This is a genomic window from Lysobacter luteus, assembly GCF_907164845.1.
In the GTDB taxonomy this organism is placed as follows: Bacteria; Pseudomonadota; Gammaproteobacteria; order Xanthomonadales; family Xanthomonadaceae; genus Novilysobacter; species Novilysobacter luteus.
This window is the reverse complement of sequence record NZ_OU015430.1, coordinates 2139786-2195814: the sequence shown is the minus strand read 5'-3', so window position 1 is coordinate 2195814 and position 56029 is coordinate 2139786. Positions and strand designations below refer to the sequence as shown.

Genomic DNA, 56029 nt, shown 5'->3' with positions numbered 1-56029 from the left:
GACGAGGAGTCGGGCCAGACCATCATCGCCGGCATGGGCGAGCTGCACCTGGACATCATCGTTGACCGCATGAAGCGCGAGTTCAACGTCGAGGCCAACGTCGGCAAGCCGCAGGTGGCCTACCGCGAGACCATCCGCAAGCAGGTCAAGGTCGAAGGCAAGTTCGTCCGCCAGTCGGGCGGCAAGGGCCAGTTCGGCCACGTGTGGATCGAAATGATCCCGCAGGAGCCGGGCGCGGGCTACGAGTTCGAGAACGCGATCGTCGGTGGTGTCGTGCCGAAGGAATACATCCCGGCCGTCGACAAGGGTATCCAGGAAGCCGTGGCCAACGGCGTGCTCGCCGGTTACCCGGTTGTCGACGTCAAGATCCGCCTCGTCGATGGTTCGTACCACGAGGTCGACTCGTCCGAAATGGCGTTCAAGATCGCCGGCTCCATGGCGTTCAAGGAAGGCTTCAACAAGGCCAACCCGTGCCTGCTCGAGCCGATGATGAAGGTCGAGATCGTCACCCCCGAGGATTACCTCGGCGACGTGATGGGCGACGTGAGCCGTCGCCGCGGCATCCTGCAGGGCCAAGACGACAGCCCGTCGGGCAAGATCATCAACGCGATGATCCCGCTGGGCGAGATGTTCGGCTACGCGACCACGCTGCGCTCGATGTCGCAGGGCCGCGCGACCTACTCGATGGAGTTCGACCACTACGCCGAGGCGCCGACCAACATCGCCGAAGCAGTGGTCAAAAAGAACTGATGTACGGATCCGGCGCCGGGTGGCGCCGGTTCTTCCCCCGACAAGATCAACACATAGTTCAGAGGTAAGCAGTCATGGCGAAGGGTAAGTTCGAGCGCACCAAGCCGCACGTCAACGTCGGCACGATCGGTCACGTCGACCACGGCAAGACCACGCTGACCGCAGCGCTGACCAAGATCGGCGCGGAGCGTTTCGGTGGTGAGTTCCACGCCTACGACGCGATCGACAAGGCGCCTGAGGAAAAGGCCCGTGGTATCACGATCTCGACCTCGCACGTGGAATACGAAAGCCCGACGCGCCACTACGCGCACGTTGACTGCCCGGGCCACGCCGACTACGTGAAGAACATGATCACCGGTGCGGCGCAGATGGACGGCGCGATCCTGGTGTGCTCGGCCGCGGACGGCCCGATGCCGCAGACGCGCGAGCACATCCTGCTGGCCCGCCAGGTGGGCGTGCCGTACATCGTGGTGTTCCTGAACAAGGCCGACATGGTGGACGACGCCGAGCTGCTGGAGCTCGTCGAGATGGAAGTGCGCGAGCTGCTGAGCAAGTACGACTTCCCGGGCGACGATACCCCGATCATCCACGGTTCGGCGCTGAAGGCGCTGGAAGGTGACCAGTCGGAGATCGGCGTGCCGGCGATCATCAAGCTGGTGGAGGCGCTGGACAGCTGGATCCCGGAGCCCGAGCGCGACGTGGACAAGGCGTTCCTGATGCCGGTCGAGGACGTGTTCTCGATCTCCGGTCGCGGCACCGTGGTGACCGGCCGCATCGAGCGCGGCGTGATCAAGGTGGGCGAGGAAATCGAGATCGTCGGCATCCGTCCGACCGTCAAGACGACCGTCACCGGCGTCGAGATGTTCCGCAAGCTGCTGGACCAGGGCCAGGCGGGCGACAACGCGGGCCTGCTGCTGCGCGGCACCAAGCGTGACGACGTGGAGCGCGGCCAGGTGCTGTGCAAGCCGGGTTCGATCAAGCCGCACACCGACTTCGAAGGCGAGGTGTACGTGCTGTCGAAGGACGAGGGTGGCCGTCACACGCCGTTCTTCAAGGGCTACCGTCCGCAGTTCTACTTCCGCACCACCGACATCACCGGTGCGGTGGAGCTGCCGGAAGGCGTGGAGATGGTGATGCCGGGCGACAACGTGAAGATGGTCGTCTCGCTGATCAACCCGATCGCCATGGACGAAGGCCTGCGCTTCGCGATCCGCGAAGGCGGCCGTACCGTCGGCGCCGGCGTGGTCTCCAAGATCATCAAGTAATGCCGATCCGGGCCACCGCCCGGGTTGAATGCTCCATCCGCCGCCAGGTTCGCCTGGCGGCGGTCGTTTCCAGGCAGGTGCTTGCACTGTGTTCTGGAAACCCGTTAGAATGCGCGACCACCGTGGGCCTCATGAACATGCAGGCCCGCGAACCAGCGAAATGAGGGGCAGGAAGCACCTCGTCTTCGCCAGACAGGGATATGTCGCATGGTGCTGCCTGGCCCGGTTTCCGGCCAATGGCGGCTTCATGCGTTCTTAGATTCCGTCTGGGCGGGCCGGGAAACCGGCCTGCCTTGATTTTTGAAGGACGCCGGCGCGGTCTGGCCGGAATGCATTCCACCGGGGTTCGGCGCAACCAGTCGTCGGCCCGTCGCTCTTTTAACCAAGGAACACCGTCATGGCGGACCAGAAGATCCGGATTCGGCTGAAGGCGTACGATCATCGTCTGATCGACCGCTCGGCCAGCGAGATCGTCGAAACGGCCAAGCGGACCGGCGCGCAAGTGCGTGGCCCGATCCCGCTGCCGACCAAGATCGAGCGCTACACCATTCTCACCTCGCCGCACGTCGACAAGGACGCGCGCGACCAGTACGAGACCCGCACGCACAAGCGCGTGCTCGACATCGTCGACCCCAACGACAAGACCGTGGACGCGCTCATGAAGCTCGAGCTCGCGGCAGGCGTCGACGTCCAGATCAAGCTGACCTGAGGCCAACCACATGACTGCGAAGAAATATTCGCTGGGCATCGTCGGTCGCAAGGCCGGCATGAGCCGGTTCTTCACCGAAGACGGCAAGTCCGTCCCGGTGACGCTGATCGAGGCGACCCCGAACCGCATCACCCAGATCAAGACCACCGACACCGACGGCTACAGCGCGGTGCAGGTGACCGTCGGCGTCAAGCGTGCCGCGCTGGTCAACAAGCCCGAGGCGGGCCACCTGGCCAAGGCCAAGGTCGACGCCGGCCGTGGCCTGTGGGAGTTCCGCGTGGCCGACGACAAGATCGGCGACTTCGAGGTCGGCGGCGAGATCCGCGCCGACATCTTCGAGGCCGGCCAGGTCGTTGACGTCCAGGGCGTGACCAAGGGCAAGGGCTTCCAGGGCACGATCAAGCGCTGGAACTTCCGCATGGGCGACGCCACCCACGGTAACTCGCTGTCGCATCGTTCCCCGGGTTCGATCGGCCAGCGCCAGACCCCCGGTCGCGTGTTCCCGGGCAAGAAGATGTCCGGCCACATGGGCTCGGTCCAGCAGAGCACCCAGGGCCTGCAGGTGGTGAAGGTCGACGCAGAGCGCGGTCTGATCGCCATCCGCGGCGCAGTGCCGGGCGCGCCGGGCGGTGACGTGATCGTCCGCCCGTCGAGCAAGGGAGTATGACGATGGAACTTGCCATCAATAACAGCAGCAAGACCGTGTCGGTGTCCGACGAGATCTTCGGCCGCGAGTTCAGCGAGGACCTGGTCCACCAGGTCGTGGTCGCTTACCGCAATGCCGGCCGTGCCGGCACCAAGGCGCAGAAGACCCGCTCGGAAGTCGCCGGCACCACGAAGAAGTCGAAGAAGCAGAAGGGTGGCGGTGCACGTCACGGCGCCCTGACCGCTCCGATCTTCGTCGGTGGTGGCGTGACCTTCGCGGCCAAGCCGCGCAGCTTCGCGCAGAAGGTCAACCGCAAGATGTACCGCGCCGCGATGGCCGCGATCCTGTCCGAGCTCAACCGCCAGGGCCGCATCATGGTCGTGGAGTCGCTGGACATCGAGTCGCCGAAGACCAAGGGCATGATCTCCATGCTCAAGGACCTTGGTGCGGGTCGCCGTCCGCTGCTGGTCACCGAGGATGCCACCGAGAACCTGTACCTCTCGGCGCGCAACCTGCCGTATGTCGAAGTCCGCGACGTGCAGGGCCTGGATCCGGTCGCGCTGGTTGGCGCCGACTCGGTCGTGGTCACCGCCGATGCGGTCAAGAAGATCGAGGAGTGGCTGGCATGAACGACGCCAAGCTCTACAACGTGATCCGTGCGCCGCGTGTGTCCGAAAAGACCGCGCGCCTGCAGGAAGTTTCCAACCAATACGTCTTCGAAGTGGCGACGACTGCTACCAAGGCCGACATCAAGGTCGCCGTGGAGAAGCTGTTCGACGTCAAGGTCGAGGCAGTCAACGTGGTCAACGTGAAGGGCAAGTCCAAGGCCTTCAAGTTCCGCATGGGCCGCCGCGCCGACTGGCGCAAGGCGTACGTGAAGCTGGCTGAAGGCCAGTCGATCGACGTGATGGCCAAGGCCTGAGGACTAGACCCATGGCATTGATGACTTTCAAACCCACCTCGCCCGGCCGCCGTTCCGCGGTCCGCGTGGTGACCCCGGGCCTGCACAAGGGCGCCCCGCACGCTCCGCTCCTCGAGAAGAAGAGCAAGACCGGCGGTCGCAACCACCATGGCCGGATCACCACCCGCCACATCGGTGGTGGCCACAAGCAGCACTACCGCATCATCGATTTCAAGCGCAACAAGGAAGGCATCCCGGCGCGCGTGGAGCGGATCGAATACGATCCCAACCGCACTGCCCACATCGCCCTGCTGTGCTACGTCGATGGCGAGCGTCGTTACATCATCGCGCCCAAGGGCCTGAAGGATGGCGACCAGGTGATTGCCGGCCGTGACGCCCCGATCCGCGTGGGCAACACCCTGCCGCTGAGCAACATCCCGGTTGGTTCGACCGTCCACTGCATCGAGATGAAGCCCGGCAAGGGCGCCCAGCTGGCGCGTGCCGCCGGCGCCGGCGTGCAGTTGGTCGCTCGCGAGCAGGGCTACGCCACGCTGCGCCTCCGCTCCGGCGAGATGCGCAAGGTGCCGGTCGAGTGCCGCGCCACCATCGGTGAAGTCGGCAACGTCGAGCACAACCTCGAGAAGCTCGGCAAGGCCGGTGCCAAGCGCTGGCGTGGTGTCCGCCCGACCGTCCGCGGCGCGGCGATGAACCCCGTCGACCACCCGCACGGTGGTGGTGAGGCCAAGGCCGGCCAGGGCAACCCGCATCCGGTCACCCCGTGGGGCGTTCCGACCAAGGGTTACAAGACCCGCAAGAACAAGCGCACCCAGCAGTTCATCGTGCGCGATCGTAGGAGCTAATCGGCCATGGCACGTTCACTCAAGAAGGGCCCGTTCGTCGACCACCATCTCATCAAGAAGGTGGAGGCTGCGGCCAACAACAAGAAGCCGATCAAGACCTGGTCGCGTCGCTCGATGGTTCTGCCGGAGATGGTGGGTTTCACCATCGCCGTGCACAACGGTCGCAACCACATCCCCGTGCTGGTCAACGAGAACATGGTTGGCCACAAGCTCGGCGAGTTCGCCCTGACCCGTACGTTCAAGGGTCACGTGGCCGACAAGAAGAGCCGCTAAGGAGATGACCATGGAAGCGAAAGCAATCCTGCGCACCGCGCGCATCTCGCCGCAGAAGGCCCGCCTGGTCGCTGACCAGGTCCGTGGCCTGAGCGCCGAGCGTGCCGTCAACCTGCTCAAGTTCTCGGACAAGAAAGCCGCCGCGATGATCCGCAAGGTCGTCGAGTCGGCCATCGCCAACGCCGAGAACAACCAGGGTGCCGACATCGACGAGCTCAAGGTCAAGACCATCATGGTCGACGAAGGTCCGACGCTGAAGCGTTTCATGGCCCGTGCGAAGGGACGCGGTACCCGCATCCTCAAGCGCACCAGCCATATCACCGTCGTCGTCGGCGAGGGGAAGTAACTCATGGGTCATAAAGTTCATCCGATCGGCATCCGCCTTGGCATTTCCAAGGACTGGAACTCGAAGTGGTTCGCCGGCAAGAAGCAGTACGCCGAGTACCTCGCGGCCGACCTGAAGGTCCGCGAGATGCTGCGCAAGAAGCTTGCCCAGGCAGGCATCTCCAAGATCTTCATCGAGCGTCCGGCCAACAACGCCCGCGTGACGATCCACACCGCCCGTCCGGGCGTGGTGATCGGCAAGCGTGGCGAGGACATCGACAAGCTGCGCAAGGAAGTCAGCGACATGATGGGCGTCCCGGCGCACATCAACGTGACCGAGGTCCGCAAGCCCGAGCTCGACGCGCAGCTGGTCGCCGAGTCGATCGCGCAGCAGCTTGAGCGCCGCATCATGTTCCGCCGCGCAATGAAGCGCGCAGTGGGCAATGCGATGCGCCTGGGCGCGCTGGGCATCAAGGTCAACGTCGCCGGCCGCCTCAACGGCGCCGAGATCGCGCGTTCGGAGTGGTACCGCGAAGGCCGCGTGCCGCTGCATACCCTCCGCGCCGATATCGACTACGGCTTTGCCGAAGCCAAGACGACCTACGGGATCATCGGCATCAAGGTCTGGGTCTACAAGGGCGAGATCTTCGATTTCTCCCAGGTCGGCCAGGAAAAGCAGGACGACAGCCCGCGTGGCGACCGCGGTGACCGCGGCGACCGTCGCGACCGTGGCCCGCGTCCGCCGCGTGAATCGAGGTAACCGACCATGTTGCAACCCAAGCGAACCAAATACCGCAAGATGCACAAGGGCCGCAACGACGGCCTGGCATGGAGCGGCAACGCCGTCAGCTTCGGCGAGTACGGCCTGAAGGCGACCGCCCACGGCCAGATCACCGCGCGCCAGATCGAGGCCGCGCGCCGGTCCATCAGCCGCTACGTCAAGCGTGGCGGCAAGATGTGGATCCGCGTGTTCCCCGACAAGCCGATCACCAAGAAGCCGATCGAAGTCCGAATGGGCTCCGGCAAGGGCAACGTCGAGTACTGGGTCGCGCAGATCCAGCCCGGCCGGATGATCTATGAGATTGAGGGCGTGGGTGAGGACGTGGCGCGCGAGGCGTTCCGCCTTGCCGCGGCCAAGCTCTCGGTGACCACCACTTTCGTTACCCGGACGGTGCGCTGATGGAACTCAAGCAACTGCGTGAAAAGTCGGCTGACGAGCTCCAGGCCCACCTGACCGAGCTGCACAAGGAGAGCTTCGCCCTCCGCATGCAGAAGGCCACCGGCCAGCTCGCCAAGACCCACGAGGCCCGCCGGGTGCGCCGCGAGATCGCTCGCGTCAACACCCTGCTGGGTCAGAAGAAGTAAGGACCCGCCATGACCGACAACAATACAGAGAAGGCGCTGCGCACGGTCGAAGGACGCGTGGTCAGCAACAAGATGGACAAGACCGTCACCGTGCTCGTCGAGCGTCAGGTCAAGCACGCGCTGTACGGCAAGTACATCCGCCGCTCGTCCAAGCTCCACGCGCACGATGCAGACAATGCCTGCAACGAAGGCGACGTCGTCCGGGTGCGTGAAGTCGCCCCGATGTCCAAGACCAAGAACTGGAGCGTGGTTGAGATCGTCAGCCGCGCGGCCGAATAACGAGGAGGCTGAACCATGATCCAGATGCAAAGCTACCTCGGCGTGGCCGACAACTCCGGTGCGAAGGAAGTGATGTGCATCAAGGTGCTCGGCGGCTCCAAGCGCCGTTACGCGCACATTGGCGACATCATCAAGGTCACCGTCAAGGATGCGATCCCGCGGGGCAAGGTGAAGAAGGGCGACGTCTATGACGCCGTCGTGGTCCGCACCCGCAAGGGCGTCCGTCGCCCGGACGGCTCGCTGATCCGCTTCGATGGCAACGCCGCGGTGTTGCTCAACAACAAGCATGAGCCGATCGGCACCCGCATCTTCGGGCCCGTGACCCGTGAGCTGCGTTCCGAGAAGTTCATGAAGATCGTCTCGCTCGCACCTGAAGTGCTCTGAGCGGAGGAACCGACATGAACCGTATCAAGAAAGGCGACCAGGTCGTCGTGACCGCCGGCAAGGACAAGGGCAAGAAGGGTGATGTGGTGCGCGTGGCCGGCGACAAGGTCGTCGTGTCCAACGTCAACATCATCAAGCGCCACACCAAGCCCAACCCGCAGCTGGGCCAGCCCGGCGGCGTGATCGAGCGTGAGGCGCCGATCCATATCTCCAACGTGATGCTCTTCAACCCGGCCACCGGCAAGGGCGAGCGCGTTGGCATCAAGGTGCTGGAGGATGGACGCAAACTGCGTGTGTTCCGCTCCAGCGGTGAGGCGGTCGACGCCTGAGGAATGCTGAAATGAACACCCGGCTTGAAAAGTTCTACAAGGAAGAGGTCGTTCCCTCGCTGACGGCGAAGTTCGGCTACAAGAATCCAATGGAGGTGCCGCGCATCACCAAGATCACCCTGAACATGGGTGTGGGTGAGGCGGCCACCAACAAGAAGATCCTGGAGAATGCGGTCGCCGACATGACCAAGATCTCCGGCCAGAAGCCGATCGTGACCAAGAGCCGCGTTTCCGTGGCCTCGTTCAAGATCCGCGATGGCTGGCCGATCGGCTGCAAGGTGACCCTGCGTCGCCAGAAGATGTTCGAGTTCCTCGACCGCCTGATCAACGTCTCGCTGCCGCGCGTCCGCGACTTCCGCGGCGTGTCGGGCAAGGCGTTCGACGGCCGTGGCAACTACAACATGGGCGTCAAGGAACAGATCATCTTCCCGGAGATCGATTACGACCAGGTCGACGCGCTGCGCGGCATGGACATCGCGATCACCACCACCGCGAAGAGCGACGCCGAGGCGCGCGCCCTGCTGGAAGCCTTCCGCTTCCCGTTCCGCAACTGACCCGAGGATCAATACATGGCCAAGTCGTCCATGATCAACCGCGAGGTGAAGCGGGCCAAGCTGGCGGCGAAGTACGCCGCCAAGCGCGAAGAGCTGAAGAAGGTCATCGCCAGCCCGACCGCCTCCTATGAGGAGAAGGAAGAGGCCGTGGTCAAGCTGCAGAAGCTGCCGCGCGACTCTTCCCCGAGCCGCCAGCGCAACCGTTGCGCCATGACCGGCCGTTCGCGGGGCGTGTACCAGAAGTTCGGCCTTGGCCGCAACAAGCTGCGCGAAGCCACCATGCGCGGCGACGTGCCGGGCCTGCGTAAGGCCAGCTGGTAAGTCAAGCGGGCCCCGCGCCCGTGTTGGCCCAGGGCCGGCCAAGTCTGGTAGACTAGTCGGCTCGCAATGCCAAAACGCCACGGCCACCCGGCCGTGGCGTCACAACTGAATTCGCTATAGCGGATATCGGTGCACTCATCAGGAATCACACATGAGCATGACTGATCCCATCGCCGACATGTTCGTCCGCATTCGCAATGCGGCCGCGGTCGGCAAGCCGACGGTGAAGATGCCGTCTTCCAAGATCAAGGTGTCCATCGCCAAGGTCCTGCAGGACGAGGGCTACATCCTCGGTTCGCGCGTGACCGAGGTCGGCGCCGGCAAGAGCGAGCTCGAGATCGAGCTCAAGTACTACGAAGGCAAGCCGGTCATCGAGCAGCTCAAGCGCTTCTCGCGTTCGGGCCTGCGCCAGTACCGCGGCAAGGACGATCTGCCGAAGGTGCTCGGTGGCCTCGGCGTCGCCATCATTTCCACGTCCAAGGGCATCATGACCGATGCGCAGGCGCGCCAGCAGGGCGTCGGCGGTGAAGTCCTGTGCTTCGTGGCCTAAGGGAGTAACGACCATGTCCCGAGTTGCCAAGAAGCCGATCGCCCTGGCCAAGGGTGTCGAACTGAACGTCCAGCCCGAGAATGTGACCGTCAAGGGGCCCAAGGGCACCCTGTCGATCGCCAAGCCGGCCGGTATCGCCATCGTCATCGAGGACGGCCACGCGCAGCTGTCGGCCAACGAGCCGTCGCTGGTCCCGCTGACCGGAACCCTGCGCGCGATCGTCGCGAACATGGTGCACGGCGTGTCCGAAGGCTTCGAGCGCAAGCTCGAGCTGGTCGGCGTCGGCTACCGCGCCGCGATGCAGGGCAAGGACCTGAACCTGTCGCTGGGTTTCTCCCACCCGGTCCTGTTCAAGACCCCCGAGGGCATCACGATCACCACCCCGACCCAGACCGAAGTGGTCGTGGCCGGTGCCGACAAGCAGCGCGTCGGCGAAGTGGCTGCCAAGATTCGCGGTTTCCGTCCGCCGGAGCCCTACAAGGGCAAGGGCGTTAAGTACGCCGGCGAGAACATCATTCGCAAGGAAGCCAAGAAGGCCTAACCCGGCTTTCAGCTTTCGAGGACCTGACAATGAACAAGAACATCGCCCGCCTGCGCCGCGCCAAGTCGACCCGTGCGCACATCCGCGAACTCGGTGTGCCGCGCCTGTCGGTGCTGCGCACTGGCCAGCACCTGTACGCCCAGGTCTTCACCGCCGACGGCTCGAAGGTCCTGGCTGCCGCCTCGACCACCCAGTCCGACGTGAAGGATGGCCTGAAGAACGGCAAGAACGCCGACGCCGCCGCCAAGGTAGGCAAGGCGATCGCCGAGAAGGCCAAGGCGGCCGGCATCGAGAAGGTCGCGTTCGACCGCTCGGGCTACCGCTACCACGGCCGCATCAAGGTGCTTGCCGACGCCGCCCGAGAGGGTGGCCTGCAGTTCTGATGTCCGGGTGCGTGGGGCTTCGGCTCCGCGCGCCGGTTCCAGCTGCCGGCGCGGCCTGCGCCGGACGCTTGTGACGGGTTTCCGTCCCTGCGGCACGACCGAACTACTACACAACCATAAGCGGCCAAGCCGCAAGCAAACCTACCCAACATCCAGGAACTGAAATGGCTAACGAACGTGAATCGCGGGGGCGTGACCGCAACCGTGAGGAAATCGATGACGGCATGATCGAGAAGCTGATCGCGGTCAACCGCGTCAGCAAGACCGTCAAGGGTGGCCGCCAGTTCACCTTCACCGCGCTGACGGTGGTGGGTGACGGCGCCGGCAAGGTCGGCTTCGGCTACGGCAAGGCGCGCGAAGTGCCGGTCGCGATCCAGAAGTCGATGGAATACGCCCGCAAGAGCATGAGCAACGTCGAGCTCAATGGCGGCACCTTGTGGCACTCGGTGAAGTCCGGCCACGGCGCGGCGCGTGTGTACATGCAGCCTGCTTCCGAGGGTACCGGCGTCATCGCCGGTGGCGCGATGCGCGCCGTGCTCGAGGCGGTCGGCGTTAAGGACGTGCTGGCCAAGGCGGTCGGCTCGCGCAACCCGATCAACCTGGTGCGCGCGACCCTGCGCGGCCTGACGGAAATGCACTCGCCGGCCAAGATCGCGGCCAAGCGCGGCAAGAAGGTCGAGGATCTGATCAATGGCTAAGACTGAAAACAGCGGCGGCACCGTCAAGGTGCGTCTGGTCAAGGGCCTGCGCGGAAGCCAGGCGCGTCACCGCCTGTCGGTGAAGGCGCTCGGGCTCAACAAGCTCAACGACGTACGCGAACTTAAGGACAGCCCGCAGGTGCGGGGCCTGATCAACAAGGTCCACTACCTGGTCCGGGTCGAGGAGTAATCATCATGCGTCTCAACACTCTCAAGCCGGCTGACGGCGCCCGCACCGAGCGCACCCGCGTCGGTCGCGGTATCGGTTCGGGCCTGGGCAAGACCGCCGGCCGCGGCCACAAGGGTTCGTTCGCGCGCTCGGGCAAGGGCAAGATCAAGGCCGGCTTCGAAGGCGGCCAGATGCCGATGCACATGCGCCTGCCGAAGATCGGCTTCCGCAGCAAGACCGCCGGCGATACTGCCGAGGTCATGCTGTACCAGCTCGACAAGCTGGACGCCGGTGACATCGACTTCGCCGCGCTGCGCGCCGCCAAGCTGGTGCACAGCACTGCCAAGCGGGCCAAGATCGTGGCAAAGGGCGAGCTCAGCAAGAAGTTCGTGCTGAAGGGCCTGCTGGCCACGGCCGGTGCCAAGGCCGCGATCGAAGCGGCTGGCGGCAAGGTCGAGGAGTAATCCGGGCATGGCGCGAAGCGGCAACGCAATGGCCGGCATGGGCGGCGGGCTCGGCAAGTTCACCGAGCTCCGCCAGCGCCTGCTGTTCGTGATCGGCGCATTGATCGTCTATCGCATCGGTTGCTACATCCCGGTGCCGGGGGTCAATCCCGAAGCGATGCTGCGGCTGATGGAGACCCAGGAAGGCACCATCGTGGACATGTTCAACATGTTCTCCGGTGGTGCGCTGGAGCGCTTCAGCCTGTTCGCGCTCAACGTGATGCCGTACATCTCGTCCTCGATCATCATGCAGTTGCTGGTGCAGATGGTGCCCAGCATGAAGGCGATCCAGAAAGAGGGCGAGTCGGGCCGTCGCAAGATCAACCAGTGGTCGCGCATGGGCGCGATCCCGCTGGCGGTGTTCCAGGCGTGGGGCATCGCCACCGCGCTTCAGGCCGGTGGGGCCAGCCAGGGCATCCCGGTGGTGTACAGCCCCGGCGTGGGCTTCATCCTGACCGCGGTCATCTCGCTGACCGCCGGCACCATGTTCCTGATGTGGCTGGGTGAGCAGGTAACCGAGCGCGGCATCGGCAACGGCGTTTCGTTGATCATCTTCGCCGGCATCGTGGCCGGTCTCCCGTCGGCCGCCATCGGCATGTTCGAGCAGGTCCGCAACGGTGAGATGAGCACGCTGCTGGCGCTCGCGATCGTCGCGATCGTGCTGGCCGTCACCTACTTCGTGGTCTTCGTCGAGCGCGGTCAGCGCCGGATCACGGTCAACTACGCACGCCGCCAGGGTGGCCGCAGCGCGTACATGAACCAGTCGTCCTTCCTGCCGCTCAAGCTCAACATGTCGGGCGTGATCCCGCCGATCTTCGCCTCGAGCATCGTGATGTTCCCGGCCACCGCGGCCGCCTGGTTCGGCCAGGGCGACGCTTCCTCGAAGATGCTGCAGGTCAGCCAGTGGCTGAGCCCGGGCGAGCCGCTGCACATGATCCTGTACGGCGGGCTGATCGCAGGCTTCGCGTTCTTCTACACGGCGCTGGTGTTCAACTCACAGGAAACCGCCGACAACCTGAAGAAGTCGGGCGCCCTGATCCCGGGCATCCGTCCCGGCAAGGCGACCGCCGACTACGTGGACGCGGTGCTGACCCGCCTCACCGCCGCGGGCGCCGCCTACCTGGTACTGGTCTGCTTGCTGCCGGAGGTGATGCGCAGCCAGATGGGAATTTCGTTCTACTTCGGTGGCACATCGCTGCTGATCGTGGTGGTGGTGGTGATGGACTTCATTGCGCAGATCCAGGCGCACCTGATGTCCCACCAGTACGAGAGCCTCCTGAAAAAGGCGAACCTGAAGGGTTCGCGGGCAGGCCGCTGATCTGATCGGTGTCCGGCGACTGGTCGCCGGCACCTGCGCCCCGGCAACCCGGTGGCGCGAACGTTGTATCGGAACGCCGGGCACAGCTCCCGGCTTCCAGCAGGGCGACCCGTGCGATGTCTCGCGCGCGGGTGGGTCTGGACCGGTCCGCGCGCCAGAGTAGTGCGCGGTGCCCGGGGGCGACGGCTGACACCGTTGCCGCCTGGCAGTCCCGATCCGTCGCCGGAGCATGGGCACACTCCCCATGCCGTGGCACGTCGCGCCTTGGCGCGGCGCGCTTCCTATGAACCCGAGACCTTGTTACAATTTCCGATTCACTCTGTCGAGTGTTCCTCCAGCCGGGTTGTCAGGACCCGGCGGCCAAACCAGTTGGAGATCGCGTTATGGCGCGTATTGCGGGCGTCAACCTGCCTGCCCAGAAGCACGTCTGGGTCGGGCTGCAAAGCATCTACGGCATCGGCCGTACCCGTTCCAAGAAGGTCTGCGAGTCGGCCGGCGTCAATTCGTCGACCAAGATCCGCGACCTTTCCGAGCCGGAAGTCGAAGCGCTGCGCGCCGAGATCGGCAAGTTCGTCGTCGAGGGCGACCTCCGCCGCGAAATCGGCATGGCGATCAAGCGTCTGATGGACCTGGGCAGCTACCGCGGCCTGCGTCACCGTCGTGGCCTGCCGCTGCGCGGCCAGCGCACCAAGACCAATGCACGCACCCGCAAGGGTCCGCGCAAGGCCATCAGGAAGTAAGGGGTAGACAATGGCCAAGCCAGCACAAGCCAAGACGAAGAAGAAGATCAAGCGCGTCGTCACCGACGGCATCGCCCACGTCCACGCTTCGTTCAACAACACCATCATCACGATCACCGACCGCCAGGGCAATGCGCTGTCGTGGGCGACTTCGGGTGGCGCGGGTTTCCGCGGCTCGCGCAAGTCGACCCCGTTCGCTGCCCAGGTCGCCGCGGAGAAGGCCGGCAAGGCCGCCCTCGACTACGGCGTGAAGTCGCTGGAAGTGCGCATCAAGGGCCCGGGTCCGGGTCGGGAGTCCGCCGTTCGTTCGCTGAACAACGTCGGCTACAAGATCATCAACATCATCGACGTGACGCCCATCCCGCACAACGGATGCCGCCCGCCGAAGAAGCGTCGCGTCTGAGGAGCTGAAGAACCATGGCTCGTTATATTGGTCCCAAGTGCAAGCTCTCGCGCCGCGAAGGTGTCGACCTCGGCCTGAAGTCGCCGGCCCGGGCGCTTGATTCGAAGTGCAAGCTGGAGCAGAAGCCCGGCCAGCACGGTCCCGTCGCCCGTCGCGGCAAGCTGTCCGATTACGCCAACCAGCTGCGCGAGAAGCAGAAGGTCAAGCGTATCTACGGCCTGCTGGAGCGTCAGTTCCGCAACTACTACAAGAAGGCGGCCGCCAAGCGCGGCAACACGGGCGAGATCCTGCTGCAGCTGCTGGAAACCCGCCTGGATAACGTCGTCTACCGCATGGGCTTCGCGGTGACCCGGCCGGCCGCGCGCCAGCTGGTGTCGCACCGTGGCGTCACCGTCAACGGCAAGCCGGTCAACCTGCCGTCGTACCAGGTCAAGGCCGGCGATGCGGTCGCGCTGTCCGAGCGTGCCCAGAAGCAGCTCCGCGTCCAGGAGTCGCTGACCGTCGCGCAGCAGATGGACCTGTCGCCATCGTGGATCGAAGTCGACTCGAAGAAGTTCGCCGGCGTGTTCAAGGCGGTGCCGGACCGCACCGACCTGCCGGCCGATATCAACGAAGCGTTGATCATCGAGCTCTACTCGAAGTAATCCATCTGTTCTTGAGCTTCCCGGCCCCGGTCGGAAGCTCGCAGGAGACCCCACAACATGACGGTTACCGCCAATCAGGTACTGCGTCCCCGCGGTCCCCAGATCGAACGCCTCGCAGGAAACCGCGCGAAGGTCGTGATCGAGCCGCTCGAGCGCGGCTACGGCCACACCCTCGGCAACGCGCTGCGTCGCGTGCTGCTGTCCTCGATCCCCGGCTTCGCCATCACCGAAGTCGAGATCGACGGCGTGCTGCACGAGTACACCACGGTCGAGGGGCTGCAGGAGGACGTGCTCGAAGTCCTGCTCAACCTCAAGGACGTCGCGATCCGCATGCACACCGGCGAGTCGGCGACGCTCTCGCTGGCCAAGCAGGGTCCCGGCATCGTCACCGCGGCCGATATCAAGACCGACCACAACGTCGAGATCCTCAACGGTGAGCATGTCATCGCCCACCTGACCAAGGACACGGCGCTGAACATGCGGCTCAAGATCGAGCGTGGCTACGGCTACCAGCCGGCCGCCGCGCGTCGCCGCCCCGACGAGGAGACCCGTTCGATCGGCCGCCTGATGCTGGATGCCAGCTTCAGCCCGGTTCGTCGCGTCGCCTACGCCGTCGAAGCCGCCCGCGTCGAGCAGCGCACCGACCTCGACAAGCTCGTGATCGACATCGAGACCAACGGCACGATCGACGCCGAGGAAGCCGTGCGCACCGCCGCCGACATCCTCAGTGACCAGCTGTCGGTGTTTGGCGACTTCACCCACCGCGACCGCGGTGCGGCGAAGCCGGCCAGCAACGGGGTCGACCCGATCCTGCTGCGCCCGATCGACGACCTGGAGCTGACCGTGCGTTCGGCCAACTGCCTCAAGGCCGAGAGCATCTACTACGTCGGCGATCTGATCCAGAAGACCGAAGTCGAACTGCTCAAGACGCCGAACCTCGGCAAGAAGTCGCTCACCGAGATCAAGGAAGTCCTCGCCCAGCGCGGCCTTTCGCTCGGCATGAAGCTCGAGAACTGGCCGCCGGCGGGGATTGCCTCGCACGGCATGATGGGATGAGCCGGTAAGTAACAACACGGATCCCCGCTCCGGCGGGGGTCCGCGCAACGCAGCAGCAGTTGAAACACACGCGTCGATGGGTCTGAAGCCCACGGCGCCGTCGGTCAGGGATGGCCGGCCAGGACCATCCGCAGTCCAAGCCTCCAACGCCATGATGGCGACAACGACGTCCAACAGCTCCAGCATTCATCAGGAATCAGACCCATGCGCCACCAAAAGTCCGGCCGCAAATTCAGCCGCACCAGTGCCCACCGCGATGCGATGTTCTCCAACATGGCCGCGTCGATCATCAAGCACGGTGCCATCCGTACCACCCTGCCCAAGGCCAAGGAGCTGCGTCGCGTTGCCGAGCCGCTGATCACCCTGGCCAAGAAGGACAGCGTCGCCAACCGTCGTCTCGCCTTCTCGCGCCTGCGCGACAAGGAAGCCGTCGGCACGCTGTTCGTCGAACTCGGCCCGCGTTACAGCGAGCGTCCGGGTGGCTACCTGCGCATCCTCAAGTGCGGCTTCCGCGCTGGCGACAATGCGCCGATGGCCTACGTCGAACTGGTTGACCGCCCGCAGGCTGCTGCGGAGTAAGTCTTCCCGGCGGCCGGTGGTTCGCCCCCCGCGGTCGTCGTAAAAGCCCCGGCCATGCCGGGGCTTTTTCGTTCAAGCGGCACCCGCACGCGCGGCGCGGAATGCTTTGCATCGCAGCGTCCGCCCCGTATCTTGTCGCCTCATGACGACCTCGCCCGAAACCACCTTCCGCGCCCGGTTCCTGCTGGGGTTTGCTGCCTGCGTCGCCCTGATTGCCTACGCGTTGTACACGCAGTTCTACGGCGGCCTGCTGCCGTGTCCGCTGTGCATCTTCCAGCGGGTGGCGTTCGCGGCGCTGGGCGTGGTGTTCCTGGTCGGTGGCCTGCACGCGCCTGGGGCGGTGGGGCGACGTGTCTATGGCGTGCTCGCTCTGTTGGTATCGCTGGTCGGAATCGCGGTGGCCGGCAACCACGTGCGGCTGCAGCACCTGCCGCCGGACCAGGTGCCCGCCTGTGGCCCCGGCCTGGACTACATGCTCGACGTGATGCCCGTCAGTGGCGTCATCCGCAAGGTCATGACCGGCTCGGGCGAATGCGCCAACGTCGACTGGGCCTTCCTCGGACTGTCGATGCCAGCGTGGAGCCTGGTCTGGTTCGTGCTGCTGGCGGCGTGGGCGGCCTTCGCCGCGTTCACCCGACGCGGGATGGCTCGACGGCGCTGACCGGGGCTCTGGCAGTCGCGCCCATTGCGCTGCGTGCATGTGGCGCAGATCATGATGGGCTGACATGCAATCCTGATCGAAGTGCCAATGCCAACCCGCGACCGCAACCTGCAACCCGTGAACCTCCCCGCTGACTGGAGCGTCGACTCCTGGCGGGCGCGGCCCGCGGCGCAACTGCCGACCTATCCCGATCCGGTCGAGCTGGAAGCGGTGCTCGGCGAGCTGAAGTCGCTGCCGCCGCTGGTCACGTCGTGGGAGATCCTGGCGCTGCGCCAGCAGCTGGCCGAGGCCCAGGAAGGTAAACGCTTCCTGTTGCAGGGCGGGGACTGCGCCGAGACCTTCGACGCGTGTTCGTCCGAGGTGGTGTCCAACCGGCTCAAGGTCCTGCTGCAGATGAGCCTGGTGCTCGTGCACGGCCTGCGCAAGCCGGTGGTCAGGGTAGGGCGGTTCGCCGGCCAGTACGCCAAGCCGCGCAGCGCCGACACCGAGACGATCGGCGGCCTGACCCTGCCCAGTTACCGCGGCGACATGGTCAACGCGCCCGCGTTCGACGCCGACGCGCGGCGACCGGACCCGCGTCGTATGGTCAAGGCGCACGCGCGCTCGGCGATGACGATGAACTTTGTCCGCGCCCTCATCGACGGTGGCTTTGCCGACCTGCACCACCCGGAGTACTGGGACCTCAATTGGGTTGGCCACTCGCCGCTGGCGGACGAATACCGGGAGATGGTCGAGTCGATCGGCGATGCGGTGCGGTTCATGGAGACGCTCTCGGGCTCGGAGGTGCACAACCTCAACCGGGTCGACTTCTACACCTCGCACGAGGCGTTGCTGCTGCCCTACGAGGCGGCATTGACGCGACAGGTCCCGCGCCACTGGGGCTGGTTCAACCTGGGCACCCACTTCCCCTGGATCGGCATGCGAACGGCCGCGATCGACGGCGCCCACGTCGAGTATTTCCGCGGCATCCGCAATCCGATTGCGCTGAAGGTCGGCCCGTCGGTCAGCGCCGACCAGCTGCTGCGCACGATCGACCTGCTCAACCCCGACGACGAACCGGGGCGCCTGACCTTCATCCACCGGATGGGCGCGGCCGCGATCGCCGAGCGCCTGCCGCCGCTGCTGGAGGCGGTGCGCCGCGACGGCCGCCGCGTGCTGTGGGTGTGCGACCCGATGCACGGCAACACCGAGGGTACCGCCAACGGTTACAAGACCCGCCGGTTCTCCAACATCGGCAGCGAACTGGAGCAGGCCTTCGACCTGCATGCGGCGGCGGGCACGCGGCTGGGTGGCGTGCACCTGGAGCTGACCGGCGAGGATGTCACCGAATGCATGGGTGGTGCCCGCGACCTCACCGAGACCGACCTGGAGCGCGCGTACCGCTCGACCGTCGACCCGCGGTTGAACTACGAGCAGTCGCTGGAAGTGGCGATGTTGATCGTGCGCAAGCAGGCCACGCTGGCGTCTTGCGGCTAGTCCGGACGTGACCCACAAAAAAGCCGCCCGGTTGGGCGGCTTTTTCATGCCTGGCCCCCAGCGACCGGGGTCCAAGCATTGCGTCCGTCAGGCGCCGCGGCTGGCCCGCTTGCGGTCGTTCTCGGTGCGGTGCTTCTTGCGCAGGCGGATCTGCTTGGGCGTGACCTCGACCAGCTCGTCGTCGTCGATGAACTCCAGCGCCTGCTCCAGCGACAGCTTGATCGGCGGGATCAGCCCTTCGTCCTTGTCGGTGCCGGAGGCACGGAAGTTGGTCAGCTGCTTGCCGCGCAGGGCATTGACGGTCAGGTCGTTGTCCTTGGAGTTGATGCCGACGATCTGGCCCTCGTAGATCTCCTCGCCCGGCTCGATAAACAGCCGGCCGCGTTCCTGCATCGCGATCTGCGCGTACGCCGGCGACGGACCGGTGCCGTTGGAGATGAGCACGCCGTTCTGGCGCTGGCCGATCTCGCCCTCCATCTTCGGGGCGTAGTGGTCGAAGACGTGGAACAGCAGGCCGGTGCCGGCAGTCAGCGTGCGGAACTCGGTCTGGAAACCGATCAGGCCACGCGCCGGGATGAGGAACTCCAGTCGCACGCGGCCCTTGCCGTCGGGCTCCATGTTCTGCAGCAGTGCCTTGCGCTCGCCCAGCCGGCCCATCACGCCGCCCTGGAACTGCTCCTCCATGTCCACCACCAGCTGCTCGAACGGCTCCTGCAGCTTGCCGTCGATCTCGCGGATGATCACTTCCGGACGCGACACCGCCAGCTCGTAGCCCTCGCGGCGCATGTTCTCGATCAGGATCGACAGGTGCAGTTCGCCACGGCCGCTGACCTTGAACTTGTCGGCATCGGCCGTGTCCTCGACCTTCAGCGCGACGTTGTGGGCGGTCTCGCGGGTCAGGCGGTCACGCAGCTGGCGCGACGTCAGGAACTTGCCGCCACTGCGGTCCTTGACCCCGGCAAACGGCGAATCGTTGACCTGGAAGGTCATCGAGATGGTCGGCTCGTCGACGGTCAGGACCGGCAGCTGCTCGACCGCGGAGGGGTCGCACAGGGTGTCGGAGATGCCCAGCGGGTCGATGCCGGAGAACGCGATGATGTCGCCGGCGCTGGCCTCTGGCACTTCGATCCGCTCAAGACCCATGAAGCCGAGCACCTGCAGCACCTTGCCGTTGCGGGTCTTGCCCTCGCGGTCGATCACGGTGACCTGCTGGTTGGTCTTGACCTTGCCGCGCTGGATGCGGCCGACGCCGATCATGCCGACGTAGCTGTTGTAGTCCAGCGAGGTCACGCGCATCTGGAACGGGCCGTCGGGGTCGACGTCGGGCGCCGGCACGTGCTGGCAGATGGCTTCGAACAGCGGGGTCATGTCGCCGTCGCGCACGCTCTCGTCCATGCCCGCGTAGCCCTGCAGGCCGGAGGCGTAGACGGTGGTGAAGTCGAGCTGGTCGTCGGTGGCGCCCAGGCGGTCGAACAGGTCGAAGGTCTGGTCCAGCACCCAGCTGGCGCGCGCGCCCGGGCGGTCGACCTTGTTGACCACCACGATCGGCTTGAAGCCCATCGCGAAGGCCTTCTGGGTGACGAAGCGGGTCTGCGGCATCGGCCCGTCCATCGCGTCGACCAGGATCAGGACCGAGTCGACCATCGACAGCACGCGCTCGACCTCGCCGCCGAAGTCGGCGTGCCCGGGGGTGTCGACGATGTTGATGCGCCAGGTCTCGCCGGTCTTCGGGTCGGTCCAGCGGATCGCGGTGTTCTTCGAGAGGATCGTGATGCCACGCTCCTTCTCGATGTCGCCGCTGTCCATCACGCGCTCGGACAGGACCGTGCGCTCGTTGAGGGTGCCGGACTGCTTGAGCAGCTGGTCGACGAGGGTGGTCTTGCCGTGGTCGACGTGGGCGACGATGGCGATGTTGCGCAGGCGTTCGATGGACATGCGGAAGGGCGCCTGGGGCGCGGCTCTTTTTGAAAGGAAGTCGGCCAGTATATAGAAAAGGTCCGCCCGAACGGCGATCGCCTGTCGCTCAGGTATCCTTGGCGGTCGACGCATTCATCTTCCACCGGAGCATCCCCCATGAGCCTGATCGCCACTTTCGACACCGACCGCGGTCCGATCCGCATCCAGATGGAGCCCGAGAAGGCCCCGCTGACCGTGGCCAACTTCGCAAACCTGGCCCAGCGCGGCTTTTACGACGGTCTCAACTTCCACCGCGTGATCAACGATTTCATGGTCCAGGGCGGCTGCCCGCAGGGCACCGGCACCGGCGGTCCGGGCTACCGTTTCGAGGACGAGACCTCCAACGGCCTGTCCCATGACCGCGGCGTGCTCTCGATGGCCAACGCGGGCCCGGGCACCAACGGCAGCCAGTTCTTCATCACCCACGTGCCGTGCCCGTGGTTGAACGGCAAGCACACCGTGTTCGGCAAGGTGCTCGAAGGCATGGACGTGGTCGACAGCATCAAGCAGGGCGACAAGATCAAGTCGGTGAAGCTCGAGGGCGACGTCGATGCAGCCATCGCCGCCAAGGCCGATCGCGTGGCCGACTGGAACAAGACCCTCGACGCCGGCAAGTAAAGCCGTCGCGCGCCCCGACGGGGTACTTTTCGGCCCGGCCACCCTCGGGCCGAATTAGTTTCACGTGGTACCATTTTGCGGCTGACCGGCCGCGGATCGCGGCCATCCGACCACCCCCACCCGAGGTCACCAAGATGCCCCAGCTCGCCCGGCGCATCGGTCGCGCCAAGCCCAGCGCGATCATGCAGATTGCCGAGAAGGCCAAGCGCCTGAAGTCAGAAGGCCGCGACATCATCAGCTTCTCGATCGGCGTTCCGAACTTCCTGCCGGGCGAGCACGTCTACCAGGCCGCCCGCGAGGCGCTGGAGCACGACAGCGGCCAGTACGGCAGCAACCGCGGCGCCGACGCGATGCTCGATGCGTTCCTGCAGCACATCGAAAAGATCGGGCTGACCGGATACACCAGGGCCAACCTCGCCACCGGCGTGGGCGCCAAGCACGTGCTCTACAACCTGGCCGAAGCACTGCTGGACGAGGGCGACACGATCGCCTTCCCGACCCCGTACTGGACCAGCTACCTCGACATCGCCGAGATCGTCGATGCCAAGGTCGACCTGCTTCCGTGCCCGCCGGAGCAGGACTACAAGCTCACCCCGGCCCAGCTCGACGCCGCGCTGGCAAAGAAGCCGCGGGTGTTCCTGTTCAACAACCCGTCCAACCCGACCGGCATGGTCTACGGCAGGGACGAGATCGCGGCACTGGCGGACGTCATCGCCAAGTATCCGGACACCTGGATCATCACCGACGACATCTACAACCGGATGGTGTTCGACGGCGTGGGGTACCACAACTTCGTGCATTGCCGCCCGGAGCTGAAGGACCGCGTGATCTTCGTCGACTCGCTGTCCAAGACCTACGGCATGCCCGGCTGGCGCGTCGGCTTCATGGCCGGCCCGGAAGTGGTGGCCCAGGCCGTGGTGACGATGAACTCCAACCACATCACCAGCCTGCCCGAAGTGGTCAATGCCGCCGCCACCGCCGCGCTGTCCGGCCCGCAGGACGTGCCCGACGCCAAGTGTGCGGAGTTTCAGGCCAAGCGCGACCAGGTCATGGCGGTGATGGACTCGATCCCCGGCGTGGTCTGCCCGCGGCCGCAGGGGGCGTTCTACGTGTTCCCCGACATCAGCTGCGCGTTCGGCAAGACCCATGGGCCGACCGGCAAGGTGGTCGGCAACGACGTCGAGTTCTGCAGCGTGCTGCTGGAGGCCAAGGGTGTTGCCTGCGTGCCGGGCTCGGCATTCGGCGAGCCGCGCGCACTGCGCATCAGCTACACCTGCCCGACGCCACAGCTGGCGCCCGGCATCGAACGCTTCAAGGAATTCTTCAGCGAGCTGAGCTGAAGCCGGCGCCCCGTCCGGCCACTGGCCGCCGGGGCTGCCTTCGCATCACGGCCGCTCGCGGCGATCCGCCGCGAACGACGATCCAACCGCCACACGTTCCCGGAGATCGACCATGAAATCCCCCGTCCGCGTTGCCGTTACCGGCGCTGCCGGCCAGATCGGCTATTCCCTGCTGTTCCGTATCGCCTCCGGCGAGATGCTCGGCAAGGACCAGCCGGTGATCCTGCAGATGCTCGAGCTGCCGATGGAGAAGGCTCAGGCCGCGCTCAAGGGCGTGATGATGGAGCTGGAGGACTGTGCGTTCCCGCTGCTGGCCGGCATGGTCGGCACCGACGACGCCGAAGTCGCGTTCAAGGACGCCGACATCGCCCTGCTGGTCGGCGCGCGTCCGCGCGGCCCGGGCATGGAGCGCAAGGACCTGCTGCTGGAGAACGCCAAGATCTTCACCGCCCAGGGCGCCGCGCTGAACAAGGTCGCCAGCCGCGACGTCAAGGTGCTGGTGGTCGGCAACCCGGCCAATACCAATGCCTACATCGCCATGAAGTCCGCCCCGGAACTGAAGGCGAAGAACTTCACCGCGATGCTGCGGCTGGACCACAACCGCGCCCTGAGCCAGCTGGCCAACAAGGCGGACGTTGCGGTGGGCGACATCAAGAAGCTGGTGGTGTGGGGCAACCACAGCCCGACCATGTATCCCGACTACCGCTTCGCGACCGTCAACGGCGCGTCGCTGAAGGACAAGGTCAACGACGCCGACTGGAACGCCAACGAGTTCATCCCCAAGGTCGGCAAGCGCGGCGCGGCGATCATCGAGGCGCGCGGCCTGTCGTCGGCGGCGTCGGCGGCCAACGCCGCGATCGACCACATCCGCGACTGGGTGCTGGGCAGCAACGGCGACTGGGTGACCATGGGCGTGCCGTCCGACGGCAGCTACGGCATCCCGGAAGGCATCATCTACGGCGTGCCGGTGACCACCGAGAACGGCGAGTACACCCGCGTGCAGGGCCTGGAGATCGATGAGTTCAGCCGCAAGGCGATGGACAAGACCCTGGCCGAGCTCGAGGAAGAGCGCGAGGGCGTGGCCCACCTGCTGTAACCCTGCGAAGGCGGCCCCGGTCGCCTTCGTGCTTTTCCAGACCGCCGTGCCGCCAGGAACTGCCGGCTGACGCGGCGTCTACCGAGAGACTGCGATGTCATACGTTTCCAACGGCGCCCGCTTCCGCGAAGCGGTGGAGTCCGAATCACCGCTGCAGGTCATGGGCGCGATCACCGCCTATGCCGGCCTGATGGCAAAGCGCACCGGCTACAGGGCGCTGTACCTGTCGGGTGGCGGCGTGGCCGCCAACTCGCTGGGCATGCCCGACCTGGGCATCAGCACGATGGAGGACGTCCTGACCGACGCGCGCCGCATCGTCGACGCCACCGGCATGCCGCTGCTGGTCGACATCGATACCGGCTGGGGCGGGGCATTCAACATCGGCCGCACCATCCGCAACTTCGAGCGCATCGGCGTTGCCGCGGTGCACATGGAGGACCAGGTCGGCCAGAAGCGCTGCGGCCACCGCCCCGGCAAGGAAGTGGTGAGCAGGGGCGAGATGGTCGACCGGGTCAAGGCCGCGGTTGATGCGCGCACCGACGACGGCTTCGTGATCATGGCGCGGACCGACGCCGCCGCGGTCGAGGGGATCGACGCGGCCATCGAGCGTGCGGTGGCCTACGTCGAGGCGGGCGCCGACATGATCTTCCCGGAGGCGATGAGGTCGCTCGACGACTACCGCAAGTTCAAGGCGGCGGTGAAGGTGCCGATCCTGGCCAACCTGACCGAGTTCGGTTCGACGCCTTTCTTCACCACCGACGAGCTGCGCGAGGCCAACGTCGACATTGCGCTGTACTGCTGCGGCGCGTACCGGGCGATGAACAAGGCCGCGTTGCACTTCTACGAGACGGTGCGCCGCGAGGGCACCCAGAAGAACATCATCGACACGCTGCAGACGCGCGCCGAGCTGTACGACTTCCTCGGCTACCACACGTACGAAGACAAACTCGACGCGCTGTTCGCGCAGCAGCAGGACAAGGAATAAGCCATGAGTGACAACAACACCCTGCCCAAGCCCAAGAAGTCGGTCGCCCTGTCGGGCACCGCGGCCGGCAACACCGCGCTGTGCACCGTCGGCCGCAGCGGCAACGACCTGCACTACCGCGGCTACGACATCAAGGACCTGGCCACCCGGTCCACGTTCGAGGAGGTGGCGCACCTGCTCGTGCACGGCGCGCTGCCGACCCGAGCCCAGCTGGACGCCTACCGGACCAAGCTGCGTCGCCTGCGCGGCCTTCCGGCGATCGTCACCGAGGCGCTGGAACTGGTGCCCGCCAACGCCCACCCCATGGACGTGCTACGGACCGGCTGCTCGGTGCTCGGCACCGTGCTGCCCGAGCGCGACGGCCACCCGGCCAGCGAGGCGCGCGACATCGCCGACCGACTGATCGCGTCCTTCGGCTCGATGCTGTTGTACTGGTGGCACTTCACCCGCAACGGTCGCCGCATCGATGTCGAGACCGACGACGACAGCGTGGCCGCGCACTTCCTGCACCTGCTGCATGGCGAGCCGCCGAGCGTCCTGCACGCCGATTCGCTCGACAAGTCGCTGGTGCTGTACGCCGAGCACGAGTTCAACGCATCGACGTTTACCGCGCGCGTGATCGCCGGCACCGGCTCGGACCTGCATTCGTGCCTGACCGGCGCCATCGGCGCGCTGCGTGGGCCCAAGCACGGTGGTGCGAATGAGGTGGCGATGGACATCATCAGCCGCTACGCGACCGCCGACGAGGCCGAGGCCGACATCCGTGTGCGGATGGAGCGCAAGGAAATCGTGATCGGCTTCGGCCATCCGGTGTACACGGTCGGCGACCCGCGCAACCCGATCATCAAAGAGATCAGCCGCAAGCTCTGCAGCGACGGCGGCAACCAGGTGCTGTTCGATGTCAGCGAGCGCATCGAGAACCTGATGATGGACACCAAGAAGATGTTCCCGAACCTCGACTGGTACAGCGCCAGCGCGTACCACATGATGGGCATCCCGACCCCGCTGTTCACACCGCTGTTCGTGATCGCCCGCACCACCGGCTGGAGCGCGCACGTGATCGAGCAGCGCGAGGACGGCAAGATCATCCGCCCGAGCGCCAATTACACCGGGCCGGAAGACCGCGAGTACGTGCCGATCGAAAACCGCTGAGCGGTACCGCAGCAACGAAAAGGCCGCGCAATTGCGCGGCCTTTTTTGTGGACGGGGGGGAAGGAGGATTACGCCAGCCCTTCGGCCTCCAGCGCGGCACGCACGCCCGGGTCGGCATCCATTCGTGACTTGAACGCATTGACGTTGTCGAGCCCCGAGAGGTCGATGCCCAGCCGGCTCGCCCAGCGCAAGGTCACGTAGAAGTAGGGATCGGCGACGCTGCGGAACCCGGCCAGCCAGTCGCGGCCCGCCAGCTGGCGGTCGGCGGCCTCGTACAGGCCGCGCAGGCGGGTGCGCGCCGCGTCCTGCACGCTGGCGTGCTCGGCCTGGTCGGGATGGAACTTGCCGGGCGCGAACAGTGGGGTAAAGGCCGGATGCACGTCGGAGTTGACGAACGACAGCCACCGCACCGCCTGCGCACGCTGCCGCGCGCTGCCATCGCCCGCGAGGCCGGCGTCGGGGAAGCTGTCGGCGATGTAGCCCATGATCGCGGCATTCTGGGTCAGCACGAAGTCGCCATCCACCACGGCCGGGACGGCGCCGGTGGGATTGATCGCGCGGTACTCCGGCGATTTCATCGTCTCCGCGTCCAAGACTTCCACCTCGAACGTTCCACCGGTCCATTGCAGTGCGATGTGGTCGGCGGTCGAGCAGGCGCCTGGCTTGGTATACAGCTTCATGCGTGCCTCCGTAGCGATTGCGTGTCGTCAAACGACGACGGGCCGGCATTGTCGCCGACCCGTCGGGGATACTCGCGCACGTTGTCGCAACGCTGCGTTACGGCACGGTCAGGACCCGCGCGGGGCGAGGTTCTGCACCTTCAGGAAGGTGTGGTCACCGATCTTCGCGACCTGGTAGGCGTTGCGCCAGCTTGGGCTGGCGATCGCCAGCGCGGCGAAGTGGCTTGCGCCCGGTACGATCTCCTGGCGCTCGCCCGGCGGCAGCTGCCAGTTGCGCTGGGCCTCCAGTGCGACCGTCACCGACGCGGCCCACGCCTCGGTGTTGCTCAGCCGGGTGTTGGGCGAGACCAGGGTCGGGGCGAACTGCTTGCGGGCCGTCACGACCTCACAGACGCTGTCTCCCCACAGGCCGCTGTCGCGGCGGCGCAGGGCGACCTCGGCGACCGCCTGCTGGCCCTGCACGGACTGGTTGCGGGCTTCCAGGTACAGCGTGGTGCTCAAACACAGCGAATCGGCGGTTTGCGGTGGCAGCACCGAGGCCAGCCACAGGATCCACGCGAGTTTCATGTCGTACTCCTTGCTCCGTTGCGCCGGCCGCACTCGGGGGGCCGCACCTCGGGCGAGGGCGGGGAACCACGTGGGCGAACGGCATGGCGTACTGGGGAGGGCGGCGGCTCTCTGGCGCGCTTTGCCCCGTCACCGGGGACCGCAGAAGGCGGCTCGGTGGTGGGTGGCCGCGGTGGGCGGCTGGAAAAGTTGGCGCAAGGTAGCGGCGGCTAGATAAACGGGGTGTGAACAGACGCGCTTGACAAGCGGCGACGAAATTCCGTCCGTTTCGTGATGTGGGGCACGAAAACCTGCCTGTTCAGGTAGTTACGGGAGCTGTCCGGGGCCGTCGCGCCGTTAAGCGTATTCAGGTTTCGTCCACCTAGAGGGCCGCGCCGACCTCGCTGCCCTGGCGGATGGCCCGCTTTGCGTCGAGTTCGGCCGCCATGTCGGCGCCACCGATGACCGTCGTGGGGATTCCGGCGCCCACCAGCTCGGCCTGCAGCGGGCGGAACGGCTCCTGCCCGGCGCACACCACCACGTGGTCCACCGGCAGGACCTGCTCCACGCCGTCGCGCCGGATGTGCAGGCCCGCGTCGTCCACTTTGAGGTATTCCACGCCCGCCCAGGTCTGCACACCGCGCTTGCGGAGGGTGGCGCGGTGGATCCAGCCGGTGGTCTTGCCCAGCCGGGCGCCGGGTTTGCCCTCGCTTCGCTGCAACAGCCAGACCTCCCGCGCGGGCGCCTCGGCCCGGGCGGGCACCAGCCCGCCGCGGGCGTCGGTGTAACCCGTATCCACGCCCCATTCGGCGTGCCAGCGGGCCACATCAAGTGCCTGCGAGGGGCCCGATTCGACCAGGAACTCGGCGACGTCGAACCCGATGCCGCCGGCGCCGATGATCGCCACCCGTTGCCCGACCACGACTGCTCCGGTCAGTACGTCGCGGTAACCGACCACCTTGCGATGGCCTGCGCCGGGGAAGGTCACCGCGCGTGGGGTGACGCCGGTGGCCAGCACCACGTGATCGAAACCCGCCAGCGCGGCGGCGTCGGCCCGCGTGCCCAGGCGCAGTTCGACCCCGGTGCGGCGGAGGCGGTCATCGAAATAGCGCACGGTTTCGTTGAACTCCTCCTTGCCGGGGATCCGGCGGGCGAGGTTGAACTGCCCGCCGATGGCGTCGGCGGCCTCGAACAGGGTGACCCGGTGCCCACGCTCGGCGGCGACGGTCGCACTGGCCAGCCCCGCCGGGCCGGCACCGACCACCGCGACGCGCCGTGGCGACGAGCTGGGCAGGTAGGCCAGCTCGGTCTCGTGGCAGGCGCGCGGGTTGACCAGGCAACTGGCCGTGCGGTTCTCGAAGACATGGTCCAGGCAGGCCTGGTTGCAGGCGATGCAGGTGTTGATCTCGACCGCCCGCGCCTCGCGCGCCTTGGCCACCCACGCCGGGTCGGCCAGCAGCGGACGGGCCATCGAGACTATGTCGGCGGCGCCGGAGGCGAGGATGCCTTCGGCGACGTCGGGCATGTTGATGCGGTTGGTCGCCACCAGCGGTACCGACACTTCCGGCTTCAGCCGCGCGGTGACACCGGCGAACGCACCGCGCGGCACCGAGGTCGCGATCGTCGGCACCCGGGCCTCGTGCCAGCCGATGCCGGTGTTGATGATGGTCGCACCGGCGGCCTCGACCGCGCGCGCCTGCTGAACCACTTCGTCCCATGCCAGTCCACCCTCGACCAGGTCGATCATCGACAACCGGTAGATGAGAATGAAATCCGGCCCGCAGGCTTCGCGGATGCGGCGCACGATCTCCACCGCGAACCGCATCCGCCGCGTCGCATCGCCACCGAACGCGTCCTCGCGGCGGTTGGTGCGCGGTGCGGTGAACTGGTTGAGCAGGTAGCCCTCCGAGCCCATCACCTCGACCCCGTCATAGCCGGCGTCCCGCGCCAGCCGGGCGGTATTGGCGAACGCGCGGATCTGGCGTTCGATCCCGCGCGCGCCCAGCGCCCGCGGCGTGAAGGGATGGATCGGTGACTTCAATCGGCTTGGGGCGACCTGCAGCGGGTGGTAGCCGTAGCGCCCCGCGTGGAGGATCTGCAGGCAGATCCGGCTGCCGTGCGCGTGCACGGCATCGGTGACCTGGCGGTGGCGGCCGACCTGCCAGCGCCACGCCAGGCTGCCGCCGAACGGCTTGAGCCAGCCCGTGATGTTGGGCGAGAAGCCGCCGGTGACCATCAATCCGACGCCGCCCGCCGCGCGCTCGCCGAAGTACGCCGCCAGCCGCGGGAAGTCGCGCGCGTGGTCTTCCAGTCCGGTGTGCATCGACCCCATCAGCACCCGGTTGGGCAGGGTGCAGAAGCCCAGGTCGAGCGGTGCGAACAGGTGCGGGTACAGCGGGTGACGCGGGGACGCGTCGGGGGCGGTGACCGTCATTCGGGAATACGCGTGCGTATGGAAGTGGCCACGATGCCGCGATCAGCAGGCCCGCACAAGCCGCGAGGCGGGTGCCGGGTGCCGCGCCGCGGCGGTACCCGTCCGATCAGTCCGGCACGCGCGCGCGTGCCAACCGATTCGTATCGGTACCGAACCATAGGCTCCGGGTATTCGGGTCGAACACCATGTGGCGCACCGAGCGGCCGCCACTGGGGATCGCGGTCGCGGGCAGGAACTTGCCGCTGGCCGGGTCGAACCCCTGCAGCAGGTTCGGCTGCGGGCCGGTTTCCACGAACCACACCCGGTCCCGGTCGTCGGTCGTCATCGCGTACGGGCCGGAACGGTCGGAAGGCGTCTTCCACTCCTCGAACACGCCGTCGGCCGGGTCGTAGGCGCCGATGTAGCCCTGGGTGAAGTCGCCGTACCAGACCCGGCCGTCGTCGGTCAGGCCGACCCGGCGCAACCGCGCCTGTGCGCGCGGCAGCTCGATCTCCTTCAGGTCATAGGTTTCCGGCGTGACCGTCGCCAGGCGGTTGCTGCCCAGCAGCACGGCCCAGGCGCGGCCGTCGTCGTCCGCCAGGATGCCGTAGGGCAGGGCGCCCCTGGTCGGCACCGGGATGACGCGGATGGCGCCGCTGTCCATGTCGATCCGGCCGATCGCGTTGCCCCGCTGCATGGTGAACCAGATGCCGCCGCGGCCATCGAAAGCGAAGGTGTGCGGGTCGCGGGTGTCGACGCCGGGAGTCTCCGGCACCGGGTAAGTAGTGAATTCGCCGCTGCCGGGGTCGAATTTCAGGATCGTGCCGTTGCCGTTGCCGGCAATCCACGGGAAGCCATCGCGGTCCACCACCACGGTGTGTGGCTTGGTCCCGGCGGGCAGGTCGTGGCGGTCGAAGGCCTCGGCTTGCGGATCGAACACTGCCAGGTAGTTGCCCAGCTGGCCGACGAACCAGATGCGTCCATCGGGGGCGACCGCGGGGTCGCGCGGCCGGGTATCGGGCCAGGGAACCTGCCATTCCCGGATCTGGACGGCGGGTCCGGCCTGGGCGGAGGCCACCGCCGGCGCGGCCCCCAGCAACAGGGCGAGCAGGGCCAACAATGCGATGCGCGAAAAGACCGGACGGTTCACGGCAACTCCTCACCTGGGCGAAGGCGTTCCCAGCATATACGCCCGCCCACGGCCAATGCCGGCGGGCCTGCGCGCCCGCGGATGCCCCCACGTCGGGCGGGTGCGATAATTGCGGCACTTCGTTTCCGCGGCACCGACCCTTCCAGCCGCTCGGCGGTCCCCTCGTGCGGGGCGTCGAGTGCACCGCCGCGTCACCGCATCACGCAAGAGATCCCCGACCGCATGAACACCGCATACCGCAAGCCGCTGCCAGGCACTGCGCTGGACCATTTCGACACCCGCGCCGCCGTCGAGGCGATCAAGCCCGGCGCCTACGACACGCTGCCGTACACCTCGCGCGTGCATGCGGAGAACCTGGTACGGCGCGCGGATCCGTCGATGCTGACCGCTTACCTGACCCAGCTGATCGAGCGTCGGCGTGACCTGGACTTCCCGTGGTTCCCGGCCCGGGTGGTCTGCCACGACATCCTCGGCCAGACCGCGCTGGTCGACCTGGCCGGATTGCGCGACGCCATTGCCCGGCGCGGCGGCGACCCGTCGCAGGTCAACCCGGTGGTGCCGACGCAGCTGATCGTCGACCACTCGCTGGCGGTGGAAGCACCCGGGTTCGACAAGGATGCGTTCGCCAAGAACCGTGCGATCGAGGACCGTCGCAACTTCGACCGCTTCCACTTCATCAACTGGACGAAGAAGGCGTTCCGCAACGTCGACGTGATCCCGCCGGGCAACGGGATCATGCATCAGATCAACCTGGAGCGGATGTCGCCGGTGGTGCATGCGCGCGACGGCGTGGCGTTCCCGGACACGCTGGTCGGCACCGACAGCCACACCCCGCACGTGGATGCGCTGGGCGTGATCGCGGTCGGTGTCGGCGGGCTGGAGGCGGAGAGCGTGATGCTGGGCCGCGCATCGTGGATGCGACTGCCGGAGATCGTCGGCGTCGAGCTGACCGGCAGGCCGCAACCCGGCATCACCGCCACCGACATCGTGCTGGCGCTGACCGAGTTCCTGCGGCAGTCGAAGGTGGTCGGTGCCTACCTGGAGTTCCGCGGCGAGGGCGCATCGGCGCTCACCCTCGGCGACCGCGCCACCATCTCCAACATGGCGCCGGAGTATGGCGCGACCGCGGCGATGTTCTTCATCGACGACAACACCATCGACTACCTGCGCCTGACCGGGCGCGACGACGCGCAGGTCAAGCTGGTCGAGACGTATGCAAAGCACACCGGCCTGTGGGCCGACGCACTGGCCACCGCGCAGTACGAGCGCACGCTGACGTTTGACCTGTCGGGCGTGGTGCGCAACATGGCCGGCCCGTCCAACCCGCACCGCCGACTGCCGACTTCGGCACTGGCGGAGCGCGGCATCGCCGGCAACCTCGACGCCGCGCGCGCCGAGGAAGCGCAGGGCCTGATCCCCGATGGCGCGGTGATCATCGCGGCGATCACCAGCTGCACCAACACCAGCAACCCGCGCAACGTCATCGCCGCCGGCCTGATCGCGCGCAATGCCAATGCCCGCGGGCTCACGCGCAAGCCGTGGGTCAAGACCTCGCTCGCGCCCGGCTCGAAGGCGGTGCAGCTGTACCTCGAGGACTCGGGCCTGCTGCCGGAGCTGGAGCAGCTGGGCTTCGGCATCGTCGGCTTCGCCTGCACCACCTGCAACGGCATGAGCGGCGCGCTGGACCCGGTCATCCAGAAGGAAGTGGTCGAACGCGACCTCTATACGACCGCCGTGCTGTCGGGCAACCGCAACTTCGACGGCCGCATCCATCCGTACGCCAAGCAGGCGTTCCTCGCTTCGCCGCCGCTGGTGGTCGCCTACGCGATCGCCGGCACCGTGCGCTTCGACATCGAGAAGGACGTGCTCGGCAACGATGCGCAGGGCAACCCGGTCACGCTCAAGGACATCTGGCCGACCGACGAGGAGATCGACGCGATCGTGGCGACCAGCGTCAAGCCCGAGCAGTTCCGGCAGGTCTACGAGCCGATGTTCCGGGTCAGCGTCGAGCATGGCGAGAAGGTCAGCCCGCTGTACGACTGGCGCCCGCAGAGCACCTACATCCGCAGCCCACCCTATTGGGAGGGCGGTCTGGCGGGCGAGCGCACGCTGCGCGGGATGCGTCCGCTGGCGGTGCTCGGCGACAACATCACCACCGACCACCTGTCGCCTTCGAACGCGATCCTGGCGACGAGCGCGGCCGGCGAGTACCTGGCAAAGATGGGCCTGCCCGAGGAGGACTTCAATTCCTACGCGACCCACCGTGGCGACCACCTGACCGCGCAGCGCGCCACCTTCGCCAACCCGAAGCTGCTCAACGAGATGGTGCGCGACGAGGCCGGCAACGTGAAGCAGGGCTCGCTCGCGCGGATCGAGCCGGAGGGCACGGTCACCCGCATGTGGGAGGCGATCGAGGCCTACATGGAGCGTCGCCAGCCGCTGATCATCATCGCCGGCGCCGACTACGGCCAGGGCAGCTCGCGCGACTGGGCCGCCAAGGGCGTGCGGCTGGCCGGCGTGGAGGCGATCGCGGCCGAGGGCTTCGAGCGCATCCACCGCACCAACCTGATCGGCATGGGCGTGCTGCCGCTGGAGTTCCTGCCGGGCACCGACCGCAACACGCTCGGGATCGACGGCACCGAAACCTTCGACGTCACGGGCACCCCGGCGCCGCGCGCGACGCTGACGCTGGTGGTCCACCGCCGCGACGGCGAGCGGCTTGATGTGCCGGTGACCTGCCGCCTCGACACCGCCGAGGAAGTGTCGATCTACGAAGCGGGCGGCGTGCTTCAGCGCTTCGCCAACGACTTCTTCGAAGCGGCCAAGGTGGCATAACCCGCCACCGCTCCTCGACCCCTCTATCAGCAGAACCGATCGCCAGGAATTCCAATGCCGCAGACCCACGCCCCGCAACTCAGGATCCCCGCCACCTACATGCGCGGCGGCACCAGCAAGGGCGTGTTCTTCCGCCTGCAGGACCTACCTGCCGCCGCGCAGGTGCCGGGTGCGGTGCGCGACGCGCTGCTGATGCGGGTGATCGGTTCGCCCGATCCGTATGGCAAGCACACCGACGGCATGGGCGGGGCGACATCGAGCACCAGCAAGTGCGTGATCGTGTCGACGGCCACCGTGCCCGACCACGACGTCGACTACCTGTACGGCCAGGTTTCGATCGACCAGCCGTTCGTCGACTGGAGTGGCAATTGCGGCAACCTCAGCGCGGCGGTCGGGCCGTTCGCCATCAGCGCCGGGCTGGTCGACCCCGGGCGTGTGCCGCGCGACGGCATCGCCACCGTGCGGATCTGGCAGGCCAACATCGGCAAGACCATCGTCGCCCACGTGCCGATGACCGGCGGCCAGGTGCAGGAAACCGGTGACTTCGAGCTCGACGGCGTGACCTTCCCGGCGGCGGAGATCGAGCTGGAATTCCTCGACCCCGCCGACGAAGGCGAGGGCGCGGGACCATCCAACGGCATCTTCCCCACCGGCCAGCTGGTCGACGACCTCGAGGTGCCCGGCGTGGGCACCTTCAAGGCAACCATGATCAACGCGGGTATCCCGACGATCTTCCTCAACGCGGCCGACCTGGGCTACACCGGCACCGAGCTGCAGGACGCCATCAATGGCGACCCGCAGGCCCTGGCGAACTTCGAGGCGATCCGCGCGCACGGCGCTGTCCGCATGGGCCTGATTGATTCCGTCGAACAGGCCGCCACCCGCCAGCACACGCCGAAGGTCGCATTCGTCGCGCCGCCGGCCGACCACGTCTCCTCCAGCGGCAAGGCCATCGGTGCCGGCGACGTCGACCTGCTGGTTCGCGCGTTGTCGATGGGCAAACTGCACCACGCGATGATGGGGACCGCCGCGGTCGCGATCGGTACCGCCGCGTCCATCCAGGGCACGCTGGTGCATGCCGCGGCCGGCGGTGGCCCGCGCGACGCTGTGCGGTTCGGTCATCCTTCCGGCACCCTGCGCGTCGGCGCGGGAGCGGTCGAAGTCGACGGGCGCTGGACGGTCACCCGCGCGGTGATGAGCCGCAGCGCACGGGTGCTGATGGACGGTGCGGTGCGCGTCCCGGCAGACACCGTGCAGGGCTGATCACGGGGGGCGCCTGCAGGCGGCACAATGGGCGATGCCTCTCACCTGGAGGAAGCGCCATGAGCCCGCACGACCGCCGTTCCGCCGCCCGTCCCGAGCCGGACGGGCCGATGCTCGACGTCGCCCGCTATGTCGCCGGTTACACCGTCGACTCCCGCGAGGCCTTTGATACCGCCCGCTATATGTTGCTGGACTCGCTGGCCTGCGCCGCCTTGGCGATGGACCACGAGGCCTGCGTGCGCCACCTCGGCCCGCTGGTGCCCGGTGCGGACATGAAGGGCGGCGCGCGGGTTCCATTCACCCACCACGAGCTCGACCCGGTGCAGGCCGCCTACAACATCGGCGTGCAGGTCCGCTGGCTCGACTTCAACGACACCTGGCTGGCGGCGGAGTGGGGCCATCCCTCCGACAACCTCGGTGCCATCCTGGCCGTGGCCGACTACCTGGGCCGGCGCGCCGAGGCTGACGGCGGCACCCCGATGACCGTGCGCGACGTGCTCGGCTACGCCATCAAGGCGCACGAGATCCAGGGCTGCTACGCGCTCAGGAATTCCTTCAACCGGGCCGGACTGGACCACGTGATCCTGGTCAGGCTCGCCTCGACCGCCGTCGCCACGCGGATGCTCGGCGGCGACGTGGAGGCGATCTGGACCGCGGTCTCGCACAGCTGGATCGACAACGGCACGCTGCGGACGTACCGGCACGCCCCCAACACCGGCCCGCGCAAGAGCTGGGCCGCCGGCGACGCCTGTCGTCGCGCCGTCACCCACGCGCTGAATGCGGTCGACGGCGTGGTCGGCTACCCCAGCGCGCTCTCCGCGCCGACCTGGGGCTTCTACGACGTCGCCTTCAATGGCCAGCCGTTCGAGTTCGAACGCCCGTTCGGCAGCTACGTGATGGAGAACATTCTGTTCAAGATCAGCTTCCCGGCCGAGTTCCACGCCCAGACGGCGGTCGAGTGCGCGATGCGCCTGCATCCGCAGGTCAAAGAACGCATCGACGACATCGAGCGCATCGAGATCCGCACCCAGGAGGCGGGCATGCGCATCATCGACAAGACCGGTCCGCTGTCCAACTACGCCGACCGCGACCACTGTCTGCAGTACATGGTCGCCGTGCCGCTGCTGCTTGGCCGCCTCGAGGCCGCTGACTACACCGACGCCATCGCCGCCGACCCGCGTATCGATGCCCTGCGGGCGAAGATGGTGGTCAGCGAGAATCCGCGTTTCACCCGCGACTACTTCGATCCGGACAAACGCTATATCGGCAATTCGGTGCAGGTGTTCTTCCGCGACGGCACCGATACCGGCGAAGTCTCGATCGATTATCCGATCGGTCACCGCAAGCGGCGCGCGGAGGGGATACCGGTGCTCATGCAAAAATTCGAGCGGGCCATTCGCGGCCGCCTGCCTGCCGCCCGCGCCGATCGTTTGATGGCGCTTGCGAACGACCCGCAGGCATTGGAGTCGCTGGCGGTGACGGAGTTTATGGGGCTGTTCCGGCCTGAATGATCCCTGAGGGAAATCCCTCCCTCGGGGAACTCCCCGGAATGTTAGGCCGGAGTTAACATGATCTTCACGGACCCAAACCTAACCTCCGCACCGATGGCGTCCTCCAGGCGACCGTCCCCCCAACGGTAAGGATCTCGCAGACGCGGTTTCCAATTGAACTTGAACAAGGAGATACAAATGAATAAGAAACTCCTCTGCGCCGCCCTGCTGGGTGGTCTGTCGATGGTCGGCACGGCCAGCGCGCAGGAATTCGACGATCGCTGGTATGTCACCGGTACCGCCGGCATGAATATCCAGGACAACGATCGCGGCACCCGCAACGCGCCGTTCGGTGCGATCGGCGTCGGCAAGTTCATCAACCCCTACTGGTCCGTCGACGGTGAGCTGAACTACCAGAACCCGCAGGCCGACCGTAACCAGGACCTGAACTGGAGCCAGTACGGCATCTCGTTCGACGTCCGTCGCCACTTCATCGCCGAGGGTCGTGCCTGGAACCCGTACGTGGTGATGGGCCTGGGCTACCAGCGCGCGGAAGAAGAGTTCGACCCGAGCAACCCGCTTCTGCCGGCGCGGTTCGAGCGCAACGGCGCCCCGAGCGAGCGTGAGGACGGCACCGTTGCCGGCAAGCTCGGCTTCGGCGTGCAGGGTGACGTCGGTCGCGTCGCGATCCGTACCGAGCTGGCCTACCGCATCGACGCGGACGACGACAGCGTCGGCGCGTTCCTGAGCGACGACGTGCCGCGCGACGACGGCGCCGACTGGTTCGGCGACGTGCTGGCCTCGGTCGGCGTGGTCGTGCCGCTGGGTCCGGAGCCGATGGCCCCGGTCGCCCCGGCCCCGGTCGCCCCGAGCTGCGCGGACCTGGACGACGACGGTGACGGCGTCAACAACTGCGACGACAAGTGCCCGGGTTCGCAGGCCGGCCAGACCATCGGTCCTGACGGTTGCCCGGTGCCGGTCTCGATCGACCTGAAGGGCGTGAACTTCGACTTCGACAAGTCGACCCTGCGTCCGGACGCGGTTGCGATCCTGAGCGAGGCGGTGCAGATCCTGCAGCGTTACCCGGACCTGCGCGTCGAGGTTGCCGGCCACACCGACCTGTGCGGTTCGGACGCCTACAACCAGTCGCTGTCGGAGCGTCGCGCCACCGCGGTGTACGACTACCTGACCAGCAACGGCGTTGACGCGTCGCGCCTGGCCGGTCCGAACGGCTACGGCGAGAGCCGTCCGCTGGTTTCGACTCCGCAGACCCTGCCGGAGTGCAAGAACGAGACCAACCGCCGTACCGAGCTCAACGCGCAGAACTGAGCGCACGAGCCCGCGGGCCACTGACGTGGCCCGGTGTCACCCGAAGCCCGGCCTTGTGCCGGGCTTCGTTTTTGCCGGGCAGGGCAGGGTCCTGTACATCATCCTGAATGTGTATGATTCGCGCGGTCTGACACGACGCTCCGGCACTCCCTTGGACTGCCGTTCCCATTTCCCCCCGAAGGAGTTCCCCATGAAGATTCGTCTGTTGAGCACCGCGCTGCTGGCGGGCCTGGCGCTTGCCCCGGCTGTCAACGCCCAGGAGTTCGACGATCGCTGGTACGTCACCGGTTCGGCCGGCATGAACCTGCAGGACAATAATCGCGGCACCAACAACGCCCCGTTCCTGGCCCTGGGCATCGGCAAGTTCGTCAACCCGAACTGGTCGGTGGACGGCGAGCTCAACTACCAGAACCCGAATTTCGACGCCAACCAGGACATGAACTGGAGCCAGTACGGTCTGTCGATCGACCTGCGCCGCCACTTCCTGGCCGAAGGCCGCAGCTGGAACCCGTACGCCGTGATGGGCCTGGGCTTCCAGCGCTCGGAGGAGGAGTACGACGCGTTCCCGAGCACCAACTCGCCGGGTGAGCGCGAGGACGGCAACCTGGCCGCCAAGATCGGTTTCGGCGTGCAGGGCGCGGTGGCCGACAACATGCTGCTGCGCACCGAACTGGCCTACCGCGCGGACCTGGACGACCAGTCGGTCGCCAACCCGAGCGAGAACTGGTTCGGCGACGTGCTGGCCTCGGTCGGCCTCGTGGTGCCGCTGGGTGCCAAGGCCGTCGTCGCACCGCCGCCTCCGCCGGTGGCCGCCCCGAATTGCGCTGACCTCGACGACGACGGTGACGGCGTCAACAACTGCGACGACAAGTGCCCGGGTTCGCAGGCCGGCCAGACCATCGGTCCTGACGGTTGCCCGGTGCCGGTCTCGATCGACCTGAAGGGCGTGAACTTCGACTTCGACAAGTCGACCCTGCGTCCGGACGCGGTTGCGATCCTGAGCGAGGCGGTGCAGATCCTGCAGCGTTACCCGGACCTGCGCGTCGAGGTTGCCGGCCACACCGACCTGTGCGGTTCGGACGCCTACAACCAGTCGCTGTCGGAGCGTCGCGCCACCGCGGTGTACGACTACCTGACCAGCAACGGCGTTGACGCGTCGCGCCTGGCCGGTCCGAACGGCTACGGCGAGAGCCGTCCGCTGGTTTCGACTCCGCAGACCCTGCCGGAGTGCAAGAACGAGACCAACCGCCGTACCGAGCTCAACGCGCAGAACTGAGCGCATGAGCCCGCGGGCCACTGACGTGGCCCGGTGTCACCCGAAGCCCGGCCTTGCGCCGGGCTTCGTTTTTGGTCGGAATCCCGCACGCGGTCGTCATCCGGCCTCCACCCGGCCTTCATATACTCCGGGGCGATTTCATTCATTGCGGGGCTTCACGTGCTGGGAAGACTGACGATTGCGACGGGCATCCTGCTGGTTTCCGCCTGCACCTCCACCGGAGCGCAGAAGGGCGAGGTTGCCGCGGCGGATGCCACGCCGACCGTGACGGCCTCCGCCTCGTCGACCGCCAGTGCCGGAGCTGGCGAGCCGACGATGGATCCGCAGCTTCCCGCGGCCCCGACACCCGCGACGGGCACTGCCGGACAGCCGACGGTGCCGACGACCGTGGCAACAGGCCAGCCGACCACCCCAACCACCCCGACGACCGTGGCGACCGGTCAGCCCACCACACACACGACTGTCACCGCGGGCCAGCCGACCGTGCCGACGACGGTGGCCACAGGCCAGCCGCCAGCCCCGACGACGGTAGCGACCGGCCAGCCCGCCAGCGCGACGACCGTGGCAACCGGGCAGCCGACCACCATTCCGCCAGTCCAGACCACCGTCGCCACCGGCCAGCCGACCCCGACGACCGGCGTCGACCCCAACACCTACGTCCCGCAGACCGCGCACGACAACACTCCCTGGCGCTTCAACATGCAGCAGGACGGCCGCAGCATGTCGGCCGATGAGTTCGATGCCTGGATGCGCCAGCGCGGCGTGCGCGTGGCGACCGGCAAACCGGCCGTGCCGCTGGTGCAGAACTGCCCGACCCCCGAGGGCGACAAGGGCGACAGTGATGGCGACGGCGTCATCAACTGCCTGGACAAGTGTCCGGCCTCCGAGGCCGGCCAGACCATCGGTCCCGACGGCTGCCCGGTGCCGGTGTCGATCGACCTCAAGGGCGTGACGTTCGCCTATGACAAGGCGACCCTGGGCGCGGAGGCCAAGGCGGTGCTGGCCGAGGCGCTCGAGATCCTGCAGCGTCACCCGGCCCTGAAGGTCCAGGTGGCCGGCCACACCGACTCGCGCGGCGATGCGTCCTACAACCAGGCACTGTCGGAGCGCCGCGCGAAGGCGGTGTACGATTTCCTGGTGTCCAGCGGCATCGACAAGGCGCGACTGATCGGCCCGGTGGGCTTCGGCGAATCGCGGCCGATCGTGCCCAACCAGCGCCCGGACGGTTCGGACGACCCGGAGGGTCGTGCCAAGAACCGCAGGACGGAGCTCAACATCCAGAACTGAGTGCATGCGTCGACCCGTTCCTGACAGCAGTCCCGAAGCCCGGCCCCGCGCCGGGCTTCGCGGTTCCGGCCCTGCGGCTCGCAGCGAGCGCAGGCAGGCGCCGGCAGGCGGCGATGCCCCTCCGGTGCGCCGCCACGGGCTCGCCCGGGTGCTGTCCAAGCGTGGTCTGTGCTCGCGGTCCGAAGCGGCGCGCTGGATCGTCGCCGGGCGCGTGTCGGTGGATGGCCGCGTGGTCCGCGATCCCGAACATCCGGTTGTCGACGACGGCCGGGCGCGCATCGAGATCGCCGGTGTCGCCCCTGCGCCAGGGCCGTCGCCGCGCCGCTACCTGATGCTCAACAAGCCGCGCGGCCTGGTCACCACCGCTGCCGACGAGCAGGGTCGCGACACCGTGTACCGCTGCCTGGAAGGGGCTGCGCTGCCGTGGCTGGCGCCGGTCGGCCGGCTCGACAAGGCCAGCGAAGGCCTTCTGCTGCTCTGCAACGACCCGGGCTGGGCGTCGGCCATCACCGATCCGGCAACGGGCCCGGACAAGACGTACCACGTGCAGGTCGACACCATTCCGGACCGGGTGCTGCTGCAGGCACTGGTCGCCGGGACGGCCGTGGACGGACAGCACCTGTCGGCAAGCGCGGTGCGTCTGTTGCGGGCGGGCAACCGCAACGCCTGGCTTGAGGTGGTGCTGGACGAAGGGCGCAACCGCCAGATCCGGCGGCTGCTGGCCGCCTTCGGCATCAACGTGCTGCGGCTGGTCCGGGTGGCAGTGGGCACGGTGGAGCTGGGTGCATTGGCCAAGGGCGCCTGGCGGGACCTGAGCCCGGAAGAGGTCCGCGCGCTGGCCCCGCCGTCGGCCTGAACCGCGAGGTCCGGCGTCGCAATCGGCGTGTGACCATCGGCGCGGGTTTGCGAGCCGACGTGCGTCGGGGCGCGGGAATGTGGGCGGGGGCACCTTTTGCGTCACCCGCTGGCCGTTTCCGTCACATACACTTCACCCCGTTCAACGGGGAGACTGAGTCATGGGGAAGATCGTTATTGCTGCATCGCTGTTGTCGGCGCTGGTCCTGTCGCCGGCGTTCGCCACCGAACAGATGGCCGAGCCTGAGATCGTGGACGCCGCCACCTACAAGCCCAAGACCGAGCACGACAACACGCCGTACCGCTTCAACATGGAGCAGAACGGCAAGCGCATGAGCGCGGACGAGTTCGATGCCTGGATGAAGGCGCGTGGCGTGCGGGTTGCCACCGGCAAGCCGGCGGTGGAAGCTGCCAGCGCACCGGCGGCGGACACCGACCTCGCCGACAAGTAAACGTCGCAGCGCCTTCGGGCGCCGCCACGTCGACATGAAAAGACCCGGCTTCGGCCGGGTCTTTTTTTGCCGCGAGCGCGCCGACTCAGGCCTTGAGCACGCCCAGCTCGCGCCCGATCCGGGTGAACGCGTCGATCGCGCGGTCCAGGTGTTCGCGGGTATGCGCCGCCGACATCTGCGTCCGGATCCGGGCCTGGCCCTGCGGCACGACCGGGAAGAAGAACCCGATCGCGTAGATGCCTTCCTCGAGCAGCCGCTCGGCGAACTTCTGCGCCAGCGGTGCGTCGTAGAGCATCACCGGGGCGATGGGGTGCACGCCCGGCCGGATGTCGAAGCCGGCCGCCGTCATCCGCTCGCGGAAGTAGGCGGTGTTCGCGGCCAGCCGCTCCCGCAGTTCGCCAGCGGCGTCGAGCATCTGGAACGCCTTGGTGCCGGCGGCGACCACGTGCGGCGGCAGCGAGTTGGAGAACAGGTATGGCCGGGAGCGCTGGCGCAGCAGTTCGACCACTTCGCGCGAGGCCGTGGTGAAGCCGCCAAGTGCACCGCCCATGGCCTTGCCGAGGGTGCCGGTAATGATGTCGATCCGGTCCAGCACGCCCTTCACCTCGGCCGAGCCACGGCCGGTCCGGCCGATGAACCCGGTCGCGTGGCATTCGTCGATGTGCACCAGTGCACCGTATTTGTCCGCGAGCGCGCAGATCTCGTCGAGCGGAGCGATGAAGCCGTCCATCGAGAAAACGCCGTCGGTGGTGATCAGCTTGGTCCGCGCGCCGGCGGCGTCCGCCGCCTGCAGCTGCTTCTCGAGATCGGCCATGTCGCAGTTGGCGTAGCGGAAGCGCTGCGCCTTGCACAGCCGCACGCCGTCGATGATCGAGGCGTGGTTGAGCGCGTCGGAGATCACCGCGTCCTCCGGCCCGAGCAACGGCTCGAACAGGCCGCCGTTGGCGTCGAAGCAGGCTGCGTAAAGGATGGTGTCCTGCTTGCCGAAGAACGCCGCGATGGTCTGCTCGAGCTCCTTGTGCAGGTCCTGGGTGCCGCAGATGAAGCGCACCGAGGCCATGCCGAACCCATGCGAGTCGAGCGCGTCCTTGGCGACCGCGATGATGTCCGGATGGTCGGCCAGCCCGAGGTAGTTGTTGGCGCAGAAGTTCAGTACCGCGCGGTCATCGTCGAGGGTGATCTCGGCCGACTGGGGGCTGGTGATGATGCGCTCGGACTTGAACAGTCCGGCGTCGCGGATGGATTCGAGTTCGGCGGCGTAACGGTCGGTCAAAGACATAGGACGGATCCTCGGGGCGGGGATTGCCGTAGGAGCGACGTGGGTCGCGAACACGCGGGCAATCGGCAAGTCAGTGGGTCGCGACTCACGTCGCTCCTACAACGGGCGGCGTCCAACGATGAACATTCAACAAGGGCGGGGCCCGAAGCGGGGTCGGCTCAATTCCAGCTCAGCACGACCTTGCCGGCCTTGCCCGATTCCATCAGCTCGAAACCCTGCTGGAACTCCTCGACGGGCAACTGGTGGGTCAGCACCTTGCCCAGCGGGAAGCCGCCCAGCACCAGCTGGGTCATCTTGTACCAGGTCTCGTACATGCGACGGCCGTAGATGCCGTGCAGGACCAGGCCCTTGAAGATGATCTTGTCCCAGTCGGCGCCGGCGCCCTTGGGCATGATCCCCAGCATGGCGATCTTGCCGCCGTGGTACATGCAATCGAGCATGTCGTTGAACGCACGCGGGTTGCCGCTCATCTCCAGGCCGACGTCGAAGCCTTCCATGTGCAGGTCGGCCATCACGTCCTTGAGCGAGGTGTTGGCGACGTTGACCACGCGGGTCGCGCCCATGTCGGCGGCGAGCTTGAGGCGGTAGTCGTTGACGTCGGTGACCACCACGTTGCGCGCGCCGATGTGCTTGCAGATGCCCGCCGCGATGATGCCGATCGGGCCTGCGCCGGTGATCAGCACGTCCTCGCCGACCACGTCGAACTCCAGCGCGCAGTGCGCGGCGTTGCCGTAGGGGTCGAAGAACGCCGCCAGCTCGCTCGGGATCTGGTCCGGGATCGGCCACAGGTTGGAGGCCGGCATCACGATGTATTCGGCGAAAGCGCCGTCGCGGTTGACGCCGATGCCGACGGTGTTGGGGCACAGGTGTTGGCGGCCCGCGCGGCAGTTGCGGCAGTGCCCGCAGACGATGTGGCCTTCGGCGGAGACGCGCTGGCCGACCTTGTAGCCGGTCACCCCGGGGCCGACCTCGACGATGCGGCCGACGAACTCGTGGCCGATCACCAGTCCGGGCTTGATGGTGCGCTGGCTCCACTCGTCCCACAGGTAGATGTGCAGGTCGGTGCCGCAGATGGCGGTTTTCTCGAGCTTGACCAGCACCTCGTTGGCACCGGGCGCGGGCACCGGGACCTCTTCCATCCAGATGCCCTTGGTGGCTTCGCGCTTCACCAGCGCCTTCATCGTCTTCTGGGTCATGGGTCGCTCTTGGATTGCCCGCGTGCCAAGGCACCGGGGGCGCCCGAAGGCGCCGGAATGGACCGCGAATTATACGCGGCCGCCCTTGTCGGCCCGTGACCGTGTTTGCCGGCAGCGGGCCGCTTCCCCTATGTTCGCTGGCACCACCCGCCACCCGGAGTCGCACCATGCGGCCATCGCTGCTCGCCCTGTCCCTGACCCTGGCCGCCGCCGGCGCCCACGCCGACGAGGGCATGTGGCTGCCGTCGCAACTGCCACAGATCGCCACGCAGCTGCGCCATGCGGGGTTCGAGGGCGACCCGGCCTCACTGGCCGACCTCACCCGCCCGCCGCTCAACGCCGTGGTGAAGGTCGGCGGCGGCACCGGCGCGTTCGTGTCGGACCAGGGGCTGGTACTGACCAACCACCACGTCGCGTTCGGGGTCATCCAGTACAACTCCAGCCCGGAGCGCGACCTGATCGCCAACGGCTTCGTCGCCGCCGACCGCGGCGACGAGCTGCCCGCCAACCCGGACTTCCGGGTATTGGTCACCACCGGCTTCGACCAGGTCAACGACCGGGTCCTGGCGGACGCGCGTGGCAGGACCGGGCGCGCCTACTACGACGCGGTCGACGCTGCCGAGAAGGCGCTGGTGGCCGAGTGCGAGCAGCAGCCCGGCTACCGCTGCAGCGTCGCGAACATGCATTACGGCAGCGATTTCTACCTCGTCCGGCAGCTGGAGCTGCGCGACGTGCGCCTGGTGTACGCACCGCCCGAGGCGGTCGGCAACTACGGGGACGAAGTGGACAACTTCATGTGGCCGCGACATAGCGGCGACTTCACCCTGCTGCGCGCCTATGTCGCGCCGGACGGGCAACCGGCGGCGTACTCGCCCGACAACGTGCCGTACGTGCCGCCGGCGCACCTGCAGGTATCGACGGACGCCGTCGCCGCCGGCGACTTCGCGATGCTGGCCGGGTACCCGGGCCGGACCTACCGGCACCGCATGGCCTCGGAGTTCGCCAGCCAGGTCGAGTGGACGCTGCCCGAGCGGGTGGCGCTTTATGGCGGCCTGATCGAGACCGTGGAAGCAGCGATCGGAAGCGACGCCGATGCCAGGGTCAAGTACGCCTCGACGCTGGCCGGGCTGGAGAACGGCCTCAAGCGCGCGCAGGGCGAACTCGATGGCCTGCGCCGCAGCAACGCGGTCGCCACCCGCCAGGCCGACGAAGAGGCCATGCTGGCGTGGCTGGCGGACCAGCCCGCAGCCCGCGCCACCCGGGCCGATATCACGTCCGCCCAGGCATTGCTGGACGAGACCGAGGCGACCCGCGAGCGGGACCAGTTGCTGGGCGCGATCGCCCGGTTCCCGCAACTGCTGGGTTCGGCGATGCGCCTGCAGCGCCTGGCGCTGGAGCGCGGCAAGCCGGATGCGCAACGCGAGTCGGGCTACCAGCAGCGCGACGCGGCGCTGATCGAGGGTGGGCTCAAACAGGTCCAGCGCCGGTACGCCGAGCGCGTCGAGAAGGCGCTGCTGGTCGACCTGCTGACGCAATACGTGGCGCTGCCCCCTTCGCATCATGTGCCGGAGTTCGACGCGGTGTTTGGCGGCACGCCCGAACAGGTGCGCGCGAACGTCGATGCGCTCTACGCGGGTACCACGCTGGACGAGGAAGCCGAGCGCCTGCGCTGGTTCAACGCCACGCCGGAGGAGGTCGCCCAGGCGGACGATCCGCTGCTGCAGGCGGCGGCGCGGCTGCAGCCGGCGCTGCTGCGGCTGGAGTCCGAGGACAAGCAGCGCGCGGGCGAGCTGTTGCGGCTGCGGCCGTCCTACATGGAGGCGCTGATCGGCTACCGCGAGTCCCGTGGCGAGGCGGTCTATCCCGACGCCAATTCCACCCTGCGCGTGAGCTACGGCCAGGTCAGCACCATGGACCCGCGTGACGGCGTGCGCTACCTGCCGCTGACCACCGTCGCGGGCATTGTCGAGAAGCACACCGGCGTGGCGCCGTTCGACGCCCCGCGCCCGCTGCTCGACGCGATCGCCGCGGGCGACTTCGGCAGCACCGCCGACCCCGACCTCGGCACCCAGACCGTCAACCTGCTGACCAACCTCGACACCACCGGCGGCAACTCGGGCTCGCCGGTGCTCGATGCGCGCGGACAGCTGATCGGCCTCAACTTCGACAGCAACTGGGAAGCCGTCAGCGCCAGCTGGAAGTTCGACCCGCGCTACAAGCGGGCGATCCACGTCGACATGCGCTACATGCGCTGGCTGATGGCGAAGGTCTACCCGGCCCCGCACCTGCTGGCCGAGATGGACCTGCCCGTTGAGTAGGCCATGTCCGGTAAACCGGGCGCGGCTAGACTCGACCTTTCCGTTTCTTTTTTCCTGCTCGATTCCTCCGGGGGAGTGACCGCGATGCGTTTTTCGATGTTGGCCAGTGCGATCGCACTGGCGGGTGTGATGGGCTCCGCCACGGCGGGCGAGGGCATGTGGGTGCCGCAACAGTTGCCTGAGATCGCCGGCCCGCTCAAGAAGGCCGGGCTGGAACTGCCGCCCGAGCAGCTCGCCGACCTGACCGGCGACCCGATGGGCGCGGTGGTGTCGCTGGGCGGCTGCACCGCCAGCTTCGTTTCCCCGCAGGGCCTGGTGGTGACCAACCACCACTGCGCCTACGGCGCGATCCAGCTCAACTCCACTCCGGAAAACAACCTGATCGACAAGGGCTTCAACGCCCCGACCCGGGCCGACGAGGTATCCGCCGGGCCGAACGCGCGCATCTACGCGCTGGACTCGATCCAGGACGTGACCACGCAGGTGCGTGACGCAATCGCCGCCGCGCCCGATGCGGCCGGGCGCAGCCACGCGCTTGAGGCGATCGAGAAGCGGCTGGTTGCCGATTGCGAGGCCGACGAAGGCTATCGCTGCCAGTTCTACAGTTTTGCCGGCGGTAACACCTACCGCTTGTTCAAGAACCTCGAGATCAAGGACGTCCGCCTCGTCCACGCGCCGCCCAACAGCGTCGGCAGCTACGGCGGCGACGTCGACAACTGGATGTGGCCGCGGCACACCGGCGACTTCTCGTTCTACCGCGCCTACGTCGGCCCGGACGGCAAGCCGGCCGCGTTCGCCGAGGACAACGTGCCGTACCAGCCCGAGCATTGGCTGAAGGTCGCCCAAGAGCCGCTGGAGACCGGCGACTTCGTGATGGTGGCCGGCTATCCCGGCCGCACCGCGCGCTACGCGCTGGCCGCCGAGTTCGACGAGACCGCGCAGTGGACCTACCCGACCGTCAAGGCGCACTACGAGCACCTGGTCGAGCTGGTCGAGACCGCCGGTGCGAAGGACGAGGACATCAAGGTCAAGTACGCCAGCACGGTGCGCGGCTGGCACAACGCGATGAAGAACTACGGTGGCCAGCTGGAAGGCTTCGAACGGATCGACGCCAGCAAGGCCAAGCACGACGAGGAGGCCGCGGTGCTGGCGTGGCTGCGCGGGCAGGGCGCCGAGGGCGAAGCCGCACTGGCCGCCCACGCCCGGTTGCTCGAACTGCACGAAGCCGCCAGCGCCACCCGCGAGCGCGACCTGGTGCTCGGCCAGTTGCGCCGCACTGGCGTGATCGGCGCCGCCACCAGCCTGTACCGGTTGGCGATCGAGCAGGCCAAGCCCGACGCCGAGCGCGAGCCGGGTTACCAGCAGCGTGACCTGCCGGGCTTCGAGGGCGCGATGCGGCAGATGGACAAGCGCTACGCGGCGGCGATGGACCGCCAGCTGCAGGAGTACTGGCTGCGCGAGTACATCAAGCTGCCGCAGGCGCAGCGCGTGGAGGCGATCGATGCCTGGCTCGGCGGCGACGACGAGGCCGCGGTGCAGGCCGCCCTCGACCGCCTGGCCGGCACCGGCCTGGGTGAGCTGGACGCGCGGCTGGCGCTGTTGGAGGCCGACCGCGCCGCGTTCGAGTCCAGCACCGACCCGGCGGTGAAGTTCGCGGTCGCGGTGATGCCGACCCTGCTGGAACTGGAGGAGCAGGCCGAGACCCGCGCCGGCGATGCGCTGCTGGCCCGTCCGGCCTTCCTGCAGGCGGTCGCCGACTACAAGGCCAGCCAGGGCGGGTCGGTCTATCCGGACGCCAACTCCTCGCTGCGCATCACCTTCGGCAACGTGCAGGGCTACACCCGCCCCGACGGCGTGCGGCTGCCGCCGTTCACCACGCTCGAGCAGGTGGCCGCCAAGCACACCGGCGAGGAGCCGTTCGACGCGCCCCAGGCACAGCTGGAGGCAATTGCCGCGAAGAACTACGGCGGCCTTGCCAGCAAGGAGCTCGGCACGGTGCCGGTCAACTTCATGGCCGACCTCGACATCACCGGCGGCAACTCCGGCTCGCCGGTCATGAATGCGCGGGGCGAGCTGGTCGGCCTGGTGTTCGACATGAACTGGGAGAGCGTGGCGTCCAACTGGGTCTTCAACCCGGAACTGACCCGGGTGATCGCGGTGGATGGCCGTTACATGCGCTGGATCATGCAGGAGGTGTTCCCGGCGCCGCAGGTGCTGGAGGAGATGGGCGTTCCCGAGCAGGAGTAACGCCCGCGCCCGCACCGAAAAGACCGCCGGCCCGCGCCGGCGGTTTTTTTTTTGGCGGGAGCGCCTCGCATCGGCCACGGGTTTGCTACGCTGCGGACGTTCGCGGATTCCCATGCCAGCCGGCCCCGTCTCCCGACCCGCACCACCCGTTATTGCTCCATCGCCCGACCCTGCAGCGTCGCTGCAGCCGCCTTGCCCCGCCGGCTCGCTGTGTGTCCGCATGTCTCCAACCGAGGAGTGTGCGATGAAGGTTCTGGCGTGCGATGGCATCCATGAAGACGGCCTGGCCCTGCTGCGAGATGCAGGCTGGGAGGTCGTCGTTTCCGACCCGATCAAGGACCCGGCCGAGCTCGCCCGCGCGCTGGGCGATGTCGACGTGCTGCTGGTCCGCTCGGCGACCAGGGTTCCGGCCGACGTGCTGGACGACGCCGGGCGACTGCGCGTGATCGGCCGGGCCGGCGCGGGGGTCGACACGATCGACGTCGACGCGGCAACCCGGCGCGGTATCGCGGTGATGAACGCGCCCGACGGCAACACGCTGGCCGCGGCCGAACACGCGATCTCGCTGCTGTTCGCGCTGGCCCGCCACATCCCGCGCGCCGACGCCGGCATGAAGGCCGGCCAGTGGCCCAAGGCGGGGCTGACCGGGTTCGAGCTGGAGGGCAAGAAGCTCGGCGTGATCGGTCTCGGCCGGATCGGCGGCACGGTGGCGCGCAAGGCGGCCGGCATCGGCATGGAGGTGGCCGCGTTCGATCCGTTCCTGCCGCCGTCGGCAGCGGGCAAGGGCAGCGTCGCGCTCAAGCCACTGGACGAGCTGCTGGCGTGGGCGGACATCGTGACCCTGCACGTGCCCCGTACCAAGGAGACCACGCACCTCTTGTCGGAGGAGCGCATGCGGGCGATGAAGCCCGGGGCCTACATCATCAACGCCGCCCGCGGCGGCCTGGTCGACGAGGCGGCGCTGTTGCGCCTGCTGGACGAGGGCCACCTCGCCGGCGCCGCGCTGGACACCTTCGCGACCGAGCCGCTGCCGGAGGATTCCAGCCTGCGCGCGCACCCCAAGCTGGTGTTGACCCCGCACCTGGGCGCGTCCACCGGCGAGGCCCAGCAGGCGGTGAGCACCATTCTGGCGCGGCAGATCATCGATTTCATCGCGACCGGCGCGGTGGCGGGTTGCGTCAACCTGCCGCCGCTGACCGCCGAGGCCGCGCGCGAGGTCGGCCCGTGGATGCCGCTGATGTCCGCGCTGGGCCGGCTGGCGGCGCGGCTGGTGCCGGCGCCGACCCGCTTGCACGTCACCTACGCCGGCCGCACCGAGGCGCTGGACACGCGCCCGCTGACGCGCCTGCTGGTGGCTGCGCTGCTCGGGCCGGCGTCGGGCCGGGTCACGCCGGTCAACGCGCTGCAGGAAGCGGTCGCGCGCGGGCTCACCGTGGCCGAGACGGTCGGCGGCGACGGCGACGGCTTCGACCGCCTGCTGCGGATCAAGGTCGAGGGCGAGGGCACCGCCCGCGTGATCGAGGCGACCCTGCACCGCGGCCCGCGCGTGGTCCGGCTGGATGGCGTCGAGATCGAGTTCGATCCGCAGGCGCACCTGCTGCTGATGCGCAACGAGGACCGCCCCGGCATCATCGGGTCGATCGGCGGCACGCTGGGCGCGGCCGGCATCAACATCGTCAACTTCTCGCTCGGTGCCAAGGGCGATGGCGAGGCACTGGCGGCGATCACGGTCGATCGCGCGGTAGAGGACGCTCAGCTGGCCGAGGCCCGCCGGTTGCCGGGCGTGTTGTCTCTGGAGGCGCTGTGAGGCTCCTGCTGGCCCGCCACGGCGAGACACCGTGGAACGCCGAGGGCCGCTACCAGGGGCAGTCCGACATCGCGCTGTCGCCGGTCGGCGAGGCGCAGGCCCGTGCGCTCGGTGAGCGACTGCGCGGGGTGCCGATCACGCGCGCGGTCGCCTCGCCGCTGGGCCGCGCCCGCCACACCGCGGAACTCGCGCTGGGCGCCCGGCACGGGCTGCTGACCACCGACGCCGGCCTGATGGAGATCGCCCATGGCACCTGGGAGGGCCTGCTGGCCGCGGAGATCCGTGCCCGCGACCCGGACCGGTTGCAGGCGTGGCGCGATACGCCGCAGGAAGTGCTGATGCCGGGCGGGGAGTCGCTGCAGCACGTGTTCGACCGCGCGTGGCCGGCGTTTGCACGCGCTGCCGATGGGCTGGGCGCCGACGACATCCTGCTGGTGGTCGCCCACGATGCGGTCAACCGGGTGCTGCTTTGCCACGTGCTCGGCATCCCGTTCGCGCGGCTGTGGAGTTTCCGCCAGGCGCCGACCACGTTGAACCTGCTCGAGGGTCCCGACGCGGACCGGCTGGAGGTGGTCCGGCTGAACGACTGCAGCCACCACACCCCGTTGTTCGGGGAGGCCGTGCATCGCGCGCTGTAAGCGCCGATCATTGCCGGCCCGCCCACGCCCACGCACCTGGTCCGCATGACCCGCATGACCCTCGTCGAATGGCTCGCCTACATCGAGCGCCAGCACCCCCGGTCAATCGAAATGGGGCTCAAGCGCGTGCGCCAGGTCGCGGCGTCGCTGGGTCTCGGCCGCCCGGCACGCCGCGTGGTCACCGTCGGCGGCACCAACGGCAAGGGGTCCACCGTGGCCTTCATCGAGGCGATCGCGCGCGAGGCCGGCTGGCGTGTTGGTGCCTACACCTCGCCGCACCTGCTCGCCTACAACGAGCGGGTGCGTGTCGATGGCATCGAAGCCGACGATGCGGCGCTGGTGGACGCGTTCGAGACTGTGGAACGCGCGCGTGGCGACGTCGCGCTGACGTATTTCGAGTACGGCACGCTGGCGGCGCTGTGGCTGTTCGAGCGGGCCGACCTGGACCTCGCGATCCTGGAGGTCGGCCTCGGCGGGCGGCTCGACGCGACCAACCTGGTCGACCCCGATGTCGCGGTCATCACGACCGTCGACCTGGACCACCAGGAGTGGCTCGGCGGAGACCGCGAGGCGATCGGTTTCGAAAAGGCCGGCATCGCCCGCGCGTGGAAGCCGCTGGTGCTGGGCGATGACGACCCGCCCTCCAGCGTGCTGCGACATGCCTACGCGATCGGCGCCTCGGCGGTACGGATGGGCTGCGATTTCTTCTTCGAGCCCGCACCGGACGACGCGCCGGTTGGCCACTGGCGCTGGCGGGAGGTCGGTTACACCGTCGACCTGCCGCGGCCGGCCCTGGCGGCGCCGGCGCAGTTGCGCAACGCCGCGGTCGCGATTGCCTCCCTGCGGGCGCTCGACACTGACGCCGCCGCCATCGGCGATGCCGCCATCGCCCGTGGCATCGCCCGGGCCAACGTCCCGGGCCGCCTGCAGCGGTTCGACCGCGGCGGCGTCGACGTGATGGTCGATGTCGGCCACAACCCCCAGGCCGCACGCGCGCTGGCCGAGTGGCTGCGCGCCAATCCGGTTGAGGGCACCACCCACGCGGTCTACGCGGCGCTGGGCGACAAGGACGCCGGCGGCGTGGTCGACGCGCTGGCCGACGACGTGGGCCGGTGGCACCTCGCCGGGCTCGTCGACCATCCACCGCGCGGCACCGACGTCGACAGCTTCGCCGCGCGGCTGGCGGGCACTGCCGCGGCCGCTGGTACCCGCCACACGGACGTCGCATCGGCCCTGGCCACCGTGCTGGCGGACAGCGCGCCCGGCGACCGCATCCTCGTATTCGGCTCGTTCCACACCGCCGCGGCGGCGCTGGCGTCGTTGGGCTGAGCAACCCGTCAGTCGCCGGGGCCTGAACGACGCGCCCGCCGCTTCGCACGCCACGGCGGTGGGCCGCCGGACCACGGGTATAATTCGCCGGCATCCTTTCCAGGCCTGCGAGCACCGATGGAACCTGCCCTGAAACAGCGCCTGATCGGCGCCGCCGTGCTGGTCGCGATCGCAGTGATCTTCCTGCCGATGCTGATCAAGGGGCCGGCGCCGGAAAGCGGCATCTCCGACGTCCCGCTCGACATCCCGGACACCCCGCAGGGCCAGTTCGAGACCCGTGAACTGCCGCTCGTGACGCCGTCGGCGCGCGCCGGTGGCAGCGTGACCGGGATGGAACCCGAGCCGGTGGAAGGCGGGCTGCCGACGGTCGATACCCGCGCGGGCAGCGGGATGTTCCCCGCCGCCACCGCAGGCGGCGGCTACGCGGTCAGTTTCGGCAGCTACGCGACCGCCGCGGACGCGCAGCGCGTGGTCGATGCGCTGCTGGCATCGCAGTTGCCCGGCTACCAGGAAACCGCCATGCACGACGGCCGCACGCTGCACCGCGTGCGCATCGGTCCGTTCGATACGCGCGCCACCGCCGAGGCTGCGCGCCTGCGCGCCGCCCATGTACGCGACGATGTCGGGTCGCGGGTGCTGGCGATCGACGGCGGTGAAGACCACGAAGAAGTGGCCGGCACGCCGGCGTCGACCGCGGTGCCCGCGCCGGATCCGGCACCTGCCGAAACCACGGCGCTGCCGGAAACCCCGGCCAAGCCCGTCGCCAAGGCGCCCGAGCCCAAACCCGAGCCTGCAGTTGCGCCGGCGGCACCGAAGCCTCCGCCGGCCTCCACGCCTGCGCCGCCGCCGGCGGCCGCCGGGGTCGGGTTCGCCGTCCAGCTGGGTGCCTTCAGCAATGTGGCCGACGCCAACGCGCTGCGTGACCGCGCGCGCGCCGCCGGGCTGAGTGCCTTCGTGCAGTCGGTGCAGACCGACAAGGGCACGTTGACCCGGGTCCAGGTCGGTCCGGTCGCCGACCGCGACGCCGCCGAGCGACTCAAGGCGCAGGTGGCCGCGAAGCTCGGCATCAACGGCTTCGTCCACGCGCACCCGTGAGGCCCGGCGCGCCAGCACCATGAGCGCGGTCGACTGGGTCCTGCTCGCGGTTGTCGTGGTCTCGGCGGTGTTCGGGCTGATGCGCGGCTTCGTCGGCGTGCTCGCCTCGCTGGCCGCGTGGGTGCTGGCGGCATGGGCGGCGTTCCGCTTCGGCGGCGACGTCGGATTGATGATGGCCGCCGATGGCGAGCCGAGCGCGACCCAGTTGCTGGGCGGTTACGCGCTGGCGTTCATCGCGGTGTTGCTGGCGGTTGGCGTGGTCGGCTGGCTGGTGCGCAAGCTGGTACAGACGGTGGGGTTGTCCGGCCTGGACCGGATGCTCGGCCTGCTGCTCGGCGCGGCCCGCGGCGCGTTCGTGGCTTGCGCACTGGTGCTGCTGCTCGGGCTGACGGCGGTGCCCCGCACGCCGGAGTGGCGCGCCTCGCCGGTGGTGCCGGTGTTCGTGCCCGGGGCGCAGTGGCTCAGCGCGTGGCTGCCCGGCTGGGTGGCGCAGCGGGTCGATTTCCGGGGCGAGTCGGCCGGTCCGGCGCTGGTCTCGCCGGCGGGTGCGGCGGCGCTTCCGCTGCCGGTCGACCTCCCGGCCGGATTCGGGACGGCGGCCACCGATGTCCTGCTCGAGCGCATGCAGGCGATCCAGCAACCGGGCATGCAGGACACCGCCTCCGGCGACGCCGGCCTGCTTCCGCAGGGCGCCGACCCGTCCGTTCCACCGTCTTCACCGCAACAACCCTCCAACCCAGGATCCTGAAACCATGTGCGGCATCATCGGAATCGTCGGCCACAACGACGTCGCGGCCCAGCTCTACGACGGCCTGACGGTGCTGCAGCACCGGGGCCAGGACGCGGCCGGCATCGCCACCGCACACGGCAGCCGGCTGCTTGTGCACAAAGGCAACGGCCTGGTCAGCGACGTGTTCGACGCCGACTCCATGCGCCTGCTGCGCGGCGGCATCGGCATCGGCCACTGCCGTTATCCGACCGCCGGCAGCGAGGGTGACGACGAGGCGCAGCCGTTCTACGTCAACTCGCCATTCGGCATCGCCCTGGCGCACAACGGCAACCTCATTAACACCGACGCGCTGCGCCGCGAGGTGTTCGAACAGGACCGTCGCAACGTCAACACCGACTCCGACTCGGAAGTCCTGCTCAACGTGTTCGCGCACGAGCTGGATGCGCAGAAGGCATTGACGCCCGAGGCCGCGTTCAAGGCGGTCGAGCGCGTGCACAAGCGGTGCGTCGGCGGCTATGCGGTGGTCGCCACCGTGCTCGGGCTGGGGCTGGTGGCGTTCCGCGATCCCAACGGCATCCGCCCGCTGGTGCTCGGCAAGCGCACTACCGCCGCCGGCGACGAGTATGCGGTCGCATCGGAATCGGTCGCCTTCGACCTGCTGGGTTTCCAGCGCGTGCGCGACGTGAACCCGGGCGAGGGCATCGTGGTGACCGCCGACGGCCAGCTGCGCGCGCGCCAGTGCGTGGAGCCGGGCAAGCACACGCCGTGCATGTTCGAGTACGTGTACTTCGCGCGGCCCGACTCGATGATCGACGACATCTCGGTCCACAAGGCGCGCATGCGCATGGGCCAGACGCTCGGCGAGAAGATCCTGCGCCTGCGCCCGGACCACGATATCGACACCGTGATCCCGATCCCCGACTCCTCGCGCGACGCCGCGCTGGAGGTGGCCAACGTACTCGGGGTGAAGTACCGCGAGGGCTTCATCAAGAACCGCTACGTCGGCCGAACGTTCATCATGCCGGGGCAGGGCGAACGCGCGAAGTCGGTGCGCCGCAAGCTCAATCCGATCCCGCTGGAGTTCCGCAACCGCGTGGTCCTGCTGGTCGACGACTCGATCGTGCGTGGCACCACCTCGCGCCAGATCGTGCAAATGGCGCGCGATGCCGGCGCCCGCAAGGTCTACCTCGCCTCGGCGGCGCCGCCGGTGCGGCACCCCAACATCTACGGCATCGACATGCCCACTCGCGAGGAGCTGATCGCTTTCAACCGCACCGAGCAGGAAGTGCAGGACCTGCTGGGCTGCGACTGGCTCGTGTACCAGGACCTGGATGCGCTCGAGCACGCGGTGTCGGGGCCCAAGCACCGGATCGAGCACTTCGACTCGTCCTGCTTCAACGGTGAGTACGTCACCGGCACCGAAGCCGACTACTTCGAGCACATCAAGCGGTTGCGCTCCGACGACGCCAAGACCACCCGCCGCGGCGGGTGAGCGGGGACGTGTCGGATTCGCTGTTCGACGCCGCCCGCGGCTGCCTCGACGCCGCCACGCCCGAGGCGAAGGTAGCGGCCACCTTCGAGGCGGCGGCGGCGTTCGAACGCGGCGAGTTGGCGGTGCCCGGCGCCGCCGCGCCGCCGGAGCCGATCCGCATGCCTGGGCGCCCGCCGCGGCCGCGGCTGGTCCATCCACGCGAGTTGCCCCGGCGTGGCCTGGGCACTGATGAGGGCCGCGCGGCCTTCATCCATGCGATCGCCCACATCGAGTTCAATGCGATCGACCTGGCTTGGGATGCGGTCTACCGTTTCCGTGGGTTGCCGCTGGCGTTCTACGCCGACTGGGTGTCCTGCGCGAACGACGAAGCCCGCCACTTCACCCTGCTAAGGGCGCGGCTGCTGGACCTGGGCCACGACTACGGCGACTTCGACGCCCACAACGGTCTGTGGGAAATGGCGGAGAAGACCGCACACGACGGCCTGGCGCGGATG

The 56029-nt window shown here is 67.9% G+C and carries 58 protein-coding genes and 2 pseudogenes (2 of these 60 only partly in view); 53 read left to right on the top strand and 7 right to left on the bottom strand.

The annotated features are described in order from the left end of the window. From fusA to KOD61_RS10210, 31 genes are all read left to right on the top strand, one after another. A protein-coding gene (fusA, locus tag KOD61_RS10360) for an elongation factor G (RefSeq protein ID WP_215218603.1) crosses the window boundary here: on the top strand, nucleotides 1-750 show its 3' portion. It extends 1341 nt beyond the left edge of the window; the window shows 750 of its 2091 coding nt (coding positions 1342-2091); its start codon lies off the left edge, out of view; the stop codon is at nucleotides 748-750. Nucleotides 751-824: 74 nt separating this feature from the next. Next, nucleotides 825-2015 carry an elongation factor Tu gene (tuf, locus tag KOD61_RS10355; protein ID WP_215218602.1) on the top strand — a complete coding sequence of 397 codons (1191 nt, stop codon included), beginning with the start codon at nucleotides 825-827 and terminating at the stop codon, nucleotides 2013-2015. Nucleotides 2016-2412: 397 nt separating this feature from the next. Further along, nucleotides 2413-2724, top strand: coding sequence for a 30S ribosomal protein S10 (gene rpsJ, locus KOD61_RS10350; RefSeq protein ID WP_036212661.1), 312 nt, complete (start codon nucleotides 2413-2415; stop codon nucleotides 2722-2724). Nucleotides 2725-2734: 10 nt separating this feature from the next. Next, nucleotides 2735-3391 (top strand): 50S ribosomal protein L3, encoded by a 657-nt coding sequence (gene rplC, locus KOD61_RS10345; protein WP_215218601.1) that lies wholly within the window; start codon nucleotides 2735-2737, stop codon nucleotides 3389-3391. Next, the gene (rplD, locus tag KOD61_RS10340; RefSeq protein WP_456307127.1) at nucleotides 3388-3999 is read left to right on the top strand and encodes a 50S ribosomal protein L4; all 612 of its coding nucleotides are present in this window, start codon (nucleotides 3388-3390) and stop codon (nucleotides 3997-3999) included. The genes rplC and rplD overlap by 4 nt, the downstream gene beginning before the upstream one ends. Then, on the top strand, nucleotides 3996-4292 hold the full coding sequence (gene rplW / locus KOD61_RS10335; RefSeq protein ID WP_036212652.1) for a 50S ribosomal protein L23: 297 nt from the start codon (nucleotides 3996-3998) through the stop codon (nucleotides 4290-4292). The genes rplD and rplW overlap by 4 nt, the downstream gene beginning before the upstream one ends. Before the next feature lie 11 nt (nucleotides 4293-4303). Beyond that, on the top strand, nucleotides 4304-5131 hold the full coding sequence (rplB, locus tag KOD61_RS10330; RefSeq protein WP_215218599.1) for a 50S ribosomal protein L2: 828 nt from the start codon (nucleotides 4304-4306) through the stop codon (nucleotides 5129-5131). A 6-nt stretch (nucleotides 5132-5137) separates the two neighbouring features. After that, complete coding sequence (rpsS, locus tag KOD61_RS10325) at nucleotides 5138-5404, top strand: 30S ribosomal protein S19 (RefSeq protein ID WP_036212645.1); 267 nt, start codon at nucleotides 5138-5140, stop codon at nucleotides 5402-5404. Between the two features lie 10 nt (nucleotides 5405-5414). Continuing rightward, nucleotides 5415-5750, top strand: a complete 336-nt coding sequence (gene rplV / locus KOD61_RS10320; RefSeq protein ID WP_215218598.1) for a 50S ribosomal protein L22 — start codon at nucleotides 5415-5417, stop codon at nucleotides 5748-5750. 3 nt (nucleotides 5751-5753) lie between these two features. Beyond that, entirely contained in the window at nucleotides 5754-6488 is a 735-nt protein-coding gene (gene rpsC, locus KOD61_RS10315; RefSeq protein WP_215218597.1) for a 30S ribosomal protein S3, read from the top strand. A gap of 6 nt (nucleotides 6489-6494) precedes the next feature. Then, nucleotides 6495-6908, top strand: coding sequence for a 50S ribosomal protein L16 (gene rplP / locus KOD61_RS10310; protein ID WP_215218596.1), 414 nt, complete (start codon nucleotides 6495-6497; stop codon nucleotides 6906-6908). Then, nucleotides 6908-7093 carry a 50S ribosomal protein L29 gene (rpmC, locus tag KOD61_RS10305; protein WP_215218595.1) on the top strand — a complete coding sequence of 62 codons (186 nt, stop codon included), beginning with the start codon at nucleotides 6908-6910 and terminating at the stop codon, nucleotides 7091-7093. The genes rplP and rpmC overlap by 1 nt, the downstream gene beginning before the upstream one ends. A gap of 9 nt (nucleotides 7094-7102) precedes the next feature. Further along, nucleotides 7103-7372, top strand: a complete 270-nt coding sequence (rpsQ, locus tag KOD61_RS10300) for a 30S ribosomal protein S17 (protein ID WP_215218594.1) — start codon at nucleotides 7103-7105, stop codon at nucleotides 7370-7372. Nucleotides 7373-7387: 15 nt separating this feature from the next. After that, nucleotides 7388-7756 (top strand): 50S ribosomal protein L14, encoded by a 369-nt coding sequence (gene rplN / locus KOD61_RS10295; RefSeq protein ID WP_031373826.1) that lies wholly within the window; start codon nucleotides 7388-7390, stop codon nucleotides 7754-7756. Nucleotides 7757-7770: 14 nt separating this feature from the next. Beyond that, nucleotides 7771-8085, top strand: a complete 315-nt coding sequence (rplX, locus tag KOD61_RS10290) for a 50S ribosomal protein L24 (protein WP_215218593.1) — start codon at nucleotides 7771-7773, stop codon at nucleotides 8083-8085. Between the two features lie 11 nt (nucleotides 8086-8096). Continuing rightward, entirely contained in the window at nucleotides 8097-8639 is a 543-nt protein-coding gene (gene rplE, locus KOD61_RS10285; RefSeq protein WP_215218592.1) for a 50S ribosomal protein L5, read from the top strand. Nucleotides 8640-8654: 15 nt separating this feature from the next. Then, complete coding sequence (gene rpsN / locus KOD61_RS10280) at nucleotides 8655-8960, top strand: 30S ribosomal protein S14 (RefSeq protein ID WP_215218591.1); 306 nt, start codon at nucleotides 8655-8657, stop codon at nucleotides 8958-8960. Nucleotides 8961-9111: 151 nt separating this feature from the next. Beyond that, nucleotides 9112-9510 (top strand): 30S ribosomal protein S8, encoded by a 399-nt coding sequence (rpsH, locus tag KOD61_RS10275; protein WP_215218590.1) that lies wholly within the window; start codon nucleotides 9112-9114, stop codon nucleotides 9508-9510. Nucleotides 9511-9523: 13 nt separating this feature from the next. After that, the gene (rplF, locus tag KOD61_RS10270; protein ID WP_215218589.1) at nucleotides 9524-10051 is read left to right on the top strand and encodes a 50S ribosomal protein L6; all 528 of its coding nucleotides are present in this window, start codon (nucleotides 9524-9526) and stop codon (nucleotides 10049-10051) included. 23 nt (nucleotides 10052-10074) lie between these two features. Beyond that, nucleotides 10075-10434: a 50S ribosomal protein L18 gene (rplR, locus tag KOD61_RS10265; RefSeq protein WP_215220376.1), complete on the top strand. Its 360-nt coding sequence runs from the start codon at nucleotides 10075-10077 to the stop codon at nucleotides 10432-10434. Between the two features lie 164 nt (nucleotides 10435-10598). After that, complete coding sequence (gene rpsE, locus KOD61_RS10260; protein WP_215218588.1) at nucleotides 10599-11132, top strand: 30S ribosomal protein S5; 534 nt, start codon at nucleotides 10599-10601, stop codon at nucleotides 11130-11132. Further along, nucleotides 11125-11322 (top strand): 50S ribosomal protein L30, encoded by a 198-nt coding sequence (gene rpmD, locus KOD61_RS10255; RefSeq protein ID WP_215218587.1) that lies wholly within the window; start codon nucleotides 11125-11127, stop codon nucleotides 11320-11322. Before rpsE ends, rpmD begins: the two co-directional genes overlap by 8 nt. Beyond that, nucleotides 11322-11765: a 50S ribosomal protein L15 gene (gene rplO / locus KOD61_RS10250; RefSeq protein WP_215220375.1), complete on the top strand. Its 444-nt coding sequence runs from the start codon at nucleotides 11322-11324 to the stop codon at nucleotides 11763-11765. Before rpmD ends, rplO begins: the two co-directional genes overlap by 1 nt. Before the next feature lie 7 nt (nucleotides 11766-11772). Continuing rightward, a complete protein-coding gene (gene secY, locus KOD61_RS10245) occupies nucleotides 11773-13122 on the top strand; it encodes a preprotein translocase subunit SecY (protein ID WP_215218586.1) in 1350 nt (449 codons plus the stop codon). A gap of 383 nt (nucleotides 13123-13505) precedes the next feature. After that, nucleotides 13506-13862, top strand: a complete 357-nt coding sequence (gene rpsM, locus KOD61_RS10240; protein WP_215218585.1) for a 30S ribosomal protein S13 — start codon at nucleotides 13506-13508, stop codon at nucleotides 13860-13862. 10 nt (nucleotides 13863-13872) lie between these two features. Beyond that, entirely contained in the window at nucleotides 13873-14265 is a 393-nt protein-coding gene (gene rpsK / locus KOD61_RS10235) for a 30S ribosomal protein S11 (RefSeq protein ID WP_215218584.1), read from the top strand. 14 nt (nucleotides 14266-14279) lie between these two features. Continuing rightward, nucleotides 14280-14909 (top strand): 30S ribosomal protein S4, encoded by a 630-nt coding sequence (gene rpsD / locus KOD61_RS10230; RefSeq protein ID WP_215218583.1) that lies wholly within the window; start codon nucleotides 14280-14282, stop codon nucleotides 14907-14909. A 57-nt stretch (nucleotides 14910-14966) separates the two neighbouring features. Beyond that, entirely contained in the window at nucleotides 14967-15965 is a 999-nt protein-coding gene (locus KOD61_RS10225) for a DNA-directed RNA polymerase subunit alpha (protein ID WP_215218582.1), read from the top strand. A 204-nt stretch (nucleotides 15966-16169) separates the two neighbouring features. Beyond that, nucleotides 16170-16544, top strand: a complete 375-nt coding sequence (gene rplQ / locus KOD61_RS10220; protein WP_215218581.1) for a 50S ribosomal protein L17 — start codon at nucleotides 16170-16172, stop codon at nucleotides 16542-16544. 142 nt (nucleotides 16545-16686) lie between these two features. Beyond that, entirely contained in the window at nucleotides 16687-17205 is a 519-nt protein-coding gene (locus KOD61_RS10215; RefSeq protein WP_215218580.1) for a disulfide bond formation protein B, read from the top strand. Nucleotides 17206-17292: 87 nt separating this feature from the next. Further along, nucleotides 17293-18681: a class II 3-deoxy-7-phosphoheptulonate synthase gene (locus KOD61_RS10210; protein ID WP_215218579.1), complete on the top strand. Its 1389-nt coding sequence runs from the start codon at nucleotides 17293-17295 to the stop codon at nucleotides 18679-18681. An 87-nt stretch (nucleotides 18682-18768) separates the two neighbouring features. Here KOD61_RS10210 and typA read toward each other — a convergent pair whose 3' ends face one another. Next, nucleotides 18769-20616 (bottom strand): translational GTPase TypA, encoded by a 1848-nt coding sequence (gene typA / locus KOD61_RS10205; protein ID WP_215218578.1) that lies wholly within the window; start codon nucleotides 20614-20616, stop codon nucleotides 18769-18771. 138 nt (nucleotides 20617-20754) lie between these two features. On the opposite strand from typA, the gene KOD61_RS10200 reads away from it, so the two are divergent. From KOD61_RS10200 to prpC, 5 genes are all read left to right on the top strand, one after another. Further along, the gene (locus tag KOD61_RS10200) at nucleotides 20755-21255 is read left to right on the top strand and encodes a peptidylprolyl isomerase (RefSeq protein ID WP_215218577.1); all 501 of its coding nucleotides are present in this window, start codon (nucleotides 20755-20757) and stop codon (nucleotides 21253-21255) included. Between the two features lie 134 nt (nucleotides 21256-21389). Further along, nucleotides 21390-22595: a pyridoxal phosphate-dependent aminotransferase gene (locus KOD61_RS10195; RefSeq protein WP_215218576.1), complete on the top strand. Its 1206-nt coding sequence runs from the start codon at nucleotides 21390-21392 to the stop codon at nucleotides 22593-22595. 112 nt (nucleotides 22596-22707) lie between these two features. After that, on the top strand, nucleotides 22708-23691 hold the full coding sequence (locus tag KOD61_RS10190; RefSeq protein ID WP_215218575.1) for a malate dehydrogenase: 984 nt from the start codon (nucleotides 22708-22710) through the stop codon (nucleotides 23689-23691). Between the two features lie 94 nt (nucleotides 23692-23785). Next, nucleotides 23786-24676: a methylisocitrate lyase gene (gene prpB, locus KOD61_RS10185; protein WP_215218574.1), complete on the top strand. Its 891-nt coding sequence runs from the start codon at nucleotides 23786-23788 to the stop codon at nucleotides 24674-24676. A gap of 3 nt (nucleotides 24677-24679) precedes the next feature. Continuing rightward, entirely contained in the window at nucleotides 24680-25828 is a 1149-nt protein-coding gene (gene prpC, locus KOD61_RS10180; RefSeq protein WP_215218573.1) for a bifunctional 2-methylcitrate synthase/citrate synthase, read from the top strand. A gap of 68 nt (nucleotides 25829-25896) precedes the next feature. Here the strand turns inward: prpC and KOD61_RS10175 are convergent, their stop codons facing one another. From KOD61_RS10175 to KOD61_RS10160, 4 genes are all read right to left on the bottom strand, one after another. Beyond that, the gene (locus tag KOD61_RS10175; RefSeq protein ID WP_215218572.1) at nucleotides 25897-26508 is read right to left on the bottom strand and encodes a glutathione binding-like protein; all 612 of its coding nucleotides are present in this window, start codon (nucleotides 26506-26508) and stop codon (nucleotides 25897-25899) included. Nucleotides 26509-26616: 108 nt separating this feature from the next. Continuing rightward, entirely contained in the window at nucleotides 26617-27075 is a 459-nt protein-coding gene (locus tag KOD61_RS10170; RefSeq protein ID WP_215218571.1) for a cell wall hydrolase, read from the bottom strand. Between the two features lie 361 nt (nucleotides 27076-27436). Further along, entirely contained in the window at nucleotides 27437-29488 is a 2052-nt protein-coding gene (locus KOD61_RS10165; protein ID WP_215218570.1) for an NADPH-dependent 2,4-dienoyl-CoA reductase, read from the bottom strand. A 106-nt stretch (nucleotides 29489-29594) separates the two neighbouring features. Next, nucleotides 29595-30617, bottom strand: a complete 1023-nt coding sequence (locus tag KOD61_RS10160; RefSeq protein ID WP_215218569.1) for a Vgb family protein — start codon at nucleotides 30615-30617, stop codon at nucleotides 29595-29597. A 222-nt stretch (nucleotides 30618-30839) separates the two neighbouring features. On the opposite strand from KOD61_RS10160, the gene acnD reads away from it, so the two are divergent. The 8 genes and pseudogenes from acnD to KOD61_RS10120 form a co-directional block, all read left to right on the top strand. Next, nucleotides 30840-33452 (top strand): Fe/S-dependent 2-methylisocitrate dehydratase AcnD, encoded by a 2613-nt coding sequence (acnD, locus tag KOD61_RS10155; RefSeq protein ID WP_215218568.1) that lies wholly within the window; start codon nucleotides 30840-30842, stop codon nucleotides 33450-33452. Between the two features lie 54 nt (nucleotides 33453-33506). Beyond that, nucleotides 33507-34715 (top strand): 2-methylaconitate cis-trans isomerase PrpF, encoded by a 1209-nt coding sequence (gene prpF, locus KOD61_RS10150; RefSeq protein ID WP_215218567.1) that lies wholly within the window; start codon nucleotides 33507-33509, stop codon nucleotides 34713-34715. A gap of 59 nt (nucleotides 34716-34774) precedes the next feature. Further along, on the top strand, nucleotides 34775-36226 hold the full coding sequence (locus KOD61_RS10145) for a bifunctional 2-methylcitrate dehydratase/aconitate hydratase (protein WP_215218566.1): 1452 nt from the start codon (nucleotides 34775-34777) through the stop codon (nucleotides 36224-36226). A gap of 177 nt (nucleotides 36227-36403) precedes the next feature. Beyond that, the gene (locus KOD61_RS10140) at nucleotides 36404-37534 is read left to right on the top strand and encodes an OmpA family protein (RefSeq protein WP_215218565.1); all 1131 of its coding nucleotides are present in this window, start codon (nucleotides 36404-36406) and stop codon (nucleotides 37532-37534) included. 190 nt (nucleotides 37535-37724) lie between these two features. Then, complete coding sequence (locus tag KOD61_RS10135) at nucleotides 37725-38810, top strand: OmpA family protein (protein ID WP_215218564.1); 1086 nt, start codon at nucleotides 37725-37727, stop codon at nucleotides 38808-38810. An 834-nt stretch (nucleotides 38811-39644) separates the two neighbouring features. Beyond that, nucleotides 39645-40097 (top strand): annotated as a pseudogene (locus KOD61_RS10130) (OmpA family protein); the annotation flags it as partial. Nucleotides 40098-40101: 4 nt separating this feature from the next. Further along, nucleotides 40102-40953, top strand: coding sequence for a pseudouridine synthase (locus KOD61_RS10125; protein WP_215218563.1), 852 nt, complete (start codon nucleotides 40102-40104; stop codon nucleotides 40951-40953). A gap of 253 nt (nucleotides 40954-41206) precedes the next feature. Continuing rightward, nucleotides 41207-41404, top strand: a pseudogene (locus KOD61_RS10120) (hypothetical protein); the annotation flags it as partial. 85 nt (nucleotides 41405-41489) lie between these two features. On the opposite strand, the gene kbl reads toward KOD61_RS10120, so the two are convergent. Both kbl and tdh read right to left on the bottom strand, forming a co-directional pair. After that, complete coding sequence (gene kbl / locus KOD61_RS10115; protein WP_215218562.1) at nucleotides 41490-42683, bottom strand: glycine C-acetyltransferase; 1194 nt, start codon at nucleotides 42681-42683, stop codon at nucleotides 41490-41492. A 158-nt stretch (nucleotides 42684-42841) separates the two neighbouring features. After that, the gene (gene tdh, locus KOD61_RS10110; RefSeq protein WP_215220373.1) at nucleotides 42842-43864 is read right to left on the bottom strand and encodes an L-threonine 3-dehydrogenase; all 1023 of its coding nucleotides are present in this window, start codon (nucleotides 43862-43864) and stop codon (nucleotides 42842-42844) included. Between the two features lie 182 nt (nucleotides 43865-44046). Here tdh and KOD61_RS10105 point away from each other — a divergent pair, with 182 nt between their 5' ends. The 9 genes from KOD61_RS10105 to KOD61_RS10065 all read left to right on the top strand — a co-directional run. Beyond that, nucleotides 44047-46197 (top strand): S46 family peptidase, encoded by a 2151-nt coding sequence (locus KOD61_RS10105; protein ID WP_251370571.1) that lies wholly within the window; start codon nucleotides 44047-44049, stop codon nucleotides 46195-46197. A gap of 84 nt (nucleotides 46198-46281) precedes the next feature. Further along, nucleotides 46282-48444 (top strand): S46 family peptidase, encoded by a 2163-nt coding sequence (locus KOD61_RS10100; protein ID WP_215218561.1) that lies wholly within the window; start codon nucleotides 46282-46284, stop codon nucleotides 48442-48444. A gap of 244 nt (nucleotides 48445-48688) precedes the next feature. Next, nucleotides 48689-50251 (top strand): phosphoglycerate dehydrogenase, encoded by a 1563-nt coding sequence (gene serA / locus KOD61_RS10095; protein ID WP_215218560.1) that lies wholly within the window; start codon nucleotides 48689-48691, stop codon nucleotides 50249-50251. Beyond that, entirely contained in the window at nucleotides 50248-50889 is a 642-nt protein-coding gene (locus KOD61_RS10090; RefSeq protein ID WP_215218559.1) for a histidine phosphatase family protein, read from the top strand. Before serA ends, KOD61_RS10090 begins: the two co-directional genes overlap by 4 nt. A gap of 45 nt (nucleotides 50890-50934) precedes the next feature. Further along, on the top strand, nucleotides 50935-52218 hold the full coding sequence (folC, locus tag KOD61_RS10085; protein WP_215218558.1) for a bifunctional tetrahydrofolate synthase/dihydrofolate synthase: 1284 nt from the start codon (nucleotides 50935-50937) through the stop codon (nucleotides 52216-52218). Nucleotides 52219-52335: 117 nt separating this feature from the next. Continuing rightward, the gene (locus KOD61_RS10080; protein ID WP_215218557.1) at nucleotides 52336-53313 is read left to right on the top strand and encodes an SPOR domain-containing protein; all 978 of its coding nucleotides are present in this window, start codon (nucleotides 52336-52338) and stop codon (nucleotides 53311-53313) included. Nucleotides 53314-53332: 19 nt separating this feature from the next. Then, nucleotides 53333-54061 (top strand): CvpA family protein, encoded by a 729-nt coding sequence (locus KOD61_RS10075; RefSeq protein WP_215218556.1) that lies wholly within the window; start codon nucleotides 53333-53335, stop codon nucleotides 54059-54061. Between the two features lie 4 nt (nucleotides 54062-54065). Continuing rightward, complete coding sequence (gene purF, locus KOD61_RS10070) at nucleotides 54066-55535, top strand: amidophosphoribosyltransferase (RefSeq protein ID WP_215218555.1); 1470 nt, start codon at nucleotides 54066-54068, stop codon at nucleotides 55533-55535. A gap of 8 nt (nucleotides 55536-55543) precedes the next feature. After that, a protein-coding gene (locus KOD61_RS10065) for a ferritin-like domain-containing protein (protein ID WP_215218554.1) crosses the window boundary here: on the top strand, nucleotides 55544-56029 show its 5' portion. The gene runs 333 nt beyond the window's last position; the window shows 486 of its 819 coding nt (coding positions 1-486); the start codon lies at nucleotides 55544-55546; the stop codon falls past the right edge of the window.

Coding starts and splice junctions, on each gene's coding strand:
- tuf (WP_215218602.1), top strand. CDS start 825: ATGGCGAAGGGTAAGTTCGAGCGCACCAAGCCGCACGTCAACGTCGGC.
- rpsJ (WP_036212661.1), top strand. CDS start 2,413: ATGGCGGACCAGAAGATCCGGATTCGGCTGAAGGCGTACGATCATCGT.
- rplC (WP_215218601.1), top strand. CDS start 2,735: ATGACTGCGAAGAAATATTCGCTGGGCATCGTCGGTCGCAAGGCCGGC.
- rplD (WP_456307127.1), top strand. CDS start 3,388: ATGACGATGGAACTTGCCATCAATAACAGCAGCAAGACCGTGTCGGTG.
- rplW (WP_036212652.1), top strand. CDS start 3,996: ATGAACGACGCCAAGCTCTACAACGTGATCCGTGCGCCGCGTGTGTCC.
- rplB (WP_215218599.1), top strand. CDS start 4,304: ATGGCATTGATGACTTTCAAACCCACCTCGCCCGGCCGCCGTTCCGCG.
- rpsS (WP_036212645.1), top strand. CDS start 5,138: ATGGCACGTTCACTCAAGAAGGGCCCGTTCGTCGACCACCATCTCATC.
- rplV (WP_215218598.1), top strand. CDS start 5,415: ATGGAAGCGAAAGCAATCCTGCGCACCGCGCGCATCTCGCCGCAGAAG.
- rpsC (WP_215218597.1), top strand. CDS start 5,754: ATGGGTCATAAAGTTCATCCGATCGGCATCCGCCTTGGCATTTCCAAG.
- rplP (WP_215218596.1), top strand. CDS start 6,495: ATGTTGCAACCCAAGCGAACCAAATACCGCAAGATGCACAAGGGCCGC.
- rpmC (WP_215218595.1), top strand. CDS start 6,908: ATGGAACTCAAGCAACTGCGTGAAAAGTCGGCTGACGAGCTCCAGGCC.
- rpsQ (WP_215218594.1), top strand. CDS start 7,103: ATGACCGACAACAATACAGAGAAGGCGCTGCGCACGGTCGAAGGACGC.
- rplN (WP_031373826.1), top strand. CDS start 7,388: ATGATCCAGATGCAAAGCTACCTCGGCGTGGCCGACAACTCCGGTGCG.
- rplX (WP_215218593.1), top strand. CDS start 7,771: ATGAACCGTATCAAGAAAGGCGACCAGGTCGTCGTGACCGCCGGCAAG.
- rplE (WP_215218592.1), top strand. CDS start 8,097: ATGAACACCCGGCTTGAAAAGTTCTACAAGGAAGAGGTCGTTCCCTCG.
- rpsN (WP_215218591.1), top strand. CDS start 8,655: ATGGCCAAGTCGTCCATGATCAACCGCGAGGTGAAGCGGGCCAAGCTG.
- rpsH (WP_215218590.1), top strand. CDS start 9,112: ATGAGCATGACTGATCCCATCGCCGACATGTTCGTCCGCATTCGCAAT.
- rplF (WP_215218589.1), top strand. CDS start 9,524: ATGTCCCGAGTTGCCAAGAAGCCGATCGCCCTGGCCAAGGGTGTCGAA.
- rpsE (WP_215218588.1), top strand. CDS start 10,599: ATGGCTAACGAACGTGAATCGCGGGGGCGTGACCGCAACCGTGAGGAA.
- rpmD (WP_215218587.1), top strand. CDS start 11,125: ATGGCTAAGACTGAAAACAGCGGCGGCACCGTCAAGGTGCGTCTGGTC.
- secY (WP_215218586.1), top strand. CDS start 11,773: ATGGCGCGAAGCGGCAACGCAATGGCCGGCATGGGCGGCGGGCTCGGC.
- rpsM (WP_215218585.1), top strand. CDS start 13,506: ATGGCGCGTATTGCGGGCGTCAACCTGCCTGCCCAGAAGCACGTCTGG.
- rpsK (WP_215218584.1), top strand. CDS start 13,873: ATGGCCAAGCCAGCACAAGCCAAGACGAAGAAGAAGATCAAGCGCGTC.
- rpsD (WP_215218583.1), top strand. CDS start 14,280: ATGGCTCGTTATATTGGTCCCAAGTGCAAGCTCTCGCGCCGCGAAGGT.
- KOD61_RS10225 (WP_215218582.1), top strand. CDS start 14,967: ATGACGGTTACCGCCAATCAGGTACTGCGTCCCCGCGGTCCCCAGATC.
- rplQ (WP_215218581.1), top strand. CDS start 16,170: ATGCGCCACCAAAAGTCCGGCCGCAAATTCAGCCGCACCAGTGCCCAC.
- KOD61_RS10215 (WP_215218580.1), top strand. CDS start 16,687: ATGACGACCTCGCCCGAAACCACCTTCCGCGCCCGGTTCCTGCTGGGG.
- KOD61_RS10210 (WP_215218579.1), top strand. CDS start 17,293: ATGCCAACCCGCGACCGCAACCTGCAACCCGTGAACCTCCCCGCTGAC.
- typA (WP_215218578.1), bottom strand. CDS start 20,616: ATGTCCATCGAACGCCTGCGCAACATCGCCATCGTCGCCCACGTCGAC.
- KOD61_RS10200 (WP_215218577.1), top strand. CDS start 20,755: ATGAGCCTGATCGCCACTTTCGACACCGACCGCGGTCCGATCCGCATC.
- KOD61_RS10195 (WP_215218576.1), top strand. CDS start 21,390: ATGCCCCAGCTCGCCCGGCGCATCGGTCGCGCCAAGCCCAGCGCGATC.
- KOD61_RS10190 (WP_215218575.1), top strand. CDS start 22,708: ATGAAATCCCCCGTCCGCGTTGCCGTTACCGGCGCTGCCGGCCAGATC.
- prpB (WP_215218574.1), top strand. CDS start 23,786: ATGTCATACGTTTCCAACGGCGCCCGCTTCCGCGAAGCGGTGGAGTCC.
- prpC (WP_215218573.1), top strand. CDS start 24,680: ATGAGTGACAACAACACCCTGCCCAAGCCCAAGAAGTCGGTCGCCCTG.
- KOD61_RS10175 (WP_215218572.1), bottom strand. CDS start 26,508: ATGAAGCTGTATACCAAGCCAGGCGCCTGCTCGACCGCCGACCACATC.
- KOD61_RS10170 (WP_215218571.1), bottom strand. CDS start 27,075: ATGAAACTCGCGTGGATCCTGTGGCTGGCCTCGGTGCTGCCACCGCAA.
- KOD61_RS10165 (WP_215218570.1), bottom strand. CDS start 29,488: ATGACGGTCACCGCCCCCGACGCGTCCCCGCGTCACCCGCTGTACCCG.
- acnD (WP_215218568.1), top strand. CDS start 30,840: ATGAACACCGCATACCGCAAGCCGCTGCCAGGCACTGCGCTGGACCAT.
- prpF (WP_215218567.1), top strand. CDS start 33,507: ATGCCGCAGACCCACGCCCCGCAACTCAGGATCCCCGCCACCTACATG.
- KOD61_RS10145 (WP_215218566.1), top strand. CDS start 34,775: ATGAGCCCGCACGACCGCCGTTCCGCCGCCCGTCCCGAGCCGGACGGG.
- KOD61_RS10140 (WP_215218565.1), top strand. CDS start 36,404: ATGAATAAGAAACTCCTCTGCGCCGCCCTGCTGGGTGGTCTGTCGATG.
- KOD61_RS10135 (WP_215218564.1), top strand. CDS start 37,725: ATGAAGATTCGTCTGTTGAGCACCGCGCTGCTGGCGGGCCTGGCGCTT.
- KOD61_RS10125 (WP_215218563.1), top strand. CDS start 40,102: ATGCGTCGACCCGTTCCTGACAGCAGTCCCGAAGCCCGGCCCCGCGCC.
- kbl (WP_215218562.1), bottom strand. CDS start 42,683: ATGTCTTTGACCGACCGTTACGCCGCCGAACTCGAATCCATCCGCGAC.
- tdh (WP_215220373.1), bottom strand. CDS start 43,864: ATGAAGGCGCTGGTGAAGCGCGAAGCCACCAAGGGCATCTGGATGGAA.
- KOD61_RS10105 (WP_251370571.1), top strand. CDS start 44,047: ATGCGGCCATCGCTGCTCGCCCTGTCCCTGACCCTGGCCGCCGCCGGC.
- KOD61_RS10100 (WP_215218561.1), top strand. CDS start 46,282: ATGCGTTTTTCGATGTTGGCCAGTGCGATCGCACTGGCGGGTGTGATG.
- serA (WP_215218560.1), top strand. CDS start 48,689: ATGAAGGTTCTGGCGTGCGATGGCATCCATGAAGACGGCCTGGCCCTG.
- folC (WP_215218558.1), top strand. CDS start 50,935: ATGACCCGCATGACCCTCGTCGAATGGCTCGCCTACATCGAGCGCCAG.
- KOD61_RS10080 (WP_215218557.1), top strand. CDS start 52,336: ATGGAACCTGCCCTGAAACAGCGCCTGATCGGCGCCGCCGTGCTGGTC.
- KOD61_RS10075 (WP_215218556.1), top strand. CDS start 53,333: ATGAGCGCGGTCGACTGGGTCCTGCTCGCGGTTGTCGTGGTCTCGGCG.
- purF (WP_215218555.1), top strand. CDS start 54,066: ATGTGCGGCATCATCGGAATCGTCGGCCACAACGACGTCGCGGCCCAG.